Source organism: Paraburkholderia bannensis NBRC 103871 (genome assembly GCF_000685015.1).
Taxonomy (GTDB): Bacteria; Pseudomonadota; Gammaproteobacteria; order Burkholderiales; family Burkholderiaceae; genus Paraburkholderia; species Paraburkholderia bannensis.
On sequence record NZ_BAYA01000024.1, the window covers coordinates 1 to 56,881 of the forward strand.

General features: G+C 62.8%; 53 protein-coding genes. 27 read left to right on the forward strand and 26 right to left on the reverse strand.

The window, feature by feature from the left end:
* The 6 genes from tssG to tssB form a co-directional block, all read right to left on the reverse strand.
* A partial coding sequence (tssG, locus tag BBA01S_RS28405) for a type VI secretion system baseplate subunit TssG (RefSeq protein ID WP_027819410.1) occupies positions 1–1,061 on the reverse strand: 1,061 nt, incomplete at its 3' end.
* On the reverse strand, positions 1,025–2,821 hold the full coding sequence (gene tssF, locus BBA01S_RS28410) for a type VI secretion system baseplate subunit TssF (RefSeq protein ID WP_027819411.1): 1,797 nt from the start codon (positions 2,819–2,821) through the stop codon (positions 1,025–1,027). The genes tssG and tssF, both read right to left, overlap by 37 nt.
* A complete protein-coding gene (tssE, locus tag BBA01S_RS43135) occupies positions 2,814–3,296 on the reverse strand; it encodes a type VI secretion system baseplate subunit TssE (RefSeq protein ID WP_052391923.1) in 483 nt (160 codons plus the stop codon). Before tssE ends, tssF begins: the two co-directional genes overlap by 8 nt.
* 12 nt (positions 3,297–3,308) lie before the next feature.
* Positions 3,309–3,806 carry an Hcp family type VI secretion system effector gene (locus tag BBA01S_RS28420; RefSeq protein WP_027819412.1) on the reverse strand — a complete coding sequence of 166 codons (498 nt, stop codon included), beginning with the start codon at positions 3,804–3,806 and terminating at the stop codon, positions 3,309–3,311.
* A 100-nt stretch (positions 3,807–3,906) separates the two neighbouring features.
* Entirely contained in the window at positions 3,907–5,385 is a 1,479-nt protein-coding gene (gene tssC / locus BBA01S_RS28425; RefSeq protein ID WP_027819413.1) for a type VI secretion system contractile sheath large subunit, read from the reverse strand.
* A gap of 23 nt (positions 5,386–5,408) precedes the next feature.
* Complete coding sequence (gene tssB, locus BBA01S_RS28430; protein WP_027819414.1) at positions 5,409–6,002, reverse strand: type VI secretion system contractile sheath small subunit; 594 nt, start codon at positions 6,000–6,002, stop codon at positions 5,409–5,411.
* A gap of 514 nt (positions 6,003–6,516) precedes the next feature.
* On the opposite strand from tssB, the gene BBA01S_RS28435 reads away from it, so the two are divergent.
* The 8 genes from BBA01S_RS28435 to BBA01S_RS47070 all read left to right on the forward strand — a co-directional run bounded on the left by BBA01S_RS28435 (position 6,517) and on the right by BBA01S_RS47070 (position 16,795).
* The gene (locus BBA01S_RS28435) at positions 6,517–7,008 is read left to right on the forward strand and encodes a hypothetical protein (protein ID WP_052391924.1); all 492 of its coding nucleotides are present in this window, start codon (positions 6,517–6,519) and stop codon (positions 7,006–7,008) included.
* 41 nt (positions 7,009–7,049) lie between these two features.
* Positions 7,050–8,459, forward strand: coding sequence for a type VI secretion system baseplate subunit TssK (tssK, locus tag BBA01S_RS43140; protein ID WP_156966111.1), 1,410 nt, complete (start codon positions 7,050–7,052; stop codon positions 8,457–8,459).
* A complete protein-coding gene (locus BBA01S_RS45315) occupies positions 8,452–9,597 on the forward strand; it encodes a DotU family type IV/VI secretion system protein (protein WP_052391926.1) in 1,146 nt (381 codons plus the stop codon). The genes tssK and BBA01S_RS45315 overlap by 8 nt, the downstream gene beginning before the upstream one ends.
* Positions 9,594–13,508 carry a type VI secretion system protein gene (locus tag BBA01S_RS28450; RefSeq protein WP_042298042.1) on the forward strand — a complete coding sequence of 1,305 codons (3,915 nt, stop codon included), beginning with the start codon at positions 9,594–9,596 and terminating at the stop codon, positions 13,506–13,508. Before BBA01S_RS45315 ends, BBA01S_RS28450 begins: the two co-directional genes overlap by 4 nt.
* Positions 13,505–14,593, forward strand: a complete 1,089-nt coding sequence (gene tssA, locus BBA01S_RS28455) for a type VI secretion system protein TssA (RefSeq protein WP_027819417.1) — start codon at positions 13,505–13,507, stop codon at positions 14,591–14,593. The genes BBA01S_RS28450 and tssA overlap by 4 nt, the downstream gene beginning before the upstream one ends.
* A 72-nt stretch (positions 14,594–14,665) precedes the next feature.
* Complete coding sequence (locus BBA01S_RS28460) at positions 14,666–14,989, forward strand: hypothetical protein (RefSeq protein WP_027819418.1); 324 nt, start codon at positions 14,666–14,668, stop codon at positions 14,987–14,989.
* Positions 14,990–15,019: 30 nt separating this feature from the next.
* On the forward strand, positions 15,020–15,859 hold the full coding sequence (locus BBA01S_RS28465) for an exonuclease/endonuclease/phosphatase family protein (protein ID WP_027819419.1): 840 nt from the start codon (positions 15,020–15,022) through the stop codon (positions 15,857–15,859).
* 36 nt (positions 15,860–15,895) lie between these two features.
* The gene (locus BBA01S_RS47070; protein WP_156966112.1) at positions 15,896–16,795 is read left to right on the forward strand and encodes a hypothetical protein; all 900 of its coding nucleotides are present in this window, start codon (positions 15,896–15,898) and stop codon (positions 16,793–16,795) included.
* 93 nt (positions 16,796–16,888) lie between these two features.
* Here the strand turns inward: BBA01S_RS47070 and BBA01S_RS28475 are convergent, their stop codons facing one another.
* Positions 16,889–17,770, reverse strand: a complete 882-nt coding sequence (locus BBA01S_RS28475) for a LysR family transcriptional regulator (RefSeq protein WP_027819421.1) — start codon at positions 17,768–17,770, stop codon at positions 16,889–16,891.
* 157 nt (positions 17,771–17,927) lie between these two features.
* On the opposite strand from BBA01S_RS28475, the gene BBA01S_RS28480 reads away from it, so the two are divergent.
* The 4 genes from BBA01S_RS28480 (at position 17,928) to BBA01S_RS28495 (ending at position 21,023) form a co-directional block, all read left to right on the forward strand.
* Positions 17,928–18,674, forward strand: a complete 747-nt coding sequence (locus tag BBA01S_RS28480) for an SDR family NAD(P)-dependent oxidoreductase (RefSeq protein WP_027819422.1) — start codon at positions 17,928–17,930, stop codon at positions 18,672–18,674.
* 96 nt (positions 18,675–18,770) lie between these two features.
* Positions 18,771–19,175, forward strand: coding sequence for a DUF427 domain-containing protein (locus BBA01S_RS28485; RefSeq protein ID WP_042298043.1), 405 nt, complete (start codon positions 18,771–18,773; stop codon positions 19,173–19,175).
* A gap of 61 nt (positions 19,176–19,236) precedes the next feature.
* Complete coding sequence (locus BBA01S_RS28490; RefSeq protein WP_027819424.1) at positions 19,237–19,983, forward strand: SDR family NAD(P)-dependent oxidoreductase; 747 nt, start codon at positions 19,237–19,239, stop codon at positions 19,981–19,983.
* 290 nt (positions 19,984–20,273) lie between these two features.
* Positions 20,274–21,023 (forward strand): SDR family NAD(P)-dependent oxidoreductase, encoded by a 750-nt coding sequence (locus tag BBA01S_RS28495; RefSeq protein WP_042298044.1) that lies wholly within the window; start codon positions 20,274–20,276, stop codon positions 21,021–21,023.
* Between the two features lie 118 nt (positions 21,024–21,141).
* Here the strand turns inward: BBA01S_RS28495 and BBA01S_RS28500 are convergent, their stop codons facing one another.
* The 8 genes from BBA01S_RS28500 to BBA01S_RS28535 form a co-directional block, all read right to left on the reverse strand.
* Entirely contained in the window at positions 21,142–22,239 is a 1,098-nt protein-coding gene (locus BBA01S_RS28500; protein ID WP_027819426.1) for a porin, read from the reverse strand.
* A gap of 137 nt (positions 22,240–22,376) precedes the next feature.
* Positions 22,377–23,390: a 4-hydroxy-2-oxovalerate aldolase gene (gene dmpG / locus BBA01S_RS28505; RefSeq protein WP_027819427.1), complete on the reverse strand. Its 1,014-nt coding sequence runs from the start codon at positions 23,388–23,390 to the stop codon at positions 22,377–22,379.
* 17 nt (positions 23,391–23,407) lie between these two features.
* On the reverse strand, positions 23,408–24,358 hold the full coding sequence (locus tag BBA01S_RS28510) for an acetaldehyde dehydrogenase (acetylating) (RefSeq protein WP_027819428.1): 951 nt from the start codon (positions 24,356–24,358) through the stop codon (positions 23,408–23,410).
* Between the two features lie 64 nt (positions 24,359–24,422).
* Positions 24,423–25,280: an alpha/beta fold hydrolase gene (locus tag BBA01S_RS28515; protein WP_027819429.1), complete on the reverse strand. Its 858-nt coding sequence runs from the start codon at positions 25,278–25,280 to the stop codon at positions 24,423–24,425.
* Between the two features lie 67 nt (positions 25,281–25,347).
* Positions 25,348–26,136 (reverse strand): 2-oxopent-4-enoate hydratase, encoded by a 789-nt coding sequence (dmpE, locus tag BBA01S_RS28520; protein ID WP_027819430.1) that lies wholly within the window; start codon positions 26,134–26,136, stop codon positions 25,348–25,350.
* Positions 26,133–27,359, reverse strand: coding sequence for an acyl-CoA dehydrogenase family protein (locus tag BBA01S_RS43150; protein ID WP_042298045.1), 1,227 nt, complete (start codon positions 27,357–27,359; stop codon positions 26,133–26,135). Before BBA01S_RS43150 ends, dmpE begins: the two co-directional genes overlap by 4 nt.
* Positions 27,360–27,376: 17 nt before the next feature.
* Positions 27,377–27,913, reverse strand: coding sequence for a flavin reductase family protein (locus BBA01S_RS43155; RefSeq protein ID WP_052391927.1), 537 nt, complete (start codon positions 27,911–27,913; stop codon positions 27,377–27,379).
* A gap of 55 nt (positions 27,914–27,968) precedes the next feature.
* Positions 27,969–28,868: a VOC family protein gene (locus BBA01S_RS28535; protein WP_027819431.1), complete on the reverse strand. Its 900-nt coding sequence runs from the start codon at positions 28,866–28,868 to the stop codon at positions 27,969–27,971.
* Positions 28,869–29,179: 311 nt separating this feature from the next.
* Here BBA01S_RS28535 and BBA01S_RS28540 point away from each other — a divergent pair, with 311 nt between their 5' ends.
* Entirely contained in the window at positions 29,180–30,922 is a 1,743-nt protein-coding gene (locus BBA01S_RS28540; RefSeq protein WP_052391928.1) for a sigma-54-dependent Fis family transcriptional regulator, read from the forward strand.
* Positions 30,923–31,002: 80 nt separating this feature from the next.
* Here the strand turns inward: BBA01S_RS28540 and BBA01S_RS28545 are convergent, their stop codons facing one another.
* Complete coding sequence (locus tag BBA01S_RS28545) at positions 31,003–31,947, reverse strand: amidohydrolase family protein (protein WP_027819433.1); 945 nt, start codon at positions 31,945–31,947, stop codon at positions 31,003–31,005.
* A gap of 123 nt (positions 31,948–32,070) precedes the next feature.
* Between BBA01S_RS28545 and BBA01S_RS28550 the strand changes: the two genes are divergently transcribed.
* Together BBA01S_RS28550 and BBA01S_RS28555 are read left to right on the forward strand one after the other, a co-directional pair.
* Positions 32,071–32,943, forward strand: a complete 873-nt coding sequence (locus BBA01S_RS28550; RefSeq protein WP_027819434.1) for a LysR substrate-binding domain-containing protein — start codon at positions 32,071–32,073, stop codon at positions 32,941–32,943.
* 109 nt (positions 32,944–33,052) lie between these two features.
* Positions 33,053–33,709: a TetR/AcrR family transcriptional regulator gene (locus BBA01S_RS28555; RefSeq protein ID WP_027819435.1), complete on the forward strand. Its 657-nt coding sequence runs from the start codon at positions 33,053–33,055 to the stop codon at positions 33,707–33,709.
* Here BBA01S_RS28555 and BBA01S_RS43160 read toward each other — a convergent pair.
* A complete protein-coding gene (locus BBA01S_RS43160) occupies positions 33,666–34,709 on the reverse strand; it encodes a LysR family transcriptional regulator (RefSeq protein ID WP_167336050.1) in 1,044 nt (347 codons plus the stop codon). The genes BBA01S_RS28555 and BBA01S_RS43160 overlap by 44 nt on opposite strands.
* Before the next feature lie 479 nt (positions 34,710–35,188).
* Here BBA01S_RS43160 and BBA01S_RS28570 point away from each other — a divergent pair, with 479 nt between their 5' ends.
* The 5 genes from BBA01S_RS28570 (at position 35,189) to BBA01S_RS28590 (ending at position 42,634) form a co-directional block, all read left to right on the forward strand.
* Positions 35,189–36,247, forward strand: a complete 1,059-nt coding sequence (locus tag BBA01S_RS28570) for an efflux RND transporter periplasmic adaptor subunit (protein ID WP_281177004.1) — start codon at positions 35,189–35,191, stop codon at positions 36,245–36,247.
* Positions 36,248–36,258: 11 nt separating this feature from the next.
* The gene (locus tag BBA01S_RS28575) at positions 36,259–39,408 is read left to right on the forward strand and encodes an efflux RND transporter permease subunit (protein WP_027819437.1); all 3,150 of its coding nucleotides are present in this window, start codon (positions 36,259–36,261) and stop codon (positions 39,406–39,408) included.
* Entirely contained in the window at positions 39,405–40,859 is a 1,455-nt protein-coding gene (locus BBA01S_RS28580) for an efflux transporter outer membrane subunit (protein WP_027819438.1), read from the forward strand. The genes BBA01S_RS28575 and BBA01S_RS28580 overlap by 4 nt, the downstream gene beginning before the upstream one ends.
* 71 nt (positions 40,860–40,930) lie before the next feature.
* Positions 40,931–41,536 carry a TetR family transcriptional regulator gene (locus tag BBA01S_RS43165; protein WP_052391930.1) on the forward strand — a complete coding sequence of 202 codons (606 nt, stop codon included), beginning with the start codon at positions 40,931–40,933 and terminating at the stop codon, positions 41,534–41,536.
* 57 nt (positions 41,537–41,593) lie between these two features.
* Positions 41,594–42,634, forward strand: a complete 1,041-nt coding sequence (locus BBA01S_RS28590; protein WP_027819439.1) for a cation diffusion facilitator family transporter — start codon at positions 41,594–41,596, stop codon at positions 42,632–42,634.
* 33 nt (positions 42,635–42,667) lie between these two features.
* Here the strand turns inward: BBA01S_RS28590 and BBA01S_RS28595 are convergent, their stop codons facing one another.
* Complete coding sequence (locus BBA01S_RS28595) at positions 42,668–44,884, reverse strand: penicillin-binding protein 1A (protein ID WP_027819440.1); 2,217 nt, start codon at positions 44,882–44,884, stop codon at positions 42,668–42,670.
* Positions 44,885–45,264: 380 nt separating this feature from the next.
* Between BBA01S_RS28595 and BBA01S_RS28600 the strand changes: the two genes are divergently transcribed.
* Positions 45,265–45,726 (forward strand): ester cyclase, encoded by a 462-nt coding sequence (locus BBA01S_RS28600; protein WP_027819441.1) that lies wholly within the window; start codon positions 45,265–45,267, stop codon positions 45,724–45,726.
* A gap of 174 nt (positions 45,727–45,900) precedes the next feature.
* On the opposite strand, the gene BBA01S_RS28605 is transcribed toward BBA01S_RS28600, so the two are convergent.
* Positions 45,901–46,455: a DUF3455 domain-containing protein gene (locus BBA01S_RS28605; protein ID WP_027819442.1), complete on the reverse strand. Its 555-nt coding sequence runs from the start codon at positions 46,453–46,455 to the stop codon at positions 45,901–45,903.
* A 97-nt stretch (positions 46,456–46,552) separates the two neighbouring features.
* Between BBA01S_RS28605 and BBA01S_RS47075 the strand changes: the two genes are divergently transcribed.
* Positions 46,553–47,524 carry a hypothetical protein gene (locus tag BBA01S_RS47075; protein ID WP_156966113.1) on the forward strand — a complete coding sequence of 324 codons (972 nt, stop codon included), beginning with the start codon at positions 46,553–46,555 and terminating at the stop codon, positions 47,522–47,524.
* Between the two features lie 399 nt (positions 47,525–47,923).
* Here BBA01S_RS47075 and BBA01S_RS28615 read toward each other — a convergent pair whose 3' ends face one another.
* Entirely contained in the window at positions 47,924–48,778 is an 855-nt protein-coding gene (locus tag BBA01S_RS28615) for a helix-turn-helix domain-containing protein (RefSeq protein ID WP_042298047.1), read from the reverse strand.
* Between the two features lie 99 nt (positions 48,779–48,877).
* Here BBA01S_RS28615 and BBA01S_RS28620 point away from each other — a divergent pair, with 99 nt between their 5' ends.
* The 3 genes from BBA01S_RS28620 to BBA01S_RS28630 all read left to right on the forward strand — a co-directional run bounded on the left by BBA01S_RS28620 (position 48,878) and on the right by BBA01S_RS28630 (position 50,548).
* A complete protein-coding gene (locus BBA01S_RS28620) occupies positions 48,878–49,150 on the forward strand; it encodes a hypothetical protein (RefSeq protein WP_027819445.1) in 273 nt (90 codons plus the stop codon).
* Positions 49,147–50,100: a quinone oxidoreductase family protein gene (locus BBA01S_RS28625; RefSeq protein WP_027819446.1), complete on the forward strand. Its 954-nt coding sequence runs from the start codon at positions 49,147–49,149 to the stop codon at positions 50,098–50,100. The genes BBA01S_RS28620 and BBA01S_RS28625 overlap by 4 nt, the downstream gene beginning before the upstream one ends.
* Before the next feature lie 268 nt (positions 50,101–50,368).
* Positions 50,369–50,548 carry a hypothetical protein gene (locus BBA01S_RS28630; RefSeq protein ID WP_027819447.1) on the forward strand — a complete coding sequence of 60 codons (180 nt, stop codon included), beginning with the start codon at positions 50,369–50,371 and terminating at the stop codon, positions 50,546–50,548.
* 159 nt (positions 50,549–50,707) lie between these two features.
* On the opposite strand, the gene BBA01S_RS46145 is transcribed toward BBA01S_RS28630, so the two are convergent.
* The 5 genes from BBA01S_RS46145 to BBA01S_RS28645 all read right to left on the reverse strand — a co-directional run bounded on the left by BBA01S_RS46145 (position 50,708) and on the right by BBA01S_RS28645 (position 54,363).
* Positions 50,708–51,133 (reverse strand): GNAT family N-acetyltransferase, encoded by a 426-nt coding sequence (locus tag BBA01S_RS46145; RefSeq protein WP_084162594.1) that lies wholly within the window; start codon positions 51,131–51,133, stop codon positions 50,708–50,710.
* A 72-nt stretch (positions 51,134–51,205) separates the two neighbouring features.
* Positions 51,206–51,790, reverse strand: coding sequence for a hypothetical protein (locus BBA01S_RS43175; protein WP_042298048.1), 585 nt, complete (start codon positions 51,788–51,790; stop codon positions 51,206–51,208).
* A gap of 352 nt (positions 51,791–52,142) precedes the next feature.
* Complete coding sequence (locus BBA01S_RS28635; RefSeq protein ID WP_042298049.1) at positions 52,143–52,595, reverse strand: NlpC/P60 family protein; 453 nt, start codon at positions 52,593–52,595, stop codon at positions 52,143–52,145.
* A 177-nt stretch (positions 52,596–52,772) separates the two neighbouring features.
* A complete protein-coding gene (locus tag BBA01S_RS47080) occupies positions 52,773–53,318 on the reverse strand; it encodes a hypothetical protein (RefSeq protein WP_156966114.1) in 546 nt (181 codons plus the stop codon).
* 568 nt (positions 53,319–53,886) lie between these two features.
* A complete protein-coding gene (locus BBA01S_RS28645) occupies positions 53,887–54,363 on the reverse strand; it encodes a MarR family winged helix-turn-helix transcriptional regulator (protein ID WP_027819450.1) in 477 nt (158 codons plus the stop codon).
* A gap of 95 nt (positions 54,364–54,458) precedes the next feature.
* Here BBA01S_RS28645 and BBA01S_RS28650 point away from each other — a divergent pair, with 95 nt between their 5' ends.
* Positions 54,459–54,827 (forward strand): antibiotic biosynthesis monooxygenase family protein, encoded by a 369-nt coding sequence (locus tag BBA01S_RS28650; protein WP_027819451.1) that lies wholly within the window; start codon positions 54,459–54,461, stop codon positions 54,825–54,827.
* A gap of 312 nt (positions 54,828–55,139) precedes the next feature.
* Here BBA01S_RS28650 and BBA01S_RS28655 read toward each other — a convergent pair whose 3' ends face one another.
* The gene (locus tag BBA01S_RS28655) at positions 55,140–56,093 is read right to left on the reverse strand and encodes an alpha/beta hydrolase (protein WP_027819452.1); all 954 of its coding nucleotides are present in this window, start codon (positions 56,091–56,093) and stop codon (positions 55,140–55,142) included.
* Between the two features lie 144 nt (positions 56,094–56,237).
* Between BBA01S_RS28655 and BBA01S_RS28660 the strand changes: the two genes are divergently transcribed.
* The gene (locus BBA01S_RS28660; RefSeq protein ID WP_218004264.1) at positions 56,238–56,807 is read left to right on the forward strand and encodes a TetR/AcrR family transcriptional regulator; all 570 of its coding nucleotides are present in this window, start codon (positions 56,238–56,240) and stop codon (positions 56,805–56,807) included.
* Positions 56,808–56,881: the final 74 nt, after the last annotated feature.

Genomic DNA, 56,881 nt, shown 5'->3' on the forward strand with positions numbered 1-56,881 from the left:
AGTTGTCCCGCCGCGAGCCGCAAGTCGACATGCACGTAAAGCTCAGCGCCGAACCAGGCATCGGCCAGCGCCTGGAACGGGCCGTGCGAGCCGCCGCCAGGCAGGAACGCTTCATACTGCGCGCGCGCCAGCGGGCCGATCGTCACGCGAATGCCGCGATGCTCGTCCCACACGCGCGTGCCGACAATCGCGCCCGCGCCCAGCGTGCGGTTGCGGCCCGCATGGCCGACGGTCGTGCGACTCGCGCCCGGCAGCGTGCGCCAGCCGCCGACGAAGGGCGTCGAACGCGCCTCGATGCCGAAGTGATGGCGCAACAGGGCGTCGAAGCCCGCGAGCGAGCGCCGCTGGTTCGCGAACATGCCTGCGCGCGCCAGCACGGCGCGCAGTGCGGTTGGGCCGCGAGCGGCACCGCTGGCCGTGGCGTTATCCGTGACGTTATTCGTGACGTTATCCGTAGCGCTATCGGCGGATTGCGCCTCGCCTGCGGGCGTTTGCTCATCGCGATGCCAGGCCAGTCCCGTGATCGCGCGCAGCACGGGATCGGCGGCGCGCTGCGAGAACAGCGGATAGGGCTCGGCGCTGCGGTACTTGCGCTGGGCGCGATAGAGCAAGGCGAGCAGGCGGTGCTGGAACAGGTCGAGGAAGGCGAGCGCCGACGTGTCCTTGCGGCGCAGGCGATCCTGGATCCACTCCTGCCACGCGTCCGGCAGCGGCCCGTTCGGGCCGCCCAGCGCGAACGTGTTCACCTGGAGTTGCGGCAGGGAATTGGCATGGGACATGGCATGAGACGCGCCATGATGATCGTCGGCAGGTTCGTCGAGCGCCAGCGAGCGCGGCGCGCGTTCGCGCAGCGGCCCGATCGCACTGGCCGCGAACGCGGGCGACAGCGTGCCGCTGAGCATCAGCGCTTCGCCGCGCGGATCGAGCCCGGTGCCGAGCGGCGTCGCATCCGGGCGCAGCAGTTCGAGCAGACGCACGGCCTGCGCGAACTCGAACGCGTGCGGCTGCGCGTAAAGCCGCTGCGCTAGAGTACGAGCGGGCTGCCCGTCATCGGCCGCCATAGATGGATCTCCCTGCCGTCGCGCACAAGCGCGGTCTGGACAAAACGGTTGACGCTCGCATAGAGCGAGAAGAAGTGGGCGAGCACGCCCGAAAACAGCACGGGACTCGCGCCGACAAAGCCGTCGCGCCCCAGTTCGACGCGCACACCCAGCCCGTTGCGCCAGCCGCGCCAGCGGTCTTCGCCGACATGTGCGACCACCGGCTCGCCCGCGAGCGCGTGGATGCCCGCGATCTGCCGCTGCGCCGCCGCGCTCGCGCCGAGGTTGTGCAGCACCAGCATCTCGCGCAGCGTCTGCAGCGCTTGCGGGCCTTCGACCAGCGACACATGGTTGAGCATCAACTGCGAGATCAGGCGCCAGCGCGAACTGCCGTCGAGTGTCGCCGCGATCTGGCGCGTGGGCCGATGGGCGATGCGCACCGCAGCGACCGGCCCCGGCACCTCGAACGAAAGCAGCGCGCCCGGTTCGAGCGCCTGCGCCAGTTCGCGGTTGGTGCAGAGCAGATCGGCGGTCAGCGTGCGGGCGGGCGCATCGGCCGGGTCGAAACGCGTATCGACGAAGGTCAGCATCATGTCGCTGCCCGGGCGGCTTGCGTGCAGGCCGCTCACCCGGCGCGCGTGCCAGTAGACGCTCGACGCGTCGCCGTGATGTGCGCCATACCAGGGCGGCACCTCTGCGACGTCGCGTCCGTTCACGCTGCGCAGCGCGCGCACGGCGTAGATTTCCGTGCTGGCCTGGCGGTGCGCGTCGGGGCTGATGAGATGTTCGCGTTGCGTGCCGTCGGGACGCACCGGTTCCGACGTGCGGGCGAACAGATTGATCGCGGGCGCACAGCCCAGCATGAAATCTTCCGCATGCACGGTGAGCCGCCCCTCGGGCGCGGCCGTGAAGCCAATCAGCAGGTCGACCGCGCCGCTCTGGCCAACGCCCAGTTTTTGCGGGGTGAACGGCAGGTCGAAGAAAGCGAATTTCTCGGGAAACGCGAAGTATTCGACCAGCAGGCGGCAGGCCGGATGTGCGCCGTCTTCGCGCGGCAGCAGCGCGTGGTCTTCGTCGAAGCCGAGCGGCTGCGGGCGGCCGCGCTGGCGCTGTACGCTGCCGTCGGGATCCAGCAGCCAGAGCGCCTCGGTGTGGGCGGCTAGCAGGTCGTAGAGCGCGGCGACGTTCACGGGCGAGCCGGCCAGGCGCACCCGCAGGCGCTCAATGGGCAGCGCGCCTGGCGGCACCGCGCCGGTTGCACGTACGCTCAGACGCAGCGCGCATTGCAGCCGTGCGTCGCCGGTGAGCGCCTGGCTTTCTTCGGCGTCGAGCACTTGCGCATCGGCAACGGCGAGCGGCCAGAGCGTGACGTCCATGGCCGTGCGCCAGTGGATCGTGTCGCCGTTCGCGTCGACATGCGTGAGCGGCGTCGCGCGCGGCACGGCGTAACCCGCTGCGAGGCTGCCCTGGGTGGCGTCCGGTTCGAACTGCACGAGCGTCATCGACGGCACGGGCCGCGATGCATACGGGTAGAGCTGTTCGAGCAGGCCGTCCGTGAGCGTCGAGTACTCGTCGTCGAGCGTGCGCTGGATGCGAGCGGTCAGGACAGCGAAGCTTTCGATGAGGCGCTCGACGTGCGGGTCTGCGCATTCGCCAGGGCCGAGTTCGAGCCGTCGGGCGATCTTCGGATAGCGCGCGGCGAATCCCTCGCTCGCTCGCCGCAGATAGGTCAATTCGCGCTGGTAGTAATCGAGCAGCAGCGGATCGATGGAGTCATTCATCGACAATTCCCGGCGTGTGGCTGTCGGCGTCGAAACGCACGAGAAAACGGGCGGGCTGCTGCACGCCGTCGAGCCCGCACAGCAGGCCCGCGATGCGCAGGCACAGCCGCCAGGGGGCGTCGGCGTCGGGCTCGATCGTCACGCGCGGTGCTGCCAGGCGCGGCTCGAACGCGCGAATGGCCTGCGCCACGTCGCGCTCCAGCGTGCTGCGGTCGCCCGCGCGCGCCGCGCTCAGCGCGCTCCAGTCGGGCAGGCCGTAGTGCAGCACGTCGGCGGTATCGCGCCTGCTGCGGCCGCGCCGCGTGTTGAGCAGGCGCAGCAACTCGGCGCGCACCGAATCGCGCAGGCCCTGTGCGTCGAGCCTGCGCGCCGCCATGGCGTCCGTGCGCTCGTGCGCGTCGAATGGCGCATCGTCGGCGAGCCGCTCGAACAGCGGCATCGGCGCGACGAAAGCGGGCGGACGCAGTGGCGGCATCGGCTGGCGCGCTTACTTCGACAGCTTGTTGGCGGCCATGTCCCACGTGGAGGCGGCGGTGCCTTCCTTCGAGCCGTCGTCCTTCTGCGTGGTCATTTCCCACTTGATCTTCGTGAAGTTCAGCGACAGCGTCTCGACCGGCTTGCCGCCCGCGCCGCCCGACACGCTCACGTTGCTGATGATGACGTTGGTCAGCGTGTAGGTGATGAACGGCATGATCTTGCCGTCGCTCTCCGCCGCGTTGCGGCCCACGATGATGCTTGCCGTGGCGATCGCCTTGCCGCCGCAGCAGTATTCGTTAAGCGTGGGCGTGGCGACGTCGATGAACTTCGTCAAGGTGAATTCGCCGACGTGCGGCTTGCCCGAGGTGCGCTCGGAGTTGCTCACGTCGTTGGTGACCTGCATCGCGACATTGTGGCTGTACGACATGACCTCGATCTTGTCGGTATAGCCTTCGATGGTGCTTTCGCCTTTGATTTCGCTGCCGAGATCGAGAAGAATCGAATCCATGTTTCAGGGCTCCTGAAGCGTGTGTGAGCGCGCGCGCCGTATGAGGCGCGCGTCGTCGTCAATGGGGAGTGCGCAAGGCGGCAGATGCGCCGCCTGCCAATTACGCCGCGGCTGGCGGCGGCAGGCTCGCGACGAGCCGGATCGAGGCGGTCAGTTCCTCAAGCTGGAAGTGCGGGCGCAGGAACACGGTCGCGCGGTACGCGCCGGGCTTGCCCGGCACTTCCGTCACGTCGATGCGCGCTTCGCGCAGCGGATATTGCGCCTTGATTTCCTGCGGCGCGTTATCGTTGACAAGGACGTAATCGGCGATCCAGGTGTTCAGGTACGCGCGCACGTTGTCGCGCGTCATGAAGCTGCCGACCTTGTCGCGCATGATCACCTTGATGTAGTGCGCGAAACGCGAAGCCGCGAGCACGTACGGCAGCATCGCCGAAATACGCGCGTTGGCGTTGGCTTCCGCCGTGTTGTAGGTGGTCGGGCGATTGGCCGTCTGGCCGCCGAAGAACACCGCCTGTCCTTCGTTCTTCTTGTGCACGAGCGCGATGAAGCCGAGCGCGTCCAGTTCCTTCTCGCGGCGGTCGGTGATCGCCACTTCGGTCGGGCACTTCATGGCCTTGTCGCCCGCCGCGGTCTGGAAGATGTGATCGGGCAGCTTTTCCACCGCGCCGCCGCCTTCCACGCCGCGAATCGCCGCACACCAGCTATGCTGCGCGAACGCGTTGGTGATGCGCTGGCCGAGTGCGTAGGCGGCGTTGCCCCAAAGGTATTTCGAGTGATCGGTGCCGTCCACCTCTTCGACGAACTCCATGCCTTCGACGGGATTGCTGACCGGATCATAGGGGCGGCGCATCAGGACATGCGGCAGCGTGAGCGCGACGTAACGCGAATCCTCGCTCTTGCGGAATTCGCGCCAGCGCGCCATGTCGATGGTCTCGAACACCTTCGAGAGATCGCGCGGCACGCCAAGCTCCGTGAAGCTGGCCATGTCGAACAGCTGCGCGTGCGCGGCCGAAATGAACGGTGCGTGTGCAGCGGCGGCCACGGCCGCCAGCTTTTCGAGCAGGCTGATGTCCGGCGTCTGGCGCGTGAAATAGTAGTCGCCGATCAGCACGCTGAACGGATGGCCGCCGAACGTGCCGTATTCCTCTTCATAGATCTTCTTGAAGAGCGCGCTGGTATCGACATCGACCGCTTTTTCCAGGTCGTTCTGCAGGTCTTTCTTGGTTGCATCGAGCAGGCGCAGCTTCAGGCGCGAGCTGGTTTCCGAGTTCTTCACCAGATAATGCAGGCCGCGCCACGACGATTCGAGCGCCTGGAAATCGGGATGATGCAAGACCTTGTTGAGCTGCTTGCTGATCAGCTCGTCGATCAGCTTGATTTGATGGTTGATCGCCGCGACGGTGTCGCGGCTGACCGTCATTTCCTTGTCGAGCACCTGCAGCGCGAACTCAGCCAGCAATTCGCGCGCGTGCTTCTGCTGTTCTTCGTCGTGGGCCATGCGGCCTTCGTGCACGATCTGGTCGAGCAGGGTGAGCGGTTCCGCCTGCGCCGCAGGGGCGGCAGCCTGGATATCGGACATGATGTTTTCCTTGGGACGGTGGCTCAGGCGGCCGGCTGGTCGCCGGACGGTTCCGGATTGCTCTCGGGATTCGCGCCGGGGGCGGCGTCAGGCTTCGCTTCGGGCGAGGGCAGCTGCGCAACCGGCGCTTCGCCCGGGTGGGCCGCGCGGATCTCGGTGAGCCCCTGCGTGTTGTGCACCACGTCCTGCAGCAGCTTGTCGAGTTCGTCGTTGCCGTCGAGCTTGGTGAGCAGGTCGCGCAGGCGCAGCCGGGCGTCGTAAAGCTGCTTGAGCGGCGCGATCTGCTTCACGAGGGCCACCGGGTCGAAATCGTCGATGTGCTTGAAATTGAGCTCGACGTTCACCTTGCTGCCGTCCTTGGCGAGCGTGTTGTCGACCTGCAGCGCCAGGCGCGGCGAGATCGACTTCATCACGTCGTTGAAGTTGTCGCGGTCGATATCGACGAAGCGGCGCTCCGTCATTTTCGGCAAGGTCTTGTTGCCCGAGAGGTCGGCCATCACGCCAACCACCAGCGGCAGTTCTTTCTTTTCGATGGCATTGCCGGTTTCGACGTCGTACGTGATCTGCACACGCGGCGGACGATTTCGTTCAAACCAGTGTTGAGTGCTGTCTGACATGGTCACCTCGGCGGCTCTTTCGTTATGGTGCGTAAAATGACGTAATAAATTCGAATTGTTCTGTCATGCTAACTAAATAAAAAAGAGCATATCGCGTGTGAATCCCGCGACCTGATTGAATTATTCAGGCTGCATCGACGTGACGCGATTTGCCGGGCCGCACGCTCAACCTTTCGTCATCCTGACGGAGCGACGGCCGTGAAGCGGGACTCGGTAGACAGACGGACAGGAATTTAGGCGAGTAAACAAAAAAACTCAAACAGTATTTACCGCGCATAAAAGCAAAGCGTTTCATAATTTTTAAACACGCTTTATTGCAATTGAACATAAAAAATTTGATCTTGCGCCAGACGTATCGGCACTTGTAGACTACGCGCGGCACACGAACCGAAGCACTTGTCTGTGCGATGCATAACGATTAGAAATACAAACGATTCAAGGATCCCGGCATCGCCGGGTATAGGGCCAAAGCCTGGCCAAAAGCATTTTTTCGCTCATCGATGGGGTTCGCCGAGTGAATTTCACGTTTTCCTTGCGCATGGATTCGAGCTGGGTTCGCAGCGTCCTCTGGCCGCTCGTCCTGGCGTCTTGCGCATGGCTGACGGGATGCGGCAGCGCCTTGCCGAAAGTGGATGTCGATACGCTGGCGATCGCCGTGACGAGCGAAGCGAACATCGATACGCCGATCGCCGTCGACGCCGTACTCGTTCGTAGCCCTCAGCTTCTCGACGCGTTGCTCGCGCTGCCTTCGGCGAAATGGTTCGACCAGCGCGAACAATGGCTGCGCGACCATCCAAAAGATCTCAACGTGATTTCCTATGAAGTGGTGCCGGGGCAGCAGATCGCGCCGGCGCCGTTCGCTTTCGGCGGCAAGCGCGCAGCTGGCGTCGTGATCTTCGCCGGCTACCAGACGCCCGGCGCGCATCGCGTGCGGCTCGACGCGGGGCCGTCGAACGCATTGCTCGTACTCGGCGACCAGGACTTGAGCGTCCAGCCTGCGCATTGACGGCGCAACGGCTTGCCGACCACCCGCTGCCTATCCTTCACATGCATACAACGTTTCCCGATGCGGTTTGCTGGTCTGACGGCATGCCGCTGCTGCCGCAGCATTTCCAGATGCAGGCGCTGCACGCGGCTGGCCATGCGGCCTTGCTCGCCAGCGCGGCGCGCCCGTTTTACTGGGGGGTGCTGGCGATCGCGCACGAAGCGGCCGGCCTCGCGCAAGGCAAGGTGCGCATCAGCGCACTCGACGCGATTCTCGCGGACGGGCTGGCGATCCGCCACACGCGCAGCGACCCGGTGCTGGAGATCGACGTGCTAGGGGCGTTCAGGTCGCCCGATGAAATCGTCACGATCTATCTGGCCGTGCCGCCGCTGTATCGCGGCGGCAAGATCGACGCGGGGGCCGCGCGTTTCGCGCAGCGCGAAGCGGACGATGTGCCGGATCTGTCCTCGAAGGGCGAACCGGCGTCGATCACGACGTGGTATCCGCGCCTGCACCTGATGACCGATCTGGGCCGCCATGAAGTCGATCGCCTGCCGCTCATGCGCGTGAAGCAGCAGGGCGGCGGCGTGGTGCTTGCCGACTATATGCCGCCGGGGCCGTTCGTCCTCGCGGGCTCGCTGCTCGGGCAGCGCGTGATGCGCATGCTGCGCCGCGCGCGCGAGAAATGCGTGTTTCTCGCGGGCCGTTTGCAGGCCGCGCAACGCGCCGAGGAGCACGACGATATCGCCCAGATCGAGCGGCAGCTTGCTGCAATCTGGAGCCGCTTGCCGGAAGTCGAAGCGATGGCCGCATCGGACATCGCGCATCCGCTCGAACTCTATCGGACGATTGCGGGCATGAGCGGCGCACTTGCCGCGTTGCGTCCTGCGCGCGGCGTGCCCGCGTTTGCGCCGTTCGACTACCGTGACCTGCTGGCGACATTCGATCCGCTGCTCGAATGGATCGACGAAGCCCTGTCGACGATCCGCCAGGGCTACCGGGTGCGCGCGTTCAGCGAGCAGGGCGGCAGCTTCTGGGTCGATCCGCCGTTCGATGGCGCGGGCGCGACGGTGCGCGAGGTCGTGATCGGCCTGCGCATGCCGCGCGACGCCACCGAGCACGACGCCAACCTGTGGCTCGACCAGGCGGTGGTCGCCTCGCGTCCTTATGTGCACACGCTCGCGCGCCAGCGCATGCGCGGCCTTGCGCGCCGCCGTCTCGCACGCGAAGAGCGCGTCGCTTATGCGACCGGCGACGACACGGTGCTCTATGCGGTGTCGCTCGAAGACGACTGGTTCGATCGCAGCCAGCCCTTGTGCATCGAATTGCGCGCGGTGGTCGGGCGCGCGCCGTGGGCGGTGCAACTGTTCATGCGCGTCGAGGAAACCGCCGACGGCGCACAAACGGGAGCCGCAGAGATCGCAGACGCGAGCGCAGAACGCGGAGCAGGAACGGGAGCCGAAATTGGCTGAAGCCGCCGACAGCAATATCCAGCGCTCGCCACTTTCGCGCGCGTTCGTGGGCGCGTTCATGCAGGCGCAGACCGCGCGTTCGCGCATCGCCGCGCAGTTTGCCGCAGCGAAGCTCGACGCCGACGAGATCGCCGCCTTCGACGCGGCGAACGAAAGCCCGGACGAGCACGACGCGATGCAAGCCGACGCGCACGCCGACGCGTACGCCGATGTAGCGACAGCCGTGCCGGCCAGCGCGCAAGGCGACGATGTCGCCAATCTGCTCGCCACGCAACTCCAGGCCACGACCCGCAAGCTCGCGCGTGATGCGATGGCGTGGACGGGCGCGGCAGGCGAAGCCGATATCGCGGCTGCGCAATTCGCGTTCGTGGCGCTGCTCGACGAACTGCTGGTGTTCTCCGACTGGCCAGGCGCGAGCGCGTGGGAAGCGCAGCCGCTCGAAGCGCGCATCTTCGGGACGCGTTCAGCGGGCGAGCGCGTGCCGGACGCGATCGAGACGCTGCTTGCGCAGCGCGATCCCGGCCGCCGCGATCTCGCGAACGTCTATCTCGCGTGCCTCGAACTCGGCTTCAAGGGCAAGCTGCGCGGCGAGACGGGCGCCATGCGTCTCGACCAGCTTCGGCATGCGCTGTTCGGTTTCGCGATGCAGCGCGATCCCGACCCCGCGCGTATTGCAACGCCACTCGACGAAGCGGCGCTGCCGCCGCGCGAACCGCGCATGCTGACGCAGATGTTTCCCGATCGCGCGCGCTTCCTGTTGCTGGTGCTGGGTGGGTGCGCGGCGCTGCTCGGCGCATCGCACGCCATCTGGTGGTACGAGACCGCGCCCGTGCGTGTGTCGCTGGCGCAGTTCGAGGCGGTGTCGGTGGAGCAGGCTCAAGCGGCGGACACGCGTGCATCCGGCTCAGTCGCGCCAGGCGTTGTGCCGCCCGCGGGCACCAACACCGGCGGCGCGGCGAGAGGCACGGCGACGCCGATGCCGCCCAGCGCGAATCCGCCGCAGCCGCTCAACACGGTGTTCAGCGGTGCGGTGATGCCGTTGCGCGTCGCGGTGCACACGCCGATCGCACCGATTGCGCCGCTCGCACCGCCTGCACCGGTGAACGTGCTTGCCGCCGAAGCGGGAGCGCAACCGTGACCACGACATTGATCGCCGTATTGCTCGCGCTGATCGCGCTGCTGGTTGTCGGCCTCGTGATAGTGGGGATGGTGCGCTGGCGGCGCACACGCGACGAACGCAAGCCGCTGCGCACCTTCAGTGCAGCGATGCGGGCCGCACACGCGGCCATGGGCGTGCGCGATACCTATTCGATTCCGCGCGTGCTCGCGACCGGCTCGCCGGCTGCACTTGAGGCGCTCGCGCGCGGCTGGCGTCTCGCGGGCAGTGGCGAGCCGGGCTGGTTCGGGCGCATCTGGCACGACGCCGAAGGCATCCTGATCACCGAGCCCGGCAACATACTCGGCGCGGCGGCGCAGCGCCAGCGCGGCAACTGGGCGCGTCTCACGCGTGCGCTGCTGCGCTCGCGCGCGGGCAGGCCGCTCGATGCGCTGCTCTGGGCGATTCCCTATGACGCGCTGCTCGACGAAAGCGGCGCGCCGCACGCCGACAGCAACGCCGCGCTCGACGCGTCGCGCACGCTCGTCGCCTTGCAGCGTCAGTTCGGCCAGTTGCTGCCGGTCTATATCGTCGTGACGGGCTGCGACGCGCTGCCGGGTTTCGAAGCGCTGGGCGAGCGCCTCAAGCGTGCGCGTATCGATGCGGCGCTTGGCTGGGCGTCGCCGTATGGCCCGAAGCGCAGCTTCGAGCGGAGCTGGATCGACGATGCGTTTGTCGCCATGCGCCGTGCGCTGGCCAGCACGATCACGGAACTGGGCACGCTCGACGGCGCGCTCGACCCCGATCAGTTCCTCTTGCCGCAGCGGCTCAACGCCTTGCGCGAGCCGCTGCGCGAATGGATCGAGCCAGCCTTGCGCGGGGCCGCGGACGGCACCGCGCCGTCGCTGCGCGGCATCTGGTGCGTGGGCGCCGTGCCGCAGGCGGGCAGCGCGCCGGTCTTCACGCTCGATGCGGCGCGCGCTGCGGCCCAGCCTTCGACGCAGTCTGCGCCCGGGGCCGCACGTGGTGTACCGGCGTTCGCCGCGTGCCTCTGGCATGACGTGCTGATGCCTGGCCAGGGACTCGTGCAGGCGATTCCGCGCGTGCTGGCGCTGCGCATGCGTCGTCATCGTTACGCAACGTGGGCCGCGCTCGCGCTGGGCGGCTGCTGGCTGATCGGCGTGGCGGTGGCGGGCTGGCAGGTGCGCGGCGACGCGCGTGCGCTGGCCAGCGGCTACGACACGCTGACGAGCGCACGTGCGGCGTGGCGCGATTCCGATCACAGCGACGCAGCGGCGGCGCGCACGCTCGCCAGCGTCGCCGATACCTTCGTGCGCGTGCCGCACTGGCACCTCTCGACGCCCTTCATGCCGCTCTCATACTTCGCGATGCATCGGCGGCTCGACGACGCCCAGCGTTACGTGCTGCGCGGCCTGGTGTTTGCGCCGCTGCGCGAGCGGCTCGTGACGCGGCTTGGCCAGCTTGGCTGCACAGTGCCCGCCGATACGTCGTCGGCGGCCGTGCGGCGTCCGCAGGATCTGCCGCTCTACGCGGCGGGCACGCAGTTCGTGACGAACACCGCGCAGATCGAGCGCTTCGTCACGCGCTACAACACGCTCGTCGAAGCGGGCTCCGGCAACGCGGTGATGCTCGCGCAACTCGTGCACGAGGCGGTGGGCGTGAAATTTTCGCCGGAGCAGGTCGCCGATCGGGCGGGACTCGACGAAGCCGTGCGCGAGACCGGCGGCGAAGGCGGCGAGCTGCCGTTCGACGCGCCGCTTGCAGTGGCGGCGCGGCAGCGCGCGAGCGTGTGTTTCGAAGACACGTTCAACCGCTGGTTCGACCAGATCTACCTGGATTCGGCGCTGACGACCAACGCCGCGCAGATCCAGACCACGCTCAACGACCTGAAGGCGCCGGGCGCGACGCCCACGCCCGAAGTGCTGTCGAATCTCGCCGCGAACATCGACGTGCTCGCGGCCCAGGTCGATACCGCCGATCACGGCTGGGCGGGCGCGCGTGGCCAGGAACTGGTGCCGGGCATGACCGCCATGTTCGATACGGCAAAGCAGTTGAACCTGATCGGCGCGGCGCCGGTGGCGGCCGTGCTTGGCCACGAGCAGCAGGAGCAGAGCGCGTTCGCCGCGCGCTGGCTCGCAAGCGGCAACCTGCCTGGCGTGCTGAGCTCGAACTCGGCGAACGGCCTGCAACTCGCCGCCGATCTGCTGCCGCTGCGCGATGCGCTGCGCACGCTGCTGGGCCAGTCCTTTGTCGCGCAAGCGGGCGGCGCGGCGGAAATTCGCAGCGTCGATGACGCCTCGGTGCAGCGCGCGCTTGCCGTGCTGCCCGCTTATCGGCAGTACGTTGCCGGGCCGCTGGCGCAGGCGCCCGAGACCTGGCGCGGCGCGCTGCTTGCGGCGGCGGGCAATGCCGCCGTGCGCAGCATGGTGATGGCGCTCTCCGCGCAGGTGCAGTCCACTGCGGCGCACGATGTGTCGTTCGCGGTCGGCGGCCAGGCGCCGGGTTTCGATACGCTGCGCAAGGGCGCGCTCGACCTGATCGAAGCGTTCGATTCGCTGGGCCGCCCGGATCTTGCGCAGAGCGTGGCGCTGCACGTGAGCGACGCGGCCGTCGGCGTGCTGAAAAGCGGCGACGCGCAATTGCAGACGCTCGCGCCGTTTCGCCCGGTGCGCGGCGACTTCTCCGACTGGAACGGCAACACGGGCGGCGCGACGCGGGCCTATGGCGCGGCTTCGCCCGACGAACTGCGCGCGTATCTCAACGCGCAGTCGGCCGCCATCGCGGATACGGCGGGCACGGCGGCGGGCGCGCTCGACTGGCTCGCGAGCCAGAACCCGCCGCTCGACGCGGCCGACGCACGGCTTGTCGCGCGCTGGAAGGCGCTCTACGCCGATCTCGCGCAGTACCGCGCGAAAAGCCCGGCGAGCGCGCTGGTGGCGGTGCCGGCCATCGTCGCCAATCAGCTCGACAAGATGGATCTCAATACCTGCGGCGCGACGCTCGCGCATGTGGACGTGCCCGATGGCGCGGACATTGTTTCGGGCGCGGGCGAGCGGCTGGTGGCGTCGGCGCGCGAGCGCTGCTTCCATCTGCAGATCGGCACGGGCATGACGGCGTATGACCAGTTGCGCACGTTCTTCGGGCGCAACCTGGCGGGCCGCTTCCCGTTTGCCGCCGATGCCGATGCGCCTGCCGCCGACCTGCGCCAGACCGCCGCGTTCGTGGCGATGCTCGACGCGAATCTGGCTGATGCGCAACGCGGCATGAGCGCCGCCGTCTCGACGGGCCGCGCGCCGATGGACGCGCAGCAGTTTCTCGACACGCTCGCGCGCGCGAAACCCTGGCTCGATGCGCTGGTCGCGCGCGGGCCGGATGGGCGCTATACGGGCTTGCAGGTGTCGGTGGACTGGCGTGTGGATCGCGGCGAAGAGTCGGGCGCCGACCAGGTGATCGAATGGTCGCTGGCGAGCGGAACGCAGACGCTTGGCTATCCGTCGACGGACGCCACGCCGCTGCGCTGGTCGCCCGGCACGCCCACGGCGCTCACGCTGCGCTGGGCGAAAAATTCGTCGTGGCAGCCGATGCAGGACGGCGCGCAGCCGACCTTGACGACCGACGGGCGTGCCGCGACCTGGAGCGTGGGCGACAGCTGGGCTTTGCTGCGCCTCGTGCGCCTGCATGCGGGGGGCGTATCGGATGCGGACGGTTCGGCTTCGCGTATGCAGTTGAGCGTGCCGGTGCATGACGGCCACGGCGCGAACCAGACGGCGCGCATGTATATGCGCCTGAGCTTCCTCGCCAATGGCAAGGTGCCGCTCGATTATCCCGACCTGCCGTATGCCGCGCCGGGCATGCAGCCGCGCGCGATGACGACGACGCGCACGACGCGCTACCCGGCGCGGCAATTCAATCTCGCAGCGGGGCAGGAATGACTTTCTCCTTCGATATCGAAACGTTGTTGCAGCCGATTCCGGGCGACGCACCGTGCGGGGTGTCGTTGCTGCACGACCCAGCGCTTGAGGAAATCAAGGCCGCGCGGCGCGAGGACGATCCCTCGCTGCCCGCAGGAGTCTGGCAAACCGAGCTCAAGGTCGCGGATTGGGCGCGGGTCGAGGCGCGTTGCAGCGAATTGCTGGCCGCGCGCAGCAAGGATCTGATGCTTGCCGCGTGGCTCACGCAGAGCTGGCTTCATCGTCATGGCTGGCAGGGGCTTCCCGTCGGGCTGCGCTTGATCGAGGCGCTGTGCGAGCGCTTCTGGGACGGATTGCATCCACTCGCGCGCGACGACGACTGGGGCTATCGCGCGGCGCCGCTGGAGTGGCTCGGCGCGCAGTTTCCTGGCCTGCTGGCCGGACGCATCGCGCTGGGCGATGGTGAATCGGGCAGCGGCATCACGCTCGCGCACTGGCAGGGCGTTCAGCAAGCGGCAGTCGCGCTGGCCGAGCGCAAGGACGTGCCCGCTGCGCGGCGCGAAGAAGCGAAGCAGGCAATGCTGGAGCTGGAAAAGACCGTGCGCGCCATGCCGGGCGCTGCGCTGCGGCGCTACAAGCAGGTGATCGACGAGGCGCGCGCGACGCTTGGGCGTCTCGATGCCTTGTGCACCTCGCTTCTTGGCGACGATGCGCCTGCATTTGGCGCGCTCAATGACACCCTGAAACGTGCAGAGGCTTTACTCGCGGAGTGGATGCGTATGCAGCCGGAACAGATGGACATTCCCCCCCTCGTCGAAACCGTGCAGGACGATGGGCACAGTCCGGCGCAACCGTCCGCCGATGCGCTCGCGGCCGAGGCCACGCGCCCTGGCAAGCCGCAGTCGCGCGAGGCGGCGTATCGCCAGTTGGCGCTGATCGGCGAATTCCTGCTGGATTACGAGCCGCACAGCCCCGTTCCCTACATGATCCAGCGGGCGCTGGAGTGGGGAGCCATGCCGTTGCCGGAATTGCTGAAGCAGTTGACCGACGAGAGACGGGGCCAGGCGCTCGGCACTGCCCTGGGTTTGTTGCCTGCTGAAAATTGAAGCGTGCAGATGGAAGCGCAAATTAATGCGCGCAGTGACTGACGACATGTTCGACACCGGAGACCACAGCTCATGCCATTGACGACAACGCAAGCGCAGCAGGAATTGTTCACGCTGAATTTTACGCCGTGGCGCGCAGCCATTCCCATGCGCAACCGCAGCAACGCACCGCACGGTTGCAGCGAAATCAACGAACGCACGGCGGCCAATCTGAGAAGGCAGTGGAATCCCAATTCGCGCCCGAATTCGTGGAACCAGAGCAGCGGCGTCGGATCGCACCGACACAACAACATCACACGCTGGGTGACGCGCAGCGTATCGGGCGGCAGCGACGTAGTCGATTTCCATGCGTTGTTCAATTCGACCCGCTTCCTGTGGCACTTCAAGATCGTCTGACGACGATACTTTCAGATACCCGGACGCCCCATGCGAATTCTCAGCTGGAACATCAAGCAATTTAATTTTGCGCCCAACAAGTCTCACGAAGAGCAGCAATTCCGGATTCAACAGATCGCGACGTTTATTGCTGATTGCAGGCCCGATATCGTCGCCATCATGGAGATTCGCCCGGGTACGTCGAAGGGTTCCGTCAACGAGCAGATGGAGCATTCCCAGGGCGCGCTCGCAACCGAGCAGTTGATGTCTTACATCGGCGGGAACATGCGGGTGGCGTTCAGTGGTATCAATGCCGTCAAGCAGCCTACGGCGGGCGAACTCTATGCGTTTATCTACAATCCGGCGACCGTCGAGCTGATCGGCAGCCCGACCGTGGTCTATCACGATGCCAACGCAAAGGTCAGCGGGTTCAAGAACCGTGCGCCCGCGTTCGGCGTCTTTGCTACCCGCGATGGGAGAGTGTTCAGCGTCGCCGTTTTTCATGCGCCTAAACCGAGCGACATGAATGTCACGCAGATTCAGGAGCTGGGCAAGCTGGGCGCATTCGATTTCGGCGACCTGATTCTGTGTGGCGATTTCAATATGTCGACTGAGAACGTCGGCAAGGCATTGCCCGGTTTCAGCACGGCGATTGGCGGTGAGGGCACGAGCCTGCGCGTCAATCCGGATGGCAATGACAATGCGTACGACGCCATTTTTTATCTTGCGGGGAAGCATCTGCAGTGCACGAAGGCAGGCGTGCTCAATCCGCTGGAGATCGTGGACGAAGCGACAAGCTCCAATGGCCTCGCGAAACAGGAAATCAGCGCAGTGAAGCGTTACACCTCCGATCACGCAGGCGTGTACGCGGATTTCACGTTTGTTCCGTAAGCCGACGGTGGGGGCGGACTGGGGAGCCATGAAAATATGGATGTCATTGTCTGCATCAAGAATTCGAATATTTACTATTACCCAGTAAAAGGGACAAGGTCATCCAACTATGACTATTTTCCGCCTCCACTCGAAAGTTACATTGATATATTGATTTCATCGAAATCATGGTATGCGCCCGAACGGGCCATTCCGGCTACCCGCTTCGAAATCTCGTCAAAGCACAATGTGCAAGGCGAAGCCCCAAACTGGATTTGGCTCAGTGCTGAGGATTTCGTGCGCTTCAAAAATGGCGGAAAGCGCTTGCCGTCCAGAAATCCCAATAAAGCCGTTACCGACAAGGCGGGAAATTCTAAAAAACGCGCGCGCGATGACCGGAATGACGACCCGGTGGAAGAGGGCGACGTCGGCCCCTATGCTACGGGAAGCGGAAATCTTAAGAGACGAAAGCTGAGTGCGGCAACCACCAGCCGACCCGCCACCTGGGTTCCAGGCGGTGCAGGGACACCGGCCTACTATGAGACTGACCCGAAGCCGCACGTTCAAATGCAGATGAATCGCGATCATCAAAACAATCAAAACGCGTTAAAGAAGCGTCGTCTCAGTCCGGCAGAAGGTGGAGCCATTGCAATTCCGCAGTGGATTCATATGAATGGCTATACCTTTGGCAACAAAGCCAAAGATACCAAGAAAAAGAAAAATAATCCGGATTTTGTGGGACAGTCTCGATCGGAATGGATTGCAGCACATCCGTCCGAGGCGCTATTCAAGGAAATCTATCAAACGCTTCGATTTTATGCCGATGCGGGCAAGCTAACCTATGAGATCGTCGGATCTTTCCGCTATCTTTACAAATACAACGTAAAAAACATGGGGTATGCGGCAACGCTTGAGCTCGACAGGCTCATCATGCACTATCTGAATCTCGCCACGTGACATACACGAGGCGCTGAACCATGCCGAATTCACATTCACTCGAAGCACCGAAGTCAATAACCCCCGGCCCGCGCCACCCATCTCCCCGCGCGCTTATCGCCTGATCTGGTCGAGGCGCGACAGAAAAGTCGAGAGGATCGACGAGCGGTTGTTCCTGTTATAGCCGACCACCAGTTCGATGGTCGGCGGCTCGCCCTTGAGTGGCCGACTCGTCACCGACCAGGGCAGCAGTTGCTCGGCATAGGCGGGCAGCAACGCAACACCTCGCGTCGAGGCGATCAACGACATCGCCATCGTCAGGTTGTGGACGCGGTGGGCCGGTTCGATTGCGAGACCGTTTGCCGCCAGATAGTTTTCGATCGCGCGGCGCATCGGGCCCGCCACGTCCGAGCCGCTGATAAACGGCTCTTGCGCCAGTTCATGCACGTCGATTTCCTTGTGATTCGCCAGACGATGGTCGCTCGGCATCAGCACGACGAAAGGCTCTCGCGCGACCGTCACGTACTCCAGATCGGGCCGGTTGGCCTCGGCGCGCATGAACGCGACGTCCAGCCGCCCCGTCGACAGCCCCTCGGCCAGATCCGGCGAGTGTTCGCTCGATACCGTCATTTCCAGGGTCTGCAGATCGGCTGCGAGCACTCGCGTCGCTTCGCTCAACCAGGTGACTTCCTGGCCGCTCAGAAAGCCGACTGCAAACGTCGGCTTTGAAGGCCGCGCCGCACGCCGGGCCGCGTCGCACGCCGCATCGACCTGGGCCAGGGCCAGACGCGCATGGTCGAGAAATGCCTTGCCGGCATCGGTCAGGTCAATGCCGCGCGCGCTGCGCACGAACAGTTGCGCGCCCACTTCGTATTCGAGGTCGCGTATCTGCCGGCTCAGGGACGGTTGCGAGGTATAGAGCCGGCGCTCTGCCGCGACAGTCAGGCTGCCTTCTTCCGCGACGGCAACGAAGTAACGCAGATGGCGCAGTTCCATGCGTGCAGTCCTTTACGGTAGGCCATGCCTGTCAGGTATGGAGGGCAGCTTACAAAGTCTTTTTCCGCAGGGCAAGCGCCGTCTATCGTTCGTTTCCATCAGCGGGACGAAACCGCCTCTCATCTCAACGCCAGTCAGTTGCCTGGAGGACACGATCATGAAAGCCCTCACCGGAAAGACTGCGCTCGTCACGGGCGCTTCGCGCGGCATCGGCCGCGCCGCCGCGCTCGCACTCGCGAAGGCAGGCGCCCAGGTCATCGTTCACTATGGCCACAGCGCACGCGAAGCGCAGGCCGTCGTCGCCGAAATCATCGCGGCGGGCAGCCGTGCCCATGCCATCCAGGCCGACCTGGGCGAAGCCGAAGGGCCTATCCGGCTCGCACGCCACGTTCGGACGATCGTCGGCGAACGGCTCGACATTCTCGTTGCCAATGCGGGCATCGCCAGGGCCGCCACGCTTGAGGAAACCGGCGTCGAAGATTTCGATGAACTGTTCGCAATCAACGTGCGCGCGCCGTATTTTCTCGTTCAGCAGCTTCTGCCGATCATGTGCAAGGGCAGCAACATCACGCTGCTGTCGTCGCTTGCAGCGCGTGGGGCCGTTGGCGAGCTGTCGGCGTATGCGGCGACAAAGGGAGCCATCGATACCCTCGTGCGCCACTTCGCAGCCGACCTCGGGCCGCGCGGCATCCGCGTGAACGCGGTCGCGCCCGGCGTGGTGCAGACCGAGATGTCGAGCTTCACGCGCTCCGATGCGGGCCGCGACATGGCGCTCGGCCTGCAGGCCATCAAGCGGCTTGCTGAACCTGACGACATCGCCGCCGCGATCACCTTTCTCGCCTCCGATCAGGCCCGATGGACAACCGGCGCGACGCTCCATGTGGATGGCGGCTCCAGGCTCTAGCCGTATCGACAGTGGCATAGCGCATTGCTGTCACCCAATACATCTCACGCAGCCGACTCAATCACGACACACCGTTTTTTCCAAAAGGAATGAATCATGTCCAACACGCATTCGAATGACAAAGCCGTCAAGTTTCCGGGCCCCGACCATCCCATCACGATCGAGCGCCATCCGTCGAGGATCGTCGTCAAGGCGGGCGGCAAGGTCATCGCGGATACCCGCGAGGCGCTGACGCTGCGCGAGGCGCGCTATCCGGCCGTGTTCTACATCCCGCGCAAGGACGTCGATATGACGCTGCTCCAGCGCACCGACCACGCGACCTATTGCCCATATAAGGGCGACTGCGCCTACTTTTCGATTCCCTCAGCGGGCGAGCCGGGCATCAATGCTGTCTGGACTTACGAGCGGCCTTACGCGGCCGTTGCACCGATCCGCGAGCACCTGGCTTTTTACCCCGACCGCATCGACTCGATCGAGGAACTGGCCACCGATGCGATTTGAGGTTGATTTCGTTTGATTCTGTTTCCTGCAAAGACAATCTCCACCCGACAGGAGGAGCAGCATGAATGAGGCACCCGTCGTATTGATCACCGGCGCATTGTCCGGCATTGGCCGCGCCACGGCCTTCGCGTTTGCCCGCGACAGGGCCCGTGTCGTGCTCGCCGGCCGCCGGGCCGAAGTGGGCGAAAAGCTCGCTGAGGAACTGCGCGCAACCGGCGCTGAAGCCGAGTTCATCCAGGCAGATGTTCGTCATGAGGAACAGGCCGAAGCGCTCGTCCGTGGCGCCGTTGCCCGCTTCGGTCGCCTGGATATCGCCGTCAACGCAGCTGGCGTCGAAGGAGAAACGGGGCCGCTTACGGAGCAGACCCCCGAGCGCTACGCCGCCGTTTTCGACGCCAACGTGCTCGGCACCCTGCTGGCGATGAAGCACGAGTTGCGCGTCATGACGGCGCAGCAGCACGGCAGCATCGTCAACCTGTCGTCCACGATGGGGCTGCGCGGTGCGGCCGGTATGTCGGTTTACTCGGCCAGCAAGCATGCGGTCGAGGGGCTCACGAAGTCGGCGGCACTGGAAGCGGCTGCGTCGGGCGTGCGCGTGAATGCCGTCGCGCCCGGCCCGATCGACACTGAGATGCTCACCCGGCTGACCGGCTCCAGCGAGCGCAAGGCCGGCATGCTGGCGAGCGTCCCGCTCAAACGCGCCGGAACGCCCGAGGAAATCGCCGAGGCCATTGTCTTCGTCGGCTCGGGCAGGGCCAGCTATATGACCGGCGAAGTCCTGCGCGTCAACGGGGGCAGGACTGCCTGAGTGCGTGGCCGCAGGTCAGCGGGAGGCTGACCATGCACGGCCTATACCTTCAAGGCATGGCAGCGTGCCTACAAAGTCTTTTTCCTGGTGCCGGGCAGGGCATACATTACCCATCAACAGGCATCGCCACACTCAATCCTCAGGCAAGTGTCCGGACGCCAATCACGGCTCGCTCTATCAATACCCGGAGCGTTTCGTCGAAGACGTTTCCAGGTTTCCTTCCTGAGTCTTTCCTGAGTCTTTCGTAGTTATCACTGCAATTTCATCGCTTCATTCAAGGAGTATTAATCGTGACTACTAACCTGAATGGCAAGACCGCGCTCGTCACGGGCGGTTCGCGCGGCATCGGCCGTGCAATCGCACTGGCCCTGGCTGCCGAAGGCGCGCGCGTGCTCGTGCATTTTGGCAGCGACGAACAGGCTGCCAGTACCGTGGTCGAGACGATCCGTGCATCGGGCGGGGCGGCCGACAAGATTGCGGCAGACCTGGCCACCAGGAACGGCCCGCATGAACTGGCCCGCCAGGTACGCACGCTGGTTGGCGAGCGCCTCGACATTCTCGTTGCGAATGCCGGCATATCGAAGGCCGCGCCCATCGCGGAAACGACTGTCGAGGACTTCGACCGCCTGTTTGCCGTCAACGTGCGCGCGCCGTACTTCCTCGTCCAGCAACTGCTGCCTGTGCTTGGCGACGGCAGCAGCGTGATCCTGCTGTCCTCGCTTGCCGCCCGCAGCTCGGTCGGCACGCTGTCGGCCTACGCCGCGACCAAAGGTGCGATCGACACGCTGGTCAAGCACTTTGCTGCTTCGCTGGGCGAGCGCGGCATCCGGGTGAATGCCATCGCGCCTGGCGTCGTCGAAACCGACATGTCGAGCTTCGCCAGTACCGAAGCAGGCCGGGATTTCACCCTCGGCATGCAGGCCCTCAAGCGCGTCGCGCAACCCGACGACATCGCGGGCGCCGCCCTGTTCCTCGCATCCGATGCGGCGCGCTGGGTCACGGGCGACACGCTGCGTGTCGATGGCGGCTCGAAGCTCTGATGCCCGCGAAGACGGCGACGACTCATCCTGCGTGCCCGACCGTCGCCGCGAATCAAGGCGGGAGGTCGGGCGCCTCGCAGCGGTTCACCGACTGGGCTTCGCCGCGTATCCGAAGACGTCAGAACATATGGCGAATGCCAATGTTGCCGCCCACGGTGGTGCCACGCGTGCCATAGAGCGCGCTATTCTCCGCCGCACCATCGACGTCAAGACCAGTCGTCATCGCGCCGTGATTGTTGACTACGCCCATCTGCGCATACAGCGTGGTCGTGCGCGAAAGCAGGTAGTTCGCGCCCACAGCCGCGAGAATCGAATGATTGGCCGTATCGTGGCGATCGCTCGTGAACCACGCGCCGCCGTTCACGTCCAGTTGAGGTAGCACGAAGTAGTCAAGGCCGCCCCCATAGACGTTGTTGCTGAAACCTCCCGCGACCTTGTAACTCGCGAACGAGGCCTTTGCGGTGAGCGAACCGATCTTGTACGATGCCCCCAAAGTACGGCCCACGAACGGCACGGTGGTTGGCAGCGGCGTGGCTACGGTGCCGCCGCCGTTGCCGTCATAGAAGGCGCCCTCGACAGCCAGCGTGCCGTTGTCGTAGCGCAGGCCAAGGGAATACTGGCGGCCTGCCTGGAAGTTTCCCGCTTCTCCGCCAGGCGCCAACATCGCGCGTCCCTGAAAGCCGGCGATGACAGGCGAAGTCCAGCTGAGCGCGTTGGCATTGAACACGCCCGTCCCCACGACGTTATCCAGGTACGTCACGAGGCTGCTGCCGAATTGCGAGCAGCCGCGCGGGTCGAGATCGTAGAGGGCGAGAAAGAAGGGCGAATACTGCAGGCCTGCCTTGATCTCACCGAAGCTGCCGTGCAGTGCAAGCCACGCCTGACGTCCGAACAGATTGCCGTTTGAGTTGTTGTAGCCGCCGTTCGCGATGTTGACGCCGTTTTCCAGCTTGAATTCGGCGACAAGGCCGCCACCCAGGTCTTCTTTTCCAGTCAACCCGAACATCGATGGCGAGAGGCCGCTGTCGGAAAGCGAAACGCGCGCTCCGTCATTGGCACCAGTGGCGCTATCGCGCGTGCGGCTGGTCACGAGCACGCTGCCGTCAACGATGCCGTAGAGCGTGATGTTGCTTTGGGCATGCGCGAGACCTGCGGCACAAAGGAGCGTGCATCCGCCTGCGGTTGCGCGCAGCGACCGATATCCTGCTTTCAGCATATTTTCGTCTCCTGGCCGGGTGCACGACGCTTTGCGTTCCAGGCACCCGGCAAAAATCTCCAGATCTATTTTTATTTCGTACTGCGAGTGATTGATGGCGGGCGATTCTCCTCGTCGATTGCCTTCGAATGTTCGAACTAGCGCTTGAGAAGGTCGAGTGCGACGTCGACGATCATGTCTTCCTGGCCGCCGACCATGCGGCGGCGACCCAGCTCGACCAGCACATCCACTGTGCGCAGGCCGTATTTGTGCGCTGCGGCCTCGCTGTGCCTCAGAAAGCTCGAATACACGCCCGCATAGCCCAGCGCGAGCGTTTCGCGATCGACGCGCACCGGCCTGTCCTGCAAGGGGCGCACGAGGTCGTCGGCGGCGTCCATGAGCGCATAGAGATCGCAGCCGTGCGTCCAGCCCATGCGTTCTGCCGCCGCGACGAACACCTCCAGCGGTGCGTTGCCTGCGCCTGCACCCATGCCCGCGAGGCTCGCATCGATGCGGTCGCAACCTTCCTCGACAGCGGCAATGCTATTGGCCACGCCAAGGCTCAGGTTGTGGTGCGCGTGCATGCCCGTCAGCGTTGCAGGATCGAGCACGTCCTTGAAGGCGCGAAAGCGTTCACGTACGTCGCTCATCGTGAGCGCGCCGCCCGAATCCACCACATAGCAGCAGGTCGCGCCGCTTTTCTCCATCAGCTTTGCCTGCTCCGCAAGTTTCTGTGGCGTCGTCATGTGGCTCATCATCAGGAAGCCGACCGCTTCCATGCCAAGCGTGCGCGCGTAGTCGAGGTGCTGGAGCGCGATATCGGCTTCCGTGCAATGGGTTGCGACGCGCACGATGCGTGCTCCGGCGTCGTAGGCGGCCTTGAGATCGTGCATGGTGCCGATGCCGGGGATCAGCAGCGTGGCGATTTTCGCGCGGCGCACGACGCTCGCGACGGCTTCGATCCACTCGACGTCCGAGTGGGCGCCAAAGCCATAGTTGAAGCTGCCGCCCTGCAGGCCGTCGCCGTGCGCGACTTCGATGGAGTCCACGCCCGCTGCGTCAAGCGCGGCGGCGATATTGCGCGCCTGTTCGACGGTGTACTGATGGCGGATTGCGTGGCTGCCGTCGCGCAGCGTCACGTCGGAGAGATAGAGGGGAGTCTCGCGTTTCATACGTCTGCCTTTCGTAGTCATTCGGCTGCTGCGACACCGGCCAGCGCTGCGGCCAGCCGGTCTGCCGTCGCGAGCGCGGCGCTCGTCATGATGTCCAGATTGCCCGCGTAAGCGGGAAGGTAGTGCGCTGCGCCTTCGACTTCGAGAAACACAGAAGTCTTCAAGCCGCTGACTTGTCCCACGCCGGGTATGCGCAGCGGCGCGCTGGCCGGAATGCGGTCGAACTGCACCTTCTGCTTGAGCCGGTAACCCGGCACATAGCGTTGCACGTCGGCGGCCATGTCCTCGATCGAGTTGGCGATTGCCGCTTCGTCGGCGGCTTCGCTCAGGCAATACACCGTGTCGCGCATCAGCAGCGGCGGGTCGGCAGGATTGAGGATGATGATGGCCTTGCCTTTGCGGGCGCCACCCACGGCTTCCAGCGCACGCGATGTCGTTTCCGTGAACTCGTCGATATTGGCGCGCGTGCCCGGGCCCGCGCTCTTGCTCGAAATGCTGGCGACGATTTCCGCGTAATGAACCTGCGCGACGCGCGATACGGCCGCGACAATGGGGATGGTGGCCTGTCCGCCGCATGTCACCATGTTGACGTTGAGCGCATCCAGATGCGCTGCGCCGTTGACCACTGGCACGCAGTACGGGCCAATGGCCGCTGGCGTGAGGTCGATCATGCGAATACCGGGCTTTAGCGCACGCAGGCGGGCGTCGTTGTGGACGTGCGCGCCAGCACTGGTCGCATCGAAGACGATGTCGATATCGTTGAAGACCGGATGCCGCACGAGTCCATCCACGCCATCGTCGATCGCCGCCACACCCAGCCGCTGCGCACGTGCGAGCCCGTACGAAGCGGGGTCGATGCCGACCATCGCGGCGACTTCAATATGCTGGCCATGCCGCAGGATCTTGATCATCAGGTCGCTGCCGATGTTTCCGGAGCCGATGATCGCGGCCTTGAGTCGTGTAGTCATACTAAGTGATTCCTTTGATGGTGCGGACATGCAGTACGCGCATCCGCACGTCATGCCATGCAGGCTAGTGCGCGAGAAAATCCAGGACGAGACGGTTGAACTTCTCCGCGTGCTCCCACTGCGCCCAGTGACCGCAGCGGCTGAACACGTGCAGTTCGGCGTCCTGCAGGCCCCACAGCAGGCGCAGGCCGCTGTCGAGCGGCACGAAACGGTCGTCGCGACCCCAGGTGATGAGCGTGGGCGCCTTGATTTCCGCGAGGCGACCGCTTACATCCGGCAGCCAGTTGGGATTGAGCTCGAAGCTCTTCACGAAGTTTTCCAGATGCTCGGGATGCTCCATCATGCTTTCATAGCGTTGACGCACGAGTTCATCGGTCAGCGCGGACGGGTCGAAAACGAACACGTTGAGCATCTTGCGCAGGTTCTCCATCGTCGGCGCCTTGTAGAGCGCGAACAGCAGCTTGATGCCTTCCAGCGGCATGGGCTGGAACAGGCTGGGCCCCACGCCTGCGCCGCCCATGATGACCATCTTGCCAAGACGCTCAGGCGAAGCCAGCGCAAACGCGAGCGCGTTCGCGCCGCCCATCGAGTTGCCGATCACGTGCGCACGGTCGATATCGAGCGAGTCGAGCAGGCCCTTCAATGCAGTGGCGTTGAGCACGGCGCGCGAGCCCTTGTCGCACACCACGGGGTCGCTCTTGTTCCAGCCGGGGCAGTCCGGCAGGATCACGCGATAACCCGCGTCGACAAACGCATCGACGTTGCGATGGAAATTGCTCCAGCCCGATGCACCGGCGCCCGAGCCGTGCAACATGACGACGGCCTCACCTTTGCCCGCATCGTTGTAGTGAATGCGCAGCTTCAGGCCGCCTTCATCGATTTGCGCGAACCGGCTCGTGTTGTCTTCTGTCCATGCGGTCATGCTGTGTCTCCTGTTCAGGATTGAATTGCGTTGTGGGTACCGCGATAACAAACGGGGGGATGACGCCTCAGTCAAAGCGGATCGAGCAGCCGCCCAGGCCGCCAATCGTCGCGCGCAGGTTATCGCCTGCGGCGACTGGCGCCATTGCGCCCAGCGCGCCCGAAAGAATCACCGAGCCAGCCTCCAGCGCCGTACCGAGCCGCCCCAGTGCGTTGGCCAGCCACGCCACGGCGACCACGGGCGAGCCCATGGTTGCGGCTCCTGCGCCGGTGGCCACGACCGCGCCGTTCTTTTCGAGCACCATGCCGCAGGTGCGCAAGTCCAGCGTGCGTGGATCGACCAGACGTTCGCCGAGTACGAAGAGGCCGCACGAGGCGTTGTCGGCGACGGTGTCCTGAATGCGGATCTTCCAGTCGCGAATGCGCGAATCGACGATCTCGAAGCAGGCCATGACGCCTTCAGTCGCGGCGATCACATCGGCGGCGCTGATACCAGGCCCGCGCAATTCGCGCTTGAGCACGAAGGCGATCTCGGCTTCTGCTTTCGGCTGGATCAGCGTTTTCGAGTCGATCGACGTGCCGTCGTCGCGAATCATGCCGTCGAGCAACTGGCCAAAATCCGGCTGGTTCACGCCGAGCATCGACATCACCGCGTCGCTGGTCACGCCGATCTTCTTGCCGACGATGCGCTCGCCACGCTTGATTCGATGCGCGACGAAGCGCTGCTGGACGTGGTACGCATCCTCGATCGTCATTTGCGCGTGCGTCTGTGTGAGTGGCTCGATCGCCTCGCGCGCGTGCCAGGCGGTGTAGAGGCGCTCGCCCAGCGCGTCGAGGGTGGTGGCGTCGAGCGTCATGCCTGCGCTCCCGCGCACGCGGCGGCTTCTTCGGGCAAGCCGTAGATGAACGGCGGCACGCCCTGGCCGAGCAGATAGCCGCCCAGCACGCCTGCGTTGTCGTCCTCGTTCTGCGTGATGTGATTCGCGGCGACGAGCATCGTGCGCATCCACAGTTGCACGGGGTTGTTCAACCAGATGGCGCGCGCGCTGAGTTTCTTCCAGAGCATCGTCGAGGCGTCGAGACAGTCCTTGCCGCAGCGCTGGATTTCGAGGAAGTGAAACACGCGATCGTGCAGCGGCACGAGTTCGCCGCGTTCTACGTGGGCCTGGGCTTCGGCGAAGACCTGCGCGAGGCGCGCCTGGGCCGAGCGCACCAGCAGCATCGCGTTGCCGAGCTTGTCCTTCACATAAGGATTCTGCGCGGCGGCGCCCGCCGGCCCGACGATGTTCTGGCGCGGCGCCATCTGTTCGATGTAGAGATCGATCATGCCGCGCGCGTAGCCCACGATCACCGACGATACCGCCGAATAGAAGACCTGATTGAATGGATGGAGGTACGCGGTGCCGCGTTCGGTCTTGCGGTAGTCGACGATGCTGTGCGAACGATAGTCGGGAATGAAGGCTTCGCCTTTGATGCGCACGCTCTTGCTGCCCGTGCCCGCGAGGCCCACGACATGCCAGTCGTCGATGATCTCGTAGTCGCTGCGCGACACCAGGAACGAACGGTAGTCGCGGCGATTGCCTTCGTCGTCGAGCCAGAACGCGCCGAGAATCGCGCCGCCCTGTGCGTGGTCGCAGCCGCTCGACGTCTTCCATTCGCCGCTGAGCATCCAGCCGCCGTCCACGGGACGGCACTTGCCGAAGGGCGCATACGACGATGCCACCAGCACGGTGTTGTCGTCGGCCCACATGTCATGGGCGGCGCGCTCGTCGAACAGGCCGAATTCCCACTGATGGACGCCGAGGATCATCATGTTCCAGGCGCTCGACGGGCAGCCACGGCCCAGTTCCATGAGCACCTTTGAAAAGACGGCGGGATTCATTTCCCAGCCGCCCCAGCGGCGCGGCTGGAGGATCTTGAAGAAACCCGCCTGCTTGAAGGCTTCGATGGTTTCCTTCGGCACGCTGCGTGCTTTTTCGACATCGGCGGCAGTGGCGCGCAGCGCCGGAATCATGGCGCGTGCGCGTTCCACCAGTTCGGCGACGGTGGGTTCCTGAAGCGTATCGGTGAGGGCGTTCATGTTTTGTCTCCGGGTGTCTAGTTGATGCTGCTGAAGTGTCCGAACTGACCTTGCGCGTAGACGAGCGGCGAAGTTTCCGCATCGTTCATGGCGATGCGATCGACTTCGCAAATCAGGATCGAGTGGCTATGGGCCGCGACGATCTCGACTACGCGACAGGCGAAGCTTGTCAGCGCGCTGGTCAGCATCGGCGGCGATCCATGCCACTCGCCCTGCGTAAATCGTTGCGCGCCGCTCACCTCCGGCACCATGCCCGCGAAGCGCATGGCGATCGATGCGTCCTCTGCTGCAAGCACGTTCACGCAGAGCGTGCGGGTACGCTCGAAAGCCGCATGCGCGAAGACCTTGCGGTTGACGCAGGCGAGCAGGCGCGGTGGCTCCGCGCTGAGCGACGTGACGGCGGTGGCCGTGAGGCCGACCGGCAGGCCGTCCAGCTCGGAGGTGAGGACGCACACGCCGCCCGCGAGACGGCGCATGCCCGCCCTGAAGGCATCGGCTGTGGCGGACGTGCTGCTGGCCGCGAGCAGGGCGCTGGTTTGGGTCTCTAGCTGCATGATTAGTAATCCAAATCGAATGAAACAGGCACCTTCCAGTGCATGGCGCGCGAATCTAGTGTGAAGCAGGCTGAGGCCGGTGACCCCAGTCGCTCAACTGGCTGTAGTTCTTGACCTCCCACGCGTTATCGTCGATGACAATGCCGCCGTAGCCGTATTCCAGCCCGAAGCCAGACGGGGTCTCCACGTAGAACGAGAACATGCGGTCGTTCGGGTGATGGCCGAGGCCCGCGTGAATACGCAGTCCCGCCTTGACGCAGCGGTCGTAGGCCATGCCGACGTCGTCCATGTCCTGCACCTGCACGAGCACGTGATGCAGGCGCCTGGGGAACGGCATGGCCATGGTCGCGAGCGAGTGATGGCGGCCGGTGCGGGTGTGGAAGAACGTGGCGTCGACCGTGGCGCCGGGCACCGTATGCGAATCGCGGATCGTGTCGCTCACGCGCAGGCCCAGCACGTGGCGGTAGAACTCCAGTGATTGCGCGTAGTTGCGTGCGACCGGCAGGATATGGCCCATCCCCAGGCGGCCCGTTTCGAAGCCCGGCCCCTTGAGCAGCGGCGAATGGAAGGGCGTGGAGATGGGCGCGTGCGTCGGCCCGAAAAAGAACTCGTGGGTGAAGCCATTGGGATCGTCGCAGACGTACAGGCATTCGGCCTGGCGGCTTTCGGCCAGCTCGCGGTCGCCCTCCCGCACGGCGATGCCTCGTGCAGCGAGTTTTTCGATGTAGGCATTGAGGTCGTCGCGCGTGTCGAACTGCCAGCCCGCGGCGGCGATATCGTCGTCATGGCCTTCGACGAGCAGGATGCGTTGCGCGAGTTCGTCCATGCGCAGCCCGAGCATGCCTGGCGAGCGGCGGCCGGGCATGAGTCCGAGAATGCCAGCGGCAAAGTCTTCCCATCGTGCGAGATCGCTCACGCTGAACACGACGTATCCGAGGCTTGAAAGCTCCGACATGATGTCTCCTGTTGATTGATTTTTTTGCGGCGGTGCGAGAGCATCGCGGCGCAGCATCTAATGCAATGGTCGTGCCAGCTTGCCGATGTTGCATCGCACGCGGGCCGATTTGCGAGGTGGAACGCTGTGGCGCTGCGGGTTGGCTGAAAGTCGGGCATGCCGCGCCGCGTGGTGCAGCAAATTCACGGCTCGAACGCTGCGCTTGAAAATTCGCAGCCGGTGTCAAAAAATAGACGGCAACTGAAAAATTCTGGTGGCTCTGCATGCGCCCTGGCCAGCAGAAAGACAGAAAAGAGAACTCGGAGACAACCGTGAACAACGCATACGACAGTCCGGCTTTCCCGGATATCGCACCGATTCGGGAGAAGCTACGCTTTCGGCCCGAACGTGCGGAAATCACACTGGGCGAGCAGCGCATGGTGCTCATGCACACCGCGTCGCTTAGCGATTTACGCAGCGAATTGATTGCATCGCTCGGAAGCCAGACTGCCCGCACGTTGCTCACGCGCATCGGTTTCTCGACAGGGACGCGCGACGCACAGCTTGCACTGCAATTGCACTCCGTCGAACAAAGCATCTTCGACCTGCTGGCGCGCGGCGGGCAGTTGCATGCGTTGCAGGGCGTCGCGTTAGTCGAGATGATCAGTTCCGATGTCGATGTTGCGAAGGGGCGCTGTTCGCTCGAATTTTTCTGGAAGCACTCGTTCGAAGACGAGCATCACGCGAACGCCGAGGGCATGCAGACCGCGCCCGTCTGCTGGCTGGAGACCGGTTACGCGAGCGGCTACCTGAGCGCCTGCATGGGCAAGCTGATTGTCGTGCGCGAGGTCGAATGCCGGGCGACGGGCTTCGACGCCTGTCGCGTGATTGCGCGCCCCGCGAGCGAATGGAACGATGCAGAAGCCGACCTGCAATTTCTCAAGGCGCCGGTCTTTGCCGAAGCGCCCGCGTCCACGCGCACTCAAAGTGCCCAGGCGGGTCGCCAGAAAAGCGCGCTCGAAGCCTTCGAGCAGTCGAAAAGCCGCGCGGATATCGTTGGCCTGTCGCCCGCCTATCAAGCCGCGGTGGGCAAGATCAACCGCGTCGCGCAGACCGGTGCGACGGTGCTGCTGCTGGGCGAGAGCGGGGTCGGCAAAAGTACCTTCGCGCGTTTGCTGCATGAGCAGAGCCACCGCAGCAGCGGGCCTTTCGTGGCGATCAATTGCGCAACGATTCCTGAAACCTTGATGGAGTCGGAGCTCTTTGGCGTGGAGCGCGGCGCATTCACCGGTGCGGACGCCGCCCGCGCCGGGCGCTTCGAACTCGCTGAAAACGGCACGCTATTTCTCGACGAGGTGGCGACGCTCCCGCTCGTTGCGCAAGGCAAGCTGTTGCGCGTGCTGGAGACCGGGCAGTTCGAGCGGCTCGGCAGTGGCGTCGCGCGGCAGGCCAATGTGCGCATCGTCGCGGCGACAAACGAAGACCTTTGGGAAGCCGTTCGGGCAGGACATTTCCGTGAAGACCTGTTTTTCCGCCTGCATGTGTTTCCGATCGAGATTCCGCCGCTGCGTCAGCGCAAGGAAGACCTGCCCGTCCTGATCGAGCGTTTCATGTTTCGCTTCGCCAACGCCTACGGTCGCGATGTGCACGGCCTGACGCCGGAGGCGATGGCCATGCTGCTCGGCTATTCCTGGCCGGGCAATATCCGTGAGCTTTCGAATGTCGTGGAGCGCGCCGTCATTCTCGCTGAAGACGGTCGTGCGCTCGATGCCGTGCATGTGGTGCTCATGAAGGAGCTGAAGCGTCCATCGGCGGGGGCTGCGAACGACAGTTTCCGGGCGCCGCAAAGCGAGGGTGACGCCATGCCGCTTTCGTCGCGTTCGCTCGACGAGGTGGTCGCGCAATGGATGAAGGAGCGCGGGCTCACGCTCGACCAGATGGAAAACACCATGGTCGAAGTAGCCATCGCCCAGTCGCAGGGGAATATGTCGCGCGCTGCGGCACTGCTCGGCATTTCGCGCGGCCAGCTGCTTTATCGGCGCAAGCGCGGCGGCACCGGCGCTGATGCTATCTGAGGCTGAATGGCAAAAAGACGCACATCGAAGCCGATGTGCGTCTTTCGCGCTACTGACTCGCCGGTCGTAAGACCGCGGTTTTACAGCGCGGCGAGGCGGGGGAACAGCGCAAGGGCATTGTTGCGATTGATCGACTCGTGCAGGCGTGCGTCCAGCACGGTGCTCTCGTCCTGCTTCGCCGTAAATTTGCCGCTGACTGGCGCCGGTGCGTATGGAAAGTCGCTGCCGAACAGAATGCGATCAGGCTTCGCGAATGCAGCGAGGCTCGGCAGCGCCGAAGGGGACGACAGGGCGGTATCGAAGTAGAACGTCCGCATCAGGTCGAGAATGCCTTGCGCGGACGGCACGTCGTCACGGGTAATCGCCGAGATTTCGGCGATACGGAGTGCGGCGTAGGGCAGGAAGCCGCCTGCGTGCGAGAGGATGATGCGCACGTTCGGGTAGCGCGTGACCACGCCGTTGAGCATGAGGTGCGCCGCGGTGCGCGTCGTATCGAACGGATAGTCGAGCATCGGGCCAGGCATCCCTTTCATTTGCGAGATCGGCGGCATTGAGGGGTGGATGAACACGATTGCGTGGCGGCGGTCGAGTTCGGCCCAGACGGGTTCGAATGTCGGGTCGCCGAGATAGGTGCCATCGTAATTGCTAAGGAGTACGACGCCATCGACTTTCAGCGCGTCGTACGCGTGGCTGATTTCCGTCAGGGAGCCATCGACGTCGGGCAGCGGCAGGGTCGCAAAGTTGCCGAATCGCGCCGGATGGCGGGCCACGACGCCAGCCGTGAATTCATTGACCTTGCGGGCGATATCGCGCCGTTCCTGGCCGCTCCAGCCTTTCACGCCCGGTGCGGTGAGGGAGAGCACGCCCGTTGCGATTTCCTGCGCGTCCATGAAGGCGAGCGCACCTTCTACGCTCCAGTCGGGGCATTTCCAGCCCGAAGGATCCCCGCCATGCGAGGGCAGCGCTTCGGCCCAGAATGGCGGGACGATGTGCTGGTGAACGTCGATGCGATTGCGTCGGGACATGATTCGACTCCTTTGAGGATGCGCCGGTGCGCGGTATGGTGCAGTCCAGTATGGGAGTGCTTGATTTTTCAGTCCAATAGGTTAAATTTCAGGATTAATCGTTTTTGGTGATTAATCGATTTCATGGATCTTCGTCATTTACGCTACTTCCTGGCCGTCGCCGAAGAAGGACATTTCGGTCGCGCGGCGCAGCGTCTCCACATCGTCCAGCCCGCGCTCAGTGCGCAGATCCGTGCGCTTGAAGATGAGCTGGGCACGGCGCTGTTCGAGCGCAGCACGCGCAGGGTGGCGCTGACTGACGCGGGCCGCCTGCTGGTTGTCGAGGCACAACGTACGCTCGACCAGGCCGAGCGCGCGAAGAACGTGATCCAGCGTGCGGCTCGCGGCGAGACCGGCGTCGTGCGCATCGGCTTCGTTGGCAATGCGCTGGCGTCAGGGCGGCTGTCCAGCGATCTGGCGGCGTTTCACGCGGCATGTCCTGATGTCGCGCTGGAACTGAGCGAACTGGCCCCGGCTGCGCAGCAGGAGGCGATTATTGAGGGCCGCCTCGATATTGGTTATTGCCCGGCGTTCGGTACGGACTTCGATGCGAGGCTGGCCGTGCGCACGGTCGGGCGCTGGGCATGGGAGGTCGCGATGAGCGTGCATCATCCCCTCGCGAAGCGGCGCTCGGTGAGCCTCGCTGCCATCGCAGACGAGCCGTTCATCGTCTACGCCGCCGATGGCGCCGACGCGGCTCAACGTTCGATCCTGCGCCAGATGCTCGGCAAGGAGCCGCGCATCCAGTACACGATGGGCAGCACGCTTTCCGCGCTGGCGTTGACGGCGGCGGGACTTGGTCTGGCGATCGCGCCCGAACCGGTGAGCCGGATCGCGGTGCCGAATGTGGTCTACCGGAAACTGGGCAACCACAGCCCAAAATCGGAGCTGGTCGTAATCAACCGGATCGAAGGAGCGTGGGGGGCAATCGAGCGATATCTGGAGATGCTCGGCTAAAGAACCGGCGTGTCCAGCAGCCTGCTTACACTGGCTTTTCCCCCAGGCGTCCGTAAATCGCCGCTTGGTATACTGCCCGGCAGTGGAAAACCAACGATCAAGAAAAGCGATGCCTGATTCCAGCAAGAACCCGCGACGCCCTGCTGTGAAGCGTGCGCGCGGACGCCCGACCGGTAGCGCGCTGACAGGCTTCGAGTCGCTGCTGCGTGGCGCGCGCCAGATCTTCGCGACCCAGGGCTATGAGGGCACCAGCGTGCGCGAGATCGCCCGGCTGGCCGGAGTCGATCCTGCATTGATGTCGCATCACTTCGGTTCGAAAGAGGGCTTGTGGAAGGCGGTTGTCGAGCAACTGTCAGAGCAACTGGCGCCCTTGATCGAGTCCACCAGGCAGCTACAGCATTCGCGCCACTCGCCGCGCGAGCGCATCAAGCAGGCGTTGATGCTGTTTATCGATCATCTGTTCGAGGATCGCTATATCGGCATGTTCTTCTCGACGGCGACGACCGAACAGGGCGAGCGCCTGAACCTGCTGATCGAACGGCTGATGCTGCCGTATCGTGAAGCGTTCGTGCCGCTGCTTGTCGATGCGACGGAGGCGGGCAAGATCAAGGCTCACGATCCCGACATCATGCATTACATGATGGTGAATGCAATCAGCAGCGCGGTCTCATATAGCCACGTGCTTTCGAAATTCTCGGCGTTGCCGGAGAACCCGGACGCATTCAAGCAATCCGTGCTGGAGATTGCGTTCGGAATTTTTCGCTGACCTTTGCGTGCTGGCCGTCCGGCAACCGCTTTCGCGTAGGGCGTACGGCGGGTTCATCGCGTCGCGATGGTACGCAGCCGTTTAAAGCGTCAGGGCGCACGTTCGCGCCAGCATGTTCCGCCGACTCCACGAGAAAGTCGATGAACGTCCGCACCTTGGCGGGCAAGTGCTCCCTGCTCGGATAGACGATGCTGATGGAGACCGGCGGCGTCGCATAGTCGGGCAGCACCACGGTCAAGTCGCCTTGCGCAAAAACTTCGTGCGCGATCTTCAGGGGAACGAGACCAATCCCCATCCCCACTTTGATCATCTGTATCAGCGCGTCGAGGTTGTCGACGAACATCGCGGGTTTATGTTCGAGTTCAAAGCTCCCCTCGGGCCCCACGAGCGACAGGGTGCGCGTCGGAACGTGCCGCGTTCCCATGGCAATGTGCGTGTGACTGGCCAGATCCTGAGGATGCGTGGGCGTGCCGCACCGTTCGAGATACGCAGGCGAGGCGCACGCGACCAGTTGGTCGTCCCATAGCCGCCGCGCGATTGCACTATTCGAAGCGATGCTCGCCGATGCGAGGAGTGCGACGTCGTAGCCGTCATTGATCAGGTCGAACGGCTGGTCGACCAGGTCGAGCGCGATGCGCACGCGCGGGTATCGACAGTTGTAGCGGTGCAGATGCGTTGCCAGATGCCGATACGAAAAAAACGAAGGGGCAACGATGCGCAGATTGCCCGCAGGCTGCTGCGCGAGGGTGGCAAGCGACTGCTCGCATTCATCCAGGTCATTGACTATCTTGAGCACACGCTCGAAATACGCCTGTCCGACTTCCGTCAGCGACATGCTGCGCGTGCTGCGTGAAAACAACCGCGCGCCGAGTTGCGTTTCCAGCGCCTTCACATGCCGGCCCAGCACCACGCTATTGGCGGCTAGCTTCGTTGCTGCGCCAGCGACACTGCCCGAACGCACGACTTCCAGGAAGGTGCGTATCGATTCGAGTTGATCCACCAGAATCCCCAACCATAGTGAACGATCGTACCGGCATCGGTTCGAATCGCAATATTCAACACGTGTTGAATATTGCGATTCTGGACGAACGGCGCGCAACTGTCAACATCTGGCCGCCAAGGCGCGACATCGCCTCGTAAAAAGACATCGCATCGACCGCGTCCTGGCGTTGTGCCAGTTGACATCCTCGCCAGCCACCCCCTATCATGCGCTCAATTCAACACTCGTTGAATATTTGTTCGAGCAACCTTCCCTGAGCCTGCGATGGCCTGGGGAGCCGGGTAATTTCCGCAATAGTCGTAGCCAGAACGCCCGAGAAGACGCACGGAGTCGATGAAATTAATATGGATAGCGAAATGAAAAGGGAGCGCAGAGCCGCCCGACGAGAGCGTGTCGCGTTTGCAAAACATACCGTCCTGGTCGCCTGTGCTGTGGCGAGTGTGTTTGCGCTCGCCGGTTGCGAAAAGGAACAGGCGGCAGTGGCAACGACGCCCGAAGTGGGTGTCGTGACGTTGACCGCGCAGTCGGTCACGCTCGCGGCGCGTCTGCCGGGCCGCACCAACCCTTGTCGTGTGGCCGAAGTTCGCCCGCAGGTCAATGGCGTCATAAAAAAGCGGCTCTTCACGGAAGGTGCAGACGTCCAGCAGGGGCAGCAGCTTTACCAGATCGACGACGCGCCTTATCGCGCCGCGTATGACAAGGCACAAGCCGTGCTGCTGTCGGCGAAGAACCTGGCCGACCGCGATTCGCGACTCGTGGCGGACAACGCCGTGAGCCGGCAGCAATACGACGACGCCGTGTCGGCGTACCGGCAGGCACAGGCGGACGTGGAAACGGCGAAGGTCAACCTGGATTACACCCGTGTTTATGCACCTATTTCCGGGCGCATCGGCCGGTCGTCCATTACGGAGGGCGCGCTCGTGACGAGCGGCCAGGCGCAGGCGCTGGCCGTGATCACGCAACTCGACCCCATCTATGTGGACGTCACGCAGTCCTCGGCTGAGATGCTGCGCCTGCGCGGCGAGCTCAAGAGCGGCCAGTTGCACACGACCGGTTCGGGCGATGCGAGCGTGAACCTCGCGCTCGAAGACGGCACGGTCTACGCCCGTCCGGGCGCGCTGAAATTTTCCGAAGTCACGGTCGATGAAGGCACAGGATCGGTCACCGTGCGCGCGGAATTTCCGAATCCCGACCATGACCTGCTGCCCGGCATGTTCGTGCACGCGTCGCTCGACGAAGGCACGCGCAACGGGGCCGTGCTGGTGCCGCAGCAGGGCCTGTCGCGCGATACGACCGGCCAGGCGGTGGTCTGGGTGGTGAACGCCGACAACACCGTGCAGCAGAAGCCCATCGTGGTCGATCGCACGATCGGCAACACCTGGCTGGTGAACAAGGGGCTCCAGGCAGGCGATCGCGTCGTGACTGAAGGCGTGCAGCGTATCCAGCCTGGCATGAAGGTCGTCGCGAAGCCCGCTTCGAACGTCCATGTCGACCTGAGCCTGAATGTATCTCCCGCCGCACAGGCCAACGGTAGCTAGGCGGAGCGGACATGTCCCAGTTCTTTATCAAACGCCCCGTGTTTGCGTGGGTGGTCGCCATCATCATCATGCTGGCGGGCTACCTGGCGATTCGCGGGCTGCCGATCAACCAGTATCCGAATATCGCCGCACCTGCGGTGTCGATCACGGTGACCTATCCCGGTGCGTCCGCGCAGACGGTGCAGGATACCGTCGTCCAGCCCATCGAGCAGCAGCTCAACGGCCTGGACGGTCTTCGCTACATGTCGTCGGAGAGCGATTCCGACGGCAGCATGACGATCATCGCGACCTTCGACCAGGGCACCAATCCCGACATCGCCCAGGTGCAGGTGCAGAACAAGCTGTCGCTCGCCACGCCGCTGTTGCCGCAGGAAGTGCAGCAGCAGGGTATTCGCGTCGTGAAGTACCAGATCAACTTCATGATGGTGGCGGCGCTGGTTTCGGAAGACGGCAAGATGTCGAGCGGCGACCTCGGCAATTACCTCGCTTCGAATTTGCAGGATCCGATCCTGCGCACCAAGGGGGTCGGCGATTACCTGCTGATGGGCTCGCAGTACGCGATGCGTATCTGGCTCGACCCGGCGAAACTCGACAGCTATTCGCTTACGCCGCAGGACGTCACCAGCGCGATCCAGTCGCAGAACGTGCAGGTTTCGTCGGGGCAACTGGGCGGGCTGCCCGCGCGCGGCGGCGTGCAGTTGAACGCCACGGTGATCGGCAAGGTGCGCCTGCGTACCGCCGACGAGTTCCGCAATATTCTCGTCAAGGTCAACACCGATGGCTCCCAGGTGCGCCTGGGCGATGTCGCGACCGTGAGCCTCGGCCCGGAAAATTACTCGATTTCGAGCCTGTATAACGGCAAGCCGTCGGCGGGTATCGCGCTGCGCCTCGCTACGGGGGCGAATCTGCTGGAGACCGTGCAGTCGGTCAAGAAGCTGCTCAAGGAACAGGAGCCGCTGTTGCCGCCAGGCGTGAAGATCGTGATTCCGTACGATACGTCGCCCGTGGTTCAGGCATCGATTCATGAAGTGGTGAAGACGCTGCTTGAAGGCATCGTGCTGGTGTTTCTCGTGATGTTCCTGTTCTTGCAGAACATCCGTGCGACGCTGATCCCGACGCTGGCCGTGCCCGTCGTGCTGCTCGGCACATTCGGGGTGCTGGCTGCGTGTGGTTTCACGATCAATACTCTGACGATGTTCGGCATGGTGCTCGCCATTGGCCTGCTGGTGGACGATGCGATCGTCGTGGTCGAGAACGTCGAGCGCGTGATGGCCGAAGAAGGCCTGAGCCCGAAGGAAGCCACGAAGAAGTCGATGGGGCAGATCCAGGGCGCGCTGGTCGGCATCGCGATGGTGCTGTCCGCCGTGTTCCTGCCGATGGCCTTTTTTGGCGGATCGACCGGCGTGATCTATCGCCAGTTCTCGATCACGATTGTTTCGGCCATGGCGCTGTCTGTGCTGGTGGCGCTGGTCTTCACGCCGGCGTTGTGTGCAACGATCCTCAAGCCGGTCAGCGCGGATCACCACGAAAAGAAGGGCTTTTTCGGCTGGTTCAACCGCAAGTTCGATTGCGGCGCCGCGCGCTATGAAGGCGCGGTGGCCTCGATTCTCGGCAAGAAGGGGCGTTACCTGCTGATCTATGCGGCGATTGTGGTGAGCATGGGCGCGCTGTTCACGCGCATTCCCACTGCGTTCCTGCCGGAAGAAGACCAGGGCGTGATGTTCGTGCAGGTGCAGATGCCGGGTAACGCTTCGGCGGAACGCACGGAAGACGTGCTGACCAGGGTGCGCGACTATCTGCTGAAGAACGAATCGGGCGTTGTCGAGAGCGTCTTTACCGTGAATGGCTTTAACTTCGCGGGACGCGGCCAGAATTCGGCGCTGGCATTCGTGAGCCTCAAGCCTTCGGAAGAGCGCAAGGGCTCGGGCACCAGTGTGTTCGAACTGGCGCAGCGTTCGTACGGCGCTTTCTCGAAGATCCAGGATGGCATCGTCATTCCCATTGTGCCGCCGGCTGTGCTCGAACTCGGCAATGCGCAGGGTTTCGACATCTATCTGCAGGACAACACGGGCAATGGCCATGCTGCGCTGATGGCGGTTCGCGACCAGTTCCTGCAACTCGCGCGCGGGAATCCGCTGTTGATGAACGTCCGCCCGAACGGCATGAACGATGAGCCGCAATTCCACGTCGATATCGACGATGAAAAGGCGCGCGCGCTCAACGTGAGCATCGCGGACATCAACGACACGATGACGGCCGCGTGGGGTTCGCAATATGTGAATGACTTCGTGGATCGCGGCCGGGTGAAGAAGGTCTATGTGCAGGGCAATCCCGCTTCGCGGATGAGCCCGGAAGACCTGAACCGCTGGTATGTGCGCAACGGCCAGAGCCAGATGGTGCCGTTCTCCGCGGTGGCAAGCAGCCATTGGGAATTCGGCTCGCCCAAGCTCGAACGCTACAACGGTATTTCCGCCGTCGAACTGCAGGGTCAACCGGCAGCGGGGCATAGCTCGGGCGAAGCGATGGCGGAAGTGCATAAGATCGCTGCGCAGTTGCCGAAGGGCTACACCGTCGCGGTCACCGGGCTGTCGTATGAGGAACAGATGTCGGGTTCGCAGGCGCCTGCGCTGTACGTGCTGTCACTGCTGATCGTGTTCCTTTGCCTTGCCGCGTTGTACGAGAGCTGGACGGTTCCGTTGTCGGTGCTGATGGTCGTGCCGCTGGGCGTGATTGGCGCCGTCGCCGCGACGTATTTCCGCGGCCTGACCAATGACGTGTTCTTCCAGGTGGGCTTGCTCACTACCGTTGGGTTGTCCGCAAAGAACGCGATCCTGATTGTCGAGTTCGCGAAGGATCTGTACGAGCGGGAAGGCATGCCGCTCGCGCAGGCTGCCGTGCACGCAGCACGGATGCGGTTGCGACCGATCATCATGACCTCGATGGCGTTCGTGCTGGGGGTGTTGCCACTGGCGATCTCGCACGGCGCGGGTTCGGGCAGCCAGCATTCAGTCGGCACCGGCGTGGTGGGCGGCATGATGACGGCGACGTTCCTCGCGATTTTCTTTGTGCCGATGTTCTATGTCATGGTCACGGGCTTCTTTGCGCGTCGCAGGAAAGCCCAGTCCGAAGACAGCGAGTTGAATGAAGAGGTGGATGCATGAAGTCGTTGAAACTCGCGATATTGCCGGCGATTTTGCTGGCGACAGGCTGCACCATGATTCCCGCCTACCACCGGCCCGATCCTGCCGTTGCGTCGCATTACGATGCATCCACGCAAGCGCAGGCGGAAGTAAAGGGCCCCGTGGCGGCGGACATCGACTGGCGCGACTACTACACCGATGCGCGTTTGCAGGCGCTGATCGGCATGGCGCTGGAAAACAACCGCGACCTGCGCGTGGCGATCCTCAACATCGAATCGGCGCGCGCGCAATACCGCATCCAGCGTGCCGATTTGCTGCCGTCGCTGTCGGCGAGCGCGGGCGGCACGATCGAGCGCATGCCCGCGGACGTTTCGCCCACGGGGCAGGCAGGCGTGACGCACGCTTACAACGTGGGTGGCACCGCGTCTTACGAAGTGGATCTGTTTGGCCGCGTGCGCAGCTTGTCGGAGCAGGCGCTTCAGAGCTACCTGGCCACGGCCGAAACGCGCAAGGCCACGCAGATCAGCCTGATCGCCGAAGTGGCGAACAGCTGGCTCACGCTGCAAGCCGATCAGGATCTGAAAGTCCTCACGGCAAACACGCTGGCCAGCCAGCAGGCGTCGCTGAAGATCACGGAATCGGGCTATCGCAACGGCACGGCGTCGTTGCTCGACCTGCGTCAGGCGCAGACCACCGTGCATACCGCGGAAGTCAATCTTGCGCAGTATGACCGCCAGGTTCGCCAGGACGTCAATGCGCTGACGCTGCTGGTTGGCGCGCCGCTTGGCGCCGACCTGGTCGCGCCCGAAGCGTTCGCGTCGGTCAAGCTCGACGAAGACTTGCCCGCCGGTCTGCCGTCCGATTTGCTGACGCGCCGCCCCGACGTCATGTCGGCCGAGCATCAGTTGCTGTCGCAGAACGCGAATATTGGCGCTGCACGGGCAGCGTTTTTCCCGCGCATCACGCTGACTGCGAGTGGCGGCACCGCGAGCGCGTCGCTGCGCGACCTGTTCGATCCGGGCAGCGCAGCGTGGTCGTTCGGCCCGTCGATTACGATGCCGATTTTCGACTACGGGCGCAATAGCGCGAATCTCGAAGTCGCGAAGGTCAACCGCGATATCGCGGTGGCGAACTATCAGAAGTCGATACAGACGGCTTTTCGCGAGGTCTCCGATGCGCTGGACGGACGCGCAACCTGGGCGCAGGAGGAAAGCGCCCAGCGCGAGCTGGTTGCGGCGAGCCAGTCGGCCTACGATCTGTCGAGCAAGCGTTATCGACAAGGCGTGGACGGTTACGTGGATGTACTCGTCAATCAGCGCTCGCTCTACGATGCACAGCAGAATCTCGTCAAGATCCAGCTTTCGCGCATGAACAACGCGGTCGACCTCTATCGTGCATTGGGCGGTGGATGGACTGAACCGGTTGTGAAAGCCGCATCTGCTCAGACCGCGACGCCAGCGCGTAGCGACTAGTGAGTAGCCGATAGCGTCGTGACTTAACGGGCTGGCGTGTGCGATGCACGCCAGCCTTATCGATTGGGGAAATGAAATTGAAGCGAACCCGCGAGCAGGCGCTCTCCACGCGAGCCGCGCTGCTCGATGCGGCCGAAAGCGTGTTCTACGAGAGGGGATTTGCCAGTGCGACGCTCGACGAAATTGCCCGGCGAGCGGGCGTTACCCGGGGCGCGTTGTACGGGCACTTCGACAACAAGCTGGCGATGCTCGATGCCCTGTTTGCCGATGCCGCTGTGCCACTCGATCCCTTCGCAGTGAAGCTGGGTGCATGCCGCGATCATGCGGTCGAACGGTTGATCGAAGAGATTAAACGTTGCTGGCGCGACGCAACGCAGACGCCGCGAATGAGACGTTTATACGCTTTGCAGCTCAATCTGTTCACGAATTCGCTGGATGCCGAACCGATTTTCAGGCGGTTCATGGAAGCGGTTCGCAACTCCGAATTGTTGATCGAGGAAGGGTTGCATCGTGCGATATGTGATGGATCGCTGCCCGCGTCGTCCAACACGGAAAGGATGGCGCGCGTGATTCACTCGACGTTGAATGGCTTGTTGCGACTCCGTGTGATGAATGTTGGTGAAGCAAACCTGCCAGATGCCGAAGTGGGCGCGATTGTGCGGGCCCTGGTGAAGTAGGGCTTGTACTCGGGACGGTGCGATAATCGCAACTACATTGACCAGTCGAGCATAGCGATGGCGCCTAACCAGCACAATCACGACGAAAATGGCGGACACGGCCATGATCACGACCACGACCATGGCGGTGCTCACGCGGGCCATGACCATGCGGGCCACAGTCACGCGGGCCACAGTCACGCAGGCCACAATCATCTGCACGGTGTGACCGACCAGCGCCGCATCGGCGTAGCCTTCGCCATCATCGCGGTCTTCATGATCGTGGAGATCGTGGGCGGGATCCTGTCGGGATCGTTGGCACTGCTTGCAGATGCGGGCCATATGATCAGCGATACGGCCGCCCTGGGGTTCAGCTGGGCGGCGATTCAGTACGGGCGCAGGCCCGCGACCGCGCAGCTCTCCTACGGCTACAAGCGGCTCGAAATTCTGGCCGCATTCGTGAACGGCTGCGCGCTTTTCGTTATCGCGGCGTGGATCGTGGTGGAGGCGGTACGACGATTCGCCGAGCCCGTGCCGGTCGTCGGCAAGACCATGCTGATCGTCGCTTTCGCGGGGCTCGCCGCCAACATCGCGGCGTTTCTGGTGCTGCACGGCGGGAACCGCGAGAACCTCAATGTTCGCGGCGCCTGGCTTCACGTGCTGGGCGACATGCTGGGTTCCGTGGCCGCCATCGTTGCCGCCGTTGTGATCCTGCTCACAGGCTGGACGCCGATCGATCCGATCCTCTCGATCGTGGTCGCGCTGATCATCCTCAAAAGCGCGTGGGGCATCGTCAAATCGTCCGCGCATATTCTGCTGGAGGGCACACCCGAGGGCATGAGCCTCGCGGAAATCAAGGCGGACCTGGAGCGCAACGTCGTTGAAGTCCGCGATGCTCACCATATTCACGCGTGGTCGATTACCAGCGAGCGGCATATGGTGACCCTGCACGTTCACCCGACGCCTGGCATTGCCGCCCGCGAGGTTGTGCTGGCGGTGCAGCGGCGTCTTGCTACGCAGTTCAATGTCGAGCACGTTACCGTTCAGGTCGAGACCGAAGACTGCATCGACGTGCAGGCCACGCATGACCATGGTGAATCCGGGGCGGACTGCCACTAGCTGGGCCAGTTTGTCGTCGCAACGTCTGCTACGTCAAAAGCTCCAGAAAAGAAAGCGATGACGCTTGTGCGCACGAGCTGGTCGCGGCGCATTGCCTCCTGACGACGGTAGCTGGGCACGTCCATCGATGACGCGCGCGCGCAGCGCCATGTCGTAGAACGCGCCGACTACGGGCAGGGCGCTGTGGGCGCCTTCACCCCAGTAGTCGTTGCGCAACGTCACGCGTGCGTCGTCGAATCCCACCCACGCACCCGCGACGAGCTGGGGATGCATCAGGATGAACCAGCTATCCGTATTGTCCTGTGTCGTGCCCGTCTTGCCGGCCACGTCGGCGTGAATGCCGAAGCGTGTCCGGATGTCCTCGCCGGTACCACGATCGACAACATCGCGCATCACGTCGACCAGCTTGACTGCGGCCACGGTCGGGAGTGCCTGCTGTGGGCCCGTCGCGGGAAACTCGGCGAGCACCTTGCCGTCGCGGTCTTCGATGCGCGTCACCATGCGCGGCTCGACATAGGCCCCGCGATTCGCGATCGTGCAATACGCCGACACCATCTCCCTGAGGGTGACCGGACTGGTGCCGAGCGCGAGCGACGGCACCGGATCAAGAGGGCTTTCGCGCACGCCCATTGCGCGTGCGAGCGCGGCCACTTTCTCGGGCCCTTCCCGTTGCATGAGCTGGGCGGTGACGCGGTTACGCGAAAATGCAAGGGCATTACGCAGCGTCATCGGGCGACCGGTCGCGGGCTCTGCGTCAGTCGGCTTCCATACCGCATTGCCCTTCAAGGCGATGGCGACGTTGCGATCGACAATGGTGTCGCCCGGTTGCGCACCGTCCGCAAAAGCGGCTCCGTAGACAAAGGCCTTGAACGTGGAACCGGGCTGCCGACGCGCCTGCTGCACGTGATCGAACGGCTCGCCCTGAAAGTCGCGGCTGCCGACCCAGGCCTTGATATCGCCGTTGCGGGGATCCATGGCGACGAACCCAGCCTGAATCTGCGTCTTGCTATGGCAAAGGGCCTCGACAAACGGCGCGTCCTTCGCCAGTTTCCTGATGGCAGCGTCGTCCGGCAGGCCCGCATCGCGAGCGGCCTTATACCCGGCTGTCTGCCTGATGAACGACTGGAACAGCGCATTGCCCGGCCAGCAGCCCGTACGTTCGTTCCACGCGTCATTGGCAATCCATTGCAACTGGTTCGTTTGCCAGGCCACTGCCTGTGCTGCCATCGCCTGAAGCCGCGAATCGATCGTTGTATGCACAACGAGGCCGTCGGAATAGATGTTGTAGCCGTTGCGGTCTGCCCATGCGGTCAGCCACCGGCGCAACTGCGCCGTGAAGTGCGGAGCCGCGCCCACCGGCTCGGCTTGCGGCTCGAAATTGACGTTCAGCGGCTGGCGCTGGAGCCACGCGTAGGCGTGCGCGTCAAGCTTGCCGAACTTCACCATCTGCGCGAGTACGGTGTTGCGACGTTCGAGCGCGCGCTCCGGATTGATGACCGGGTTGTAGGCGCTGTTCGCCTTCAGCATGCCCACGAGCGTCGCGCTCTCCAGGATGTTGAGTTCGGCGGCGGTTTTACCAAAGTACGTACGCGCAGCCATTTCCACGCCGTACGCATTGTAGAGAAAGGGCACGGTGTTCAGGTACGTCACCAGGATCTCGTCCTTGCTGTACACGGACTCGATCTTTAGCGCCGTGATCGCTTCCTTGATCTTGCGCGTCAAGGTCGGCGCCCGACCGATCTCTTCCGGATACAGATTGCGTGCGAGCTGCTGGGTGATCGTGGAGCCGCCCTGGCGACTGCTGGTGAAAGTATGGAGCGCGGCGGCGGCCACGCGCTGGAGGTCGATCCCGTGATGCTGGTAGAACCGGTGATCCTCGGTCGCAACCAGCGCGTCCACGACATGAGGCGATATCTGGTTGAGCGAGACCCACTCGCGATTGACGGGCTTGAATTCGGTGAGCACCTTGCCATCGGCGGAAAGAATCAGCGCGGGACGATCGACGCGCGCCTTGCGGATGTCGCCGAGGTGAGGCGTGAACGGCACGAGCGCCAGTGTGTAGGCGAGGCAAGCCAGCGGCGGCGCGGCTAGCGCCAATGCGATACCGCGACGCGTCGGGTGGCGAACGCCTTGCAGCGCCGCACGGGCAAGATGGCATTGCTTCGCGCCGATAACGGCGGCCAGCGAGCGGGCACGGCTCACCCAGCGTGTGCAGAATTCACGAAATAGCGACACATACGGGTGATTCACGGCGGCTGCGCTCTGGACGAAAAGCGCGGATCGTACCAAAGTGCAATGGCGTTTTTGGCCGCAAAACGGGCTTGTGTGCCTGCGGTTAACAGTTGATTACACTTGTTTCGAAATTGTGGCGGGACGCGTGACGCGGTGCGGAGGAGGGAGCGACTGGCCTGCTGGAGACTTGTGCGCCGCGCAGGTGGGGTTATCGCGTACTGGAGCGATGGTCTCTGCGCAAGACCCGGCATGAAATGCGCATGGATAGTTCGGCAGCGTAGCGCCTGAAGGCCACAGCAAGAATCGGAGTGTTGAACCGCGACAGATTGCCTATTCTTGCGCTCAGGTTATCGAATGGCTTCGGTGACCTTTCCGAAACGAACTGTCAGGATACCGAAATGAGTAAAGAAGACGACAACAAGGCAATCGTCGGCCGCTGGTTCACAGAGTTCTGGGGCAAGAACCCCAATCTGGCGGTCATCGATGAAATCGCTGCGCCCGACATGCTGCTGCATTATTCGCTGCACGAGCCGCGGCGCGGCCGGGAAGACATTCGGGCGTTCATGACCGACTTCCGCAATGCATTCCCCGATCTCAATTTTTGGGGAACGGCCGACCTGATCGCCGAAGGCGATTATGTCGTGGGCCAGTGGGAAGGCGGGGGCACCCACACCGGGCCGGCCCACGATGACTTCCTGATGGGCGGCCTGCCCGCCGCCACTGGCCGCAAGATGCACTTCACGGGCACCACGGTGTTGAAGGTGCTGAACGGCAAGATCGTGGAAGAACGTGGTCTGGACGATGGCGTCGCCGCGCTGAGCCAGCTTGGCCTGATCAAGGTCGCGACGAGCGACTCATGACCGACAGCGGCGTGCGCCGACTACGCATCATAGGGACTCCGAAGTAGTGACGGCGTAGCGCGTATGCTTCGTTTTCATCGGGTTGTTATCGCGTGCGGCGCTGGGCCCGGAGGCCCAGCGCTGGCGTGTCGACTGCCTTAGCCCATTTCAAGTAGACATGCGCTTGTTCCACGCTCATTCGAGAAACACGTACTCCGCGAGATAGGGGCTACGTCCTTCCTCGCCCTCGTGTGCGCAGGCTTGCGTGGGGGCCGCGCCGCCGTGCGTGGCAAGCCGCTGCACGTAACGTACCTTGCTCAGGAACCCAGGGCCGCCCGCATTGGTGGTCGAGAGGAGCAGCATGGGGATCGCCGCACCGTCGTCGGGATTGGGTGCGTGCTGCAGCAGCTTGCCAGTAATCCGGCTTCCGTCCGGCGCTTCCCACGACGGCCCTGCGCCGTGCCTGACGACGAGCTGGCCGGAGGCGTCGTACAGATCGGCTTGCGGTGCCTGAAAGCTCCACGTCAGTTGATTAGCGGCGTCGCGCTTGCAGACGTAGATCTGCACGCCCGATGCCTTGAGTGCAGCCACCACGTGGGTTGCGTCGGCGGGCTGCAGCGCGCCCGGCGCCGGCGTCTGGGCGTGTGCTAGCGAAATCGCCAGGCTGCCGAGCAGCGCCGTCGCAATCGCGCAGGTGCGCCGCGTTGCCGGGCGGGAGCCAGGGCCGCCTCTACGAATCGAATGGGTCATGCGCATCGTCCTCGATAAATGTCTCAGCGTATCGGCCGATCATACCGGGAAACCGCGGAGAGACGCGGGCGCAGCGGAGCACCGTGAGGACGCCCTCGTGACATCTCCCGTTATCGGCAAGGACATGCCGATAAGCAACCAGGAACAACGACGCGCGATGGAAAAGAATTTAAAGGGCGCTCGTATATTGCCGTTAACACGTCAATGTGCCAACGGAATGAGAGGACGGGGAGTGCGTAGCAACAGGAAGAAGACGGCCGAAATTAAAGCAATGGTGGTGATCGTGGGGTGCACGTTGGTCGCTCAGGCAGCCCATGCGAACAAGGCGATCAAGGATAGTCCCGGCGCTGAAGTCCATCGCGCCAGGGGCCACCACGTCGTGCACGCCGCTCATCCGATGACCGTGCCGTCGTCACACGAACACCGGAGGCCTGCGCATTCGCAGCACATCGGGCGAGCGAAGCACGAGGAACGTGTGCAACACAATCGAGTGGTGACGGCCCATTCGGGCGGGCGAAAATATACGCATCGTGTGCGGATTCAAAAGCACTCTGTGCACCACGGTTCATGGGCACCACGAGAGGTCTATCACGCTCAACGGGCGCCGGTTGTTCAAGAACCGTGGGCCGACCAGACGCCACACGCTCCTACATGGGTTCTACCGCAAGTCTGCAACCAGGTGTTGAACTACACTGGCGCATGCCAACCCGCGGTGCTGGAGAGTTTGCGCGTTCTCGGTGTCCAGGCGCCTAAGGTGGAAGATCGCGGACAGATGGCCCAACATCTCCAGTCGATTCTGGATCACGATGGACTGGAACAGGTGCAGGCCCAATGCCAATCTGTGCTGGCTGAAGACCAGCGAAAGATTAGCGGGCTTCAAACGCTGTTGGCGCGAGCCCATGTTGTCCCCCCGGATGATTGCTCCCGGGAGATCCAGAATCTTGCGGCCCAGCAACTGACGGTGCAGATCACTGCGGTTCAGGCCCAGCCCGCGTCTGTCGCCACCGGTGCGTCTGACGTTGCTCAGGCGCCTGTGGCGGCGTCCGAAATACAGAACGCGCAGCCATAGAAACAGATCGGTCTGGTCGACGGAGAAGCGCCGCTTGACGCGCAGATGCTGATCCGATGGGAGCGCACTCAGACCATCTGGAATCTCGAACTTCGACAGGCGAACGGGTTGCCGCCGTTCGCCGACTGTGAAGCCGTGTGGGAGGCGCTGATCGTTTGCCAGTTAAAAGCGGCTGGCCATTGAATAGGGCATGTCGACCTGAAGCGGACTGTGGGGTTTGCCGGTAGCGGCCGTTCATCGTTGGAAGGGTAGCTCTCTCACATCAAACGACACGATAATGAACGCGCAAGATGAACGCGCAAGAGTTTGAGGAGTTGTTCGAAGTAACGGTCGTAAAGCACCTGATCAACGAGGGCTTTCACCGTGAAGGAAAAGCCTGTACATGACGGCAAAGCGTCTTCACTTCGGATTTCCTTTTTTCTTTTCATCTTTGCAATCTTGTCGGGGCGCCGAGCTGTCGGCCTTATAGCGCCCCGGCGTTTCTCCCGTCGCTCGCCTGAACATCTCGATGAATGCGCTGACGTTATCGTAACCAAGCTCGAATGCGATGGCCGTCACACTGACGCCCTCCGCGACGAGCTCCAGCGCGCGTAAGAGTCTTGCCTGCTGGCGCCACTGCGCGAAGCTCATCCCGGTCTCGGCGATGAAACGCCGGCTCAACGTACGCGGTGACAAGCCGGCCCACGCAGCCCACTCTTCCAGACGCCGCGAGTCGGAGAGATTGCTCGCAAGCGCATCGGTGATGCGTGCGAGCCGCGCGTCCTGAGGAGCAGGCAGCCGCAATAGCTCGGCGGGCGCGGCAGCCACTTCGTCGACGATCACTTCGGCGATGCGGGTCTGTTGCACGTCGAGCGTCGCGCCGGGCCAGGTCGCTGCGCGATGCACGGCCTCTCGCAGCAGCGCAGTCGTGCGGATCGCCCGCGGCAACGCGGGCAGATCCGCACAGCGCGCCTCCGCGATGAATACGCTCCATCCAGAGAACGGGCCGTGGGAACGCACGGCATGCGCACAATGCGGGGGAATCCAGATCGCGTGAATCGCCGGCACGACCCACTGCTCAAGCTTCACGGTCACGGACACCAGGCCGCTCAACGCGCCCATCAACTGACCGCGCGCATGGTGGTGCATGGACGTTTCGCGAGGCTCGCTCTGCGTCAGTTCGGCCGCCGCGAGAAATGGGCCATCGGGCGACAGCACGAGATCGGGGCGAATCAGCGGCTGGGTCGTTGACGGCGAATGAGTCGGATCGGGCATCGTAGCGTGGCCGGAAATCGGTATCGAATGTCATTTATACCGGAGTCGCGCCGCCGCTGCACGCCTAGACTGAGAGCGTCCTTACACAGGAGAGATCCGATGCGAGCTGCACAACTTCTGCCCGATCATCTGAATACCGGTGATTTCAACGGCGTGACTGTCCGCAAGGGGACAGTCGGCGCCTTCCTTATCAACGCTCGCGTGTGGGCCGATCGCAGCGTCGACGACGCGGCGCGCGCGAACGCTGCTGCCGATATCGTCGACGCACTGCCGGCGTTGCGCGCGCTCGGTCTATTTGAGGTGCTCGATGTCCGCGATCCTGCGCTGCGCAAGTTGATTGACGAACACGCTTCGAATGAGGTCCGCGCATGAAGGCCGCTGTTGTCACTCACAAGGGCGTGGCCCCGGTCTATGCATCCTTCGACGAACCGGCACCGGTTGCCGGTCATACGCTGGTCAATGTCAGCGCGTCGGCGTTAAGTCACGTGACCCGTTCGCGCGCCTCCGGCACGCATTACTCGTCCACGGGCGAGTTTCCGTTCGTGGCGGGTGTGGACGGTGTCGGACGACGGGCGGACGGCTCACCGGTCTATTTCTTTGCGCCAGCGGCGCCGTTTGGCGGCCTCGCCGAACGCACGCTCGTCCCTGACTCGCACTGCGTGACGCTGCCCGACGCGCTGGCGCCCCATCTTGCCGCCGCGCTGGCTATTCCGGGCATGTCATCGTGGGCGGCACTCACGGAGCGAGCCAGGCTTGTTCGCGGCGAGACGGTGTTGATCAACGGCGCGACCGGCGCATCGGGCAGCCCCGCGGTGCAGATCGCGAAGCATCTTGGAGCGTCGAAGGTCATCGCGACCGGCCGGCATCAACCGACGCTCGACGCGCTCCACGCTTTGGGCGCCGACAATGTGATCTCGCTTGAGCAGGAAGAGCGCGCGTTGAGCGATGCGCTCGAACCGCACTTCCGTGCGGGCGTTGATGTGGTGCTCGACTATCTATGGGGCGAGAGCGCACGTGCATTGCTGATTGGCGCGGCGAAAGGACTGCCTGATGCCTATCCACTTCGCGTTGTGCAGATCGGCTCGATTGCGGGGAGCGCGCTTGAATTGCCGAGCGCCGCCTTGCGCGCATCGGCAATCACGCTGATGGGCAGTGGGATCGGCAGCGTACCCCTCACACGATTGCTGTACTCAGTGGAACAGGTATTGCACGCTGCTATACCCGCGCGTCTGGAGATCGCGACGCACAGCGCGCCGCTTGCCGACATCGCCTCGCAGTGGGGGCAAGCGGAGCGCCGTGAACGCGTCGTGATGACGATGTGACTGATGTAACGGACGTGCGCTTCCATCCATCCGTGGGGGAGGGAAGCGCATGGGCTGCTGAGTTGGGCGCGCTTAGACCTCACGCGGTCAGCACCCAGTCTGGTCAATCCAGAGCTGTAATCAATCGACAGAGCAATGCAGTTCCCGGCATGCGCACTGTCCCGTATGTTGCCGCTTATAGCAATAATACGAACGCGCCTACCTGTTCGAGCACCGCTTCAACCCGAACTGGCAGTTCAAGCAAAATTTCCGCTACTCGCATCTGGACTTGAGCAATCAGGCATTGTTTGGCTACAGCATGAGCGCCGATCAGCAGACCATCCAGCCCACGTTCATGAACGCGAACTTCACGGCGGCGCTGTTCGATCTGCGCCAGAACAACGCGCCCCGGCTAAAGTCAGTGACCAGCCCCGCCGTGGTCAATCGGCAAGCGTGTCCGGGTGGCTGATTCTGGCCGGTTAGGGCCTCGTGCGCCTTGCGCCGGGAAGTACGCTTTCAGCGTGGTGCGTAAAAATATATTCAAGTAAACAGCATCTGACAAAGGGACAACCAGGTAACTCGCTAGCGACGACTCGATGACGCGAAGTTTGGTTGCCTGCATCGCGTCCTAAGCAACGAGTGACTTCTTCAAAAAAATCTTGGAGTGACCAATGGGAAAATCAGGCAACTCGGCAAATTGTACATAGCCGAGTCTTTCATAAAATGGCCTTGCCTGAAAATCATGAGTGTCGAGCCACGCACTATGGCATTCACGTGATCGCGCTTCCTTTTCGGCCAATTGCATGAGACGCGTACCTACACCATTGCCACGAGCCTGGGCGGGGACAACGAGTAGGTCAATATGAAGCCAGCCGTACGCTGTTCCACCCCACAGGCCACCGACGATCTTTTCCTCGCCGTCTGTCAGGATGACTGCAAGTGGACGGAAATTGATTGGGCCGGCCTGGCTTTCATTGAATCGGACAAGTGGCCCTGCAATCTGCTGTCGAACGCTTGCGTCCGCTGCATCCGTCACTGTGTAGTTGAATGTCATGAAAGTGTCTTGTCCTGTGAAAAAATACCGAACACGTAGCAGCGCCTGCCCGATGCCATACTCTTGCGCGATCTATGGATGCATCTGCAAGGAGCGCGCACCGTGTACGGCGAAATAAATCATAGAAAGTGTAATTAGGAACACCGCCACAGCCATCGCTATGTTAAATATTTTTCGAAATGTACGGGGTCCCCAGATCCATGCGGATTTAGGTGTTGCCTCAAAATCGCTATAGTTGAGTTCGCTCAAACGCTTCGAAGCTGTCTCCAGATGTGAGATTAAGTACCACCCGCCGCTCGGATCGAGTGAGCGTGTTCGATAGAACGAGCCCAATCTGGCGATCAATCGCATTTCAGAGCACTCCACGTCGAATGCATATTGATCGAAGATATAGCGAAGGGCGGTGCACAACGCCTCATCCCGCCCAATGATACGAGACAAGACTTCTGCGCGATCGCCATAGATATATAGCCCTTTTAATATTGGGAAATGGCGAAGCATCGGAAAAATTCGGCCAAGCCAGGCAGCGTAATAATTTGTTGCGAAGCCTATGTCGATCCGCCCGGGAAGCTGGACTGGGATCGAAATTACTGTCAGGCTTTTAAATATTTCGATTGTCCCATCGTGTTTTTTCAACAGTTTTTCGAATTCATCCATGTCGAGGTTTCCCGCTGCATCGTTGGTATAAGTAACGTCAATATCATCGACGACTACTCAAAAACTACGGTCAGCTTTTCTCGTTACTAGAATGGGTTATCAATTTTTATATTTTTGAGCAGAACCGGCGCACTTTGGATCCTCTACAGGCGCTTATCTCGCGTGAGCGCGCTACAGGATGGATTGTCAACGATTCAGAGGGCGACGTCGAGTGTCCCTTCATGGCCGGGTGCAGTCGCATGCAATGAGCATGCGCAGGTTGAACCGCGCGAGGCTGCGATCGACAGTACGCGACCCTGAAGGGAAACTGGCGTCGCCCAAAAGCAGTCATGCGTCAACGAGCATGAAGCCGTTAGGACTGCTCTGGCCACCTGTAGCCGAGGACCAAGGCAACCGGATAAGCCAGCTCGCGAACCTCGTCCAGCTGGTTTCCGCCGAGGAGATAAATAAACGCTTCGTCGTGGCGAAGGTAGAAGCCCACATGACCCTTCCAGCTTGTCGGATCGTCGCGCGTTAGCACAGTAATGCAACCGTAGATCGGGTTTTCAAGAGCGACGCCCCAATCGAGCCAGGATCGAGCCAAGGCTGAATGCGTCCCGCGAAACCCAGCACCTGCCATGCACCAGTTGACGAATGAGGAACACCAGGAGATCTTGTCGTCGTAGCCCACGAGATTCGTTTGGCTGTTGTACTCGACTATTCGTGGATTGGTTTCGCCAACCGGAAAACGCCTGACGCCGCATTCTGCAATTGCCACCGGCATCCAGACAGCGGCGGCGTCAATATCCCGGATTTGCATAGTCATCGTCGTTGGTTGGATTCTCAAGTTGTCTTTGGGAATGGGCACCGATTCTATCTGCCTGGCCGACCGTCCGCCCACGACTACCCTCTGCTTGAGGCCGTGCGAACGGCGCGATGTTTTTTCGCTTTTTGGTCATTCGTTTCGCACATTTCGCACGAGCGCATGTCTGGCGTGGTGTCCTCAGAAGACCTCTATGATCAGGAAAAAATGATCCCCCATAGGACGCACGGAAATTGACGTGCCCTGCTCGTGAGCCGGGGGAAGTCCTGAAAGTGGTTTATCTGCATCGTCAAAGACCAGTGTATGGAAAACGTTCGGCCCGGTTGCCGCTCCGGTATTGCCCCAATCCCACTGACGGTGTTTTGGCGAGGCTCCCTCACTCTCGTGTACCAGCCGTAAATACGTTGCTCGCGTGAGTTGAAAACGAATCCAGTCGGGATCGATTCGCAACCCCAGCAATGAGCCAAATATCGTGACAGTTATCACTGGAGCGAGGACAACTGAAACGAGCGACCTCCAGCGTCGATTCCATAAATTCCTGGCAAAACCAACGAACCAAACGATGGCGACTACCACGGCTGGCAAGAGAATTACGGGTATCAAAAAATATGAAAGATTCAGCCACCTGTCTAGCTGGTCGGAGCAGTAGATCAGTGCACCGAAAGCCAGCCAAACATAAAGATGCATCCGGGAAAAACTGTCTCCGTGTGTGGTATTGTCAACCACTTATGTCCTCGCTTGAATGTCTTAAGGAGGCTGACTACCGCGCTGATGCGCTTTGTATGAACGAGGGCCGCATCGATGGCGGCGACCGACTCACTGCGACTCAAAGCCGTCACTCTACACCTGCTAGAGCGATAGAGGCCATGCCAGAAATGAGGCAGCGATAGGGAGCGACAGCAGGGTACCCAAAGCCGCGCCAAGTAACGGCGGCTTTAGCGCGAAGGCGCAAAAAGCGATGAATGTATAGGCGGCAAGGCAAGAGAGGAGCAACAGTAGATTAAAGACATGGCTACGCGTGTAGATTCCAAACTTCACCCCAACAAGCGTCGCGGAAATCAGCGCGAAAGCTAACAGTTGTTTTGTTCCTGGCCGCATAAGGTCTAGAAACGTTCCTGGTTGTCGATAGGTGGTTGGGCTAAGCCTCGCCTCGATTGTCGATGAGAATCGGCACAATGTCGAACAGCGACTCCTGGCCGCCTGCTGTCCTATGCGTTTTGACTCGTGGTGACCCTGAGCGGTCACCCAATTCTTCGTCGATCCGACGACCAGTTCGATGGTGGAGCGGTCATCGCTACGCGCTCATATCGTTGTCGGTCATGTCGTCCAGATTTTCTTGCAGCCTCATCAAGACGCGATGCGCTGCCTCGATTTCCTCAACTGTTAGCCCTTCTGAGAGTCGGTTGACCCAAGGCGCCTGAAGGCTCATGGCAGCGTCAAAGGCTTGCTTCCCCTTGTTCGTTAAAACCACGAGCTGCGCGCGGCGATGGTGTGGATTGGATTCGAAACTAACCAATCCTTCTTCCGCCAGGTCGTTGACTATTCGCTGTACGTTTTGACGGTAGGCACCCAGGTCGCGAGCGATCCAGGCAACCGGCTGCGGTCGCTCTGCCGCAGTGATGGCACCGAGAATTTGCCAGCGCGCGCTTGTGAGCCCGAGTTCCTCGACCAAACGATCGCCCGCGGTCAAAAGCCCGCTATTTAGCCTAAAAAAATCGAGAATAGCGCGCGTCAGGTGCTCGCCAGCTGGTGTTCTTTTCGTCTTTGTCATATGACACCATAAACTCAAATTGACATCATAATGTCAATGTACTATACATTGGGCATGTCGTGCTGTCGTCACCTTTCCAGTTAACGGAGTTGGCCATGCTGCAACTGAGACCGCTTGACCCTTCCTTCCCGATCGAGCGTCAGCTCGCCATTGACACAGCCCCTGTCGTCCTGGTGAATGTTTTCATGCTGGATCCAGCCGACGAGCAGCTCTTTCTTAAAGTCTGGCAGGACGACGCGTCATTTATGAAGCGGCAGCCGGGCTTCATTTCGACGCAACTGCACCGGGCAGTCGGAGAAAGTCCGACGTATCTGAACTATGCCGTGTGGGAGTCTAATGCCCACTTTCGAGCAGCGTTCGGTCATCCGGAGTTTAAGACGAGCCTCAGCGCCTATCCATCTTCGGCCATTACCTCACCGCACCTCTTCCAGAAGGTCGCAGTGCCGGGTATCTGCGTTGATTAGCCTGGACTGCCGGTCACGCGCAATTTAGCGTCTGCGCGAAAGTTCGCGCGAGCAGCGAGACGAGAGAGGCTTCATCGAAGGTTGACTGTCGCCAGAGCGGCTTCGACTAGACGTTCGAGTGTCCGTTTGAACTCGCTGGGTAGTGGCGGTTCATGGCCGATAACAGTCTGATCTGCCTCGCGCGAAGCTACGAAACAGTGAGGTGCAGCAACCGGCCCAGTACAACCCATTGCCACCATTCAACTTATCGCACTTCCAGTGACCCGTCCCATTCGGGCATCGGAACGCCAGTTTTCCTCTCGACCAGCTTGATCACGAGCGCGCGCATGCCTGCTCGACGCAGAAGTCATGGATGGCGCTGACCATCTGCTGCAATCCGGGTTGTTCCAGCGGATAGTGCCCGGCATTCTCCAGCATTGTTATCTTCACGGGCACATGCCGGATTCGTTGCAGGAACAACTGGCTCAGATGCAACGGCGTCCAGCGATCCTGCGCGGGTTGGGTCAACAGGATCGGACATACGTCGAAGTCCTCCGGTTCGATGGCCGGCCGATAGGCTGCGTAGCTAGCCAGAAAGCCCATCGTCACCCACTTGCCTGCCGACGTTTTGTCTGCCATGCAGGCCTTCAGGGCAACCGGATCGTTCACGAGCGCATACATTTTGCTCGCCGCGGCCATCGGCATGCGAAGACCTGCAAGCGGCGTGCGCGCGGTCAACGCTGCGAGTGGCACGCCAACACGGCTCATAAACAGGTTGTACGCCGTCTCGTCGCGAACCTGCTGAAGGCGTTGATCGAGAAACGTCATGCCGACGATACCCTTGACTTTCCGGTTCTTCGCCGCGACGTGATATGTCTCCATGCCGCCCGCGCTCAACCCGTAGAGCACAATGGGCCGGTCATCTTTGGCCAGTTCCACGTCGATGAGATCGCTTCCCGCCTGCACCCAGTCGTCGTAGCGAACCGGCTTGCCAGTGCCCACCTGTGTCAAACCGTATTCCGGCATGTCGATAGCGATAGTCTCGAAACCTCTGCGGGCAAGTGGCGCACCGAGGATCGTCGACATCTGCCGGCCGTTTGTTCCTACGCCGTGGAAAAGAATGACCTTCACCGGCGCGCTGGCATTGCGGTAGCAGTCGAGATGGATGCGATGCCTGCCCCATGACCACCATTCTTCCTGCGGCTCCTGGGCTGGCTTCAACTGATACTCGGCGGGCAGGAAACCTTGAATCTGTCTCCAGTTTTCCTGTTGTGCATAGGTGCTCATTCGAAATCTCCCGTCACGGCGCCTGATCCGGATAGCGTGTTGAAGTAAAATCAAACAAATGTCGGATACAAAATCTAACTTATGTCGGATTCAAAAGCAAGCACCAACGGGCGTCCCACGCGTCGTCCCGTCCAGGAACGTTCCATGGCCCGGATCGCCAAGGTGGTCATGGCGGCAGAACGCATGCTGGAGGAAGTGGGGCCAGAGAGAACTTCGATACCGGCGCTTGCCGATGTAACCGGCGTGCCGCGGGCGGCGATCTATCCGTTTTTTCCGGAGAAGTACGCGCTGTTCTCACATCTGGCCGTGAAGCACATGGATGGCCTGACGAAGGCGCTCGCCAATTCGGAAGATGGATCAACGCGCGACTGGCGGGAATGGGTCGATTCCGCGATCAGGGTGACGGCGGACTACTACAACACGCATCCGGCTGCGAGCATCCTGCTGTTGTGCGGTTCGTTCTCGGACGCCGATCGTGAGGCGCACGCATCCAAGAATGCGGCTCTGGGAACGCTCTTTCGCGCCAGGGCTGCGAGCCTGGGCGCACTGACGGCGCTGCCTTCGACACCCGATGTGGCAACCATCGCCCTGGAAATCGCGTTCGCCTGCATGAAGCATGGCTATGCAACTGAAGGTCGCGTGTCGCCGGATATTTGTCGCGAGGCGACGCGCGCCGTCATCGCGTATCTCGGGTCGTGGGACGAGCAGGGATAGCAACTGATGTCCGGGCCCTCGAGCTCGCGCATGGCTGGCACAGCGTTGCCCGGGCGAAGAGACAAAAGCCCGCC

Excerpts from the sequence above, each read along its gene's own strand:
- tssF (WP_027819411.1), bottom strand. The coding sequence starts at position 2,821 with ATGAATGACTCCATCGATCCGCTGCTGCTCGATTACTACCAGCGCGAA.
- tssE (WP_052391923.1), bottom strand. The coding sequence starts at position 3,296 with ATGCCGCCACTGCGTCCGCCCGCTTTCGTCGCGCCGATGCCGCTGTTC.
- BBA01S_RS28420 (WP_027819412.1), bottom strand. The coding sequence starts at position 3,806 with ATGGATTCGATTCTTCTCGATCTCGGCAGCGAAATCAAAGGCGAAAGC.
- tssC (WP_027819413.1), bottom strand. The coding sequence starts at position 5,385 with ATGTCCGATATCCAGGCTGCCGCCCCTGCGGCGCAGGCGGAACCGCTC.
- tssB (WP_027819414.1), bottom strand. The coding sequence starts at position 6,002 with ATGTCAGACAGCACTCAACACTGGTTTGAACGAAATCGTCCGCCGCGT.
- tssK (WP_156966111.1), top strand. The coding sequence starts at position 7,050 with ATGCATACAACGTTTCCCGATGCGGTTTGCTGGTCTGACGGCATGCCG.
- tssA (WP_027819417.1), top strand. The coding sequence starts at position 13,505 with ATGACTTTCTCCTTCGATATCGAAACGTTGTTGCAGCCGATTCCGGGC.
- BBA01S_RS28460 (WP_027819418.1), top strand. The coding sequence starts at position 14,666 with ATGCCATTGACGACAACGCAAGCGCAGCAGGAATTGTTCACGCTGAAT.
- BBA01S_RS28465 (WP_027819419.1), top strand. The coding sequence starts at position 15,020 with ATGCGAATTCTCAGCTGGAACATCAAGCAATTTAATTTTGCGCCCAAC.
- BBA01S_RS47070 (WP_156966112.1), top strand. The coding sequence starts at position 15,896 with ATGGATGTCATTGTCTGCATCAAGAATTCGAATATTTACTATTACCCA.
- BBA01S_RS28475 (WP_027819421.1), bottom strand. The coding sequence starts at position 17,770 with ATGGAACTGCGCCATCTGCGTTACTTCGTTGCCGTCGCGGAAGAAGGC.
- BBA01S_RS28480 (WP_027819422.1), top strand. The coding sequence starts at position 17,928 with ATGAAAGCCCTCACCGGAAAGACTGCGCTCGTCACGGGCGCTTCGCGC.
- BBA01S_RS28485 (WP_042298043.1), top strand. The coding sequence starts at position 18,771 with ATGTCCAACACGCATTCGAATGACAAAGCCGTCAAGTTTCCGGGCCCC.
- BBA01S_RS28490 (WP_027819424.1), top strand. The coding sequence starts at position 19,237 with ATGAATGAGGCACCCGTCGTATTGATCACCGGCGCATTGTCCGGCATT.
- BBA01S_RS28500 (WP_027819426.1), bottom strand. The coding sequence starts at position 22,239 with ATGCTGAAAGCAGGATATCGGTCGCTGCGCGCAACCGCAGGCGGATGC.
- dmpG (WP_027819427.1), bottom strand. The coding sequence starts at position 23,390 with ATGAAACGCGAGACTCCCCTCTATCTCTCCGACGTGACGCTGCGCGAC.
- BBA01S_RS28510 (WP_027819428.1), bottom strand. The coding sequence starts at position 24,358 with ATGACTACACGACTCAAGGCCGCGATCATCGGCTCCGGAAACATCGGC.
- BBA01S_RS28515 (WP_027819429.1), bottom strand. The coding sequence starts at position 25,280 with ATGACCGCATGGACAGAAGACAACACGAGCCGGTTCGCGCAAATCGAT.
- dmpE (WP_027819430.1), bottom strand. The coding sequence starts at position 26,136 with ATGACGCTCGACGCCACCACCCTCGACGCGCTGGGCGAGCGCCTCTAC.
- BBA01S_RS43150 (WP_042298045.1), bottom strand. The coding sequence starts at position 27,359 with ATGAACGCCCTCACCGATACGCTTCAGGAACCCACCGTCGCCGAACTG.
- BBA01S_RS43155 (WP_052391927.1), bottom strand. The coding sequence starts at position 27,913 with ATGCAGCTAGAGACCCAAACCAGCGCCCTGCTCGCGGCCAGCAGCACG.
- BBA01S_RS28535 (WP_027819431.1), bottom strand. The coding sequence starts at position 28,868 with ATGTCGGAGCTTTCAAGCCTCGGATACGTCGTGTTCAGCGTGAGCGAT.
- BBA01S_RS28545 (WP_027819433.1), bottom strand. The coding sequence starts at position 31,947 with ATGTCCCGACGCAATCGCATCGACGTTCACCAGCACATCGTCCCGCCA.
- BBA01S_RS28550 (WP_027819434.1), top strand. The coding sequence starts at position 32,071 with ATGGATCTTCGTCATTTACGCTACTTCCTGGCCGTCGCCGAAGAAGGA.
- BBA01S_RS28555 (WP_027819435.1), top strand. The coding sequence starts at position 33,053 with ATGCCTGATTCCAGCAAGAACCCGCGACGCCCTGCTGTGAAGCGTGCG.
- BBA01S_RS28575 (WP_027819437.1), top strand. The coding sequence starts at position 36,259 with ATGTCCCAGTTCTTTATCAAACGCCCCGTGTTTGCGTGGGTGGTCGCC.
- BBA01S_RS28580 (WP_027819438.1), top strand. The coding sequence starts at position 39,405 with ATGAAGTCGTTGAAACTCGCGATATTGCCGGCGATTTTGCTGGCGACA.
- BBA01S_RS43165 (WP_052391930.1), top strand. The coding sequence starts at position 40,931 with ATGAAATTGAAGCGAACCCGCGAGCAGGCGCTCTCCACGCGAGCCGCG.
- BBA01S_RS28590 (WP_027819439.1), top strand. The coding sequence starts at position 41,594 with ATGGCGCCTAACCAGCACAATCACGACGAAAATGGCGGACACGGCCAT.
- BBA01S_RS28600 (WP_027819441.1), top strand. The coding sequence starts at position 45,265 with ATGAGTAAAGAAGACGACAACAAGGCAATCGTCGGCCGCTGGTTCACA.
- BBA01S_RS28605 (WP_027819442.1), bottom strand. The coding sequence starts at position 46,455 with ATGACCCATTCGATTCGTAGAGGCGGCCCTGGCTCCCGCCCGGCAACG.
- BBA01S_RS28615 (WP_042298047.1), bottom strand. The coding sequence starts at position 48,778 with ATGCCCGATCCGACTCATTCGCCGTCAACGACCCAGCCGCTGATTCGC.
- BBA01S_RS28620 (WP_027819445.1), top strand. The coding sequence starts at position 48,878 with ATGCGAGCTGCACAACTTCTGCCCGATCATCTGAATACCGGTGATTTC.
- BBA01S_RS28625 (WP_027819446.1), top strand. The coding sequence starts at position 49,147 with ATGAAGGCCGCTGTTGTCACTCACAAGGGCGTGGCCCCGGTCTATGCA.
- BBA01S_RS46145 (WP_084162594.1), bottom strand. The coding sequence starts at position 51,133 with ATGACATTCAACTACACAGTGACGGATGCAGCGGACGCAAGCGTTCGA.
- BBA01S_RS43175 (WP_042298048.1), bottom strand. The coding sequence starts at position 51,790 with ATGGATGAATTCGAAAAACTGTTGAAAAAACACGATGGGACAATCGAA.
- BBA01S_RS28635 (WP_042298049.1), bottom strand. The coding sequence starts at position 52,595 with ATGACTATGCAAATCCGGGATATTGACGCCGCCGCTGTCTGGATGCCG.
- BBA01S_RS28645 (WP_027819450.1), bottom strand. The coding sequence starts at position 54,363 with ATGACAAAGACGAAAAGAACACCAGCTGGCGAGCACCTGACGCGCGCT.
- BBA01S_RS28650 (WP_027819451.1), top strand. The coding sequence starts at position 54,459 with ATGCTGCAACTGAGACCGCTTGACCCTTCCTTCCCGATCGAGCGTCAG.
- BBA01S_RS28655 (WP_027819452.1), bottom strand. The coding sequence starts at position 56,093 with ATGAGCACCTATGCACAACAGGAAAACTGGAGACAGATTCAAGGTTTC.
- BBA01S_RS28660 (WP_218004264.1), top strand. The coding sequence starts at position 56,238 with ATGGCCCGGATCGCCAAGGTGGTCATGGCGGCAGAACGCATGCTGGAG.